The organism is Thioclava sp. F28-4 (assembly GCF_002020045.1).
GTDB lineage: Bacteria > Pseudomonadota > Alphaproteobacteria > Rhodobacterales > Rhodobacteraceae > Thioclava > Thioclava sediminum.
This window is the reverse complement of sequence record NZ_MPZQ01000008.1, coordinates 56,338-111,985: the sequence shown is the minus strand read 5'-3', so window position 1 is coordinate 111,985 and position 55,648 is coordinate 56,338. Positions and strand designations below refer to the sequence as shown.

Genomic DNA, 55,648 nt, shown 5'->3' with positions numbered 1-55,648 from the left:
TCCTCGATGAGCTCGGCATTGGCGCGAAACTCGTCCCCGGCCCCGTTGGTGCGCAGGTAATGGGCGTAATCGCCGCTCCCATCGGCGCGGACCCGGTCGGGCGTGCCCGCCAGCCCCTTCTGCGTCCAGTGATACCAGCCGCCGCGATAGGCCTCCTTGCCCAGCTTGCGCGCGAAGGCGAAGGTGGAATCGTCATTGACGCCCAGCGTGCCGTGGCAGCCGACGCAGAACACGGTCTCCTCGAAGCTCTGCGGGCGCAGATCGCCCGTCGCATCCTCGATGAAACCCTGCAGCCGCCAGCCGAACGTATTCGGCACGCCGGTCTCGGAACTGCCGAAGAACTGCTTGGTGCGGTCGGGAAAGGCGCTGTCTTCCTTCAGCTCGGCCAGCGCGGTCTCTTCCAGATCGGCATAGCTCTCCCAATCCGTCTTGACCATGTAGCGCAGCTCTTTCAGCCGCGCGGCCATTTCGATGCCCGCGGGCGTCGGGTCGATATAGCGCACCGAATGCACGAATTCCGTGCCCTTGGGATAGAGCCCGGCGGCAAGCTTCGCGCCTTCGACGCCCGCGCGCCCGGCCCAATGCATCGTGATCCCGTCGAGCGGCGCGAAGGCGAATTTCACCACCTCCGCCTGCCCCATCACCCCGTCGCGGTCCAGATCGACGCCCATCGCGACCTCGTCAGTGGGCTCGATCGCGACATCCGCGCGGGTGATCAGCGCCTGCACGATGGCAAGGTTGATCTTGTAGATGGTGACATCCTCGACCCCCTCGGCCGTCTGACGGAACGCCTCCGGCAGACGGATCATCACGTCATCGGTCGAGCCATTGGTCGGCCAGAACGTGCCGGGCAGCGGTTGATAGGCGAAGGCGCGCCAGCCGGTCAGGCGTCCATCGGGTCTGCGATCGAACCCCTCGTCGTCGAAGGCGAATTGCACGTCGGGGATATAGCCGTCCCATTCGCCATTGCCGTTCGCGTCCCAAGCCGCAGGCGGATCGGCCAGCCTCGTAGCCAAGGCGATCCCCCCCTCGGCGTCGTGATAATTGTCCTGCCGCACATAGGCGCGGATCTCGGCACTGTCGGTCGCGGCCACCGCGGCGCGGCGATCCACGAAGAGGTTGCGCCACGGGTTCTCGAGCGCCGGGCCCGGAAACGCATATTCAGTCTGCAGATCGGCATCGCGCACGTAATTCGGATGGCGCGGATAGGTGTGACAGGTCTGGCAGGGGTTATGCACCTCGCCCGCCGTGTCTTCCGTCTTGGTGTAGCATTGCGGAGGAATATAGGCCGTCGGATTGTCCAGCACCGTGGTCTTCAGATCGACCGCCCCCGCCATCGTGGTCGTGCTCAGCAGCGCCAGTATCGAAATCCGCAGCATCCGTCAGTCCTCAGTCTTGAAAGAAAAGGCGAGGCCCGGGTCTCCGCCGGGCCTCGCCAGAAATGTCTCGCGAGCGCCCGTTATTGGGTCTTCGCGGTGGCATCCATCTGCGGGAACGGGCCGACGTAACCCACATAGGCACGCGCCTGCGCCGGGTCGGTCAGCTTGTCTTCGTCGCTCTCGCCGTAGGGGTGCTGGATGACCGCCATCAGGTAGCCGTGGCCGTTGACGTTCGGATACCAGTAGGTCGAGGTGGTTTCCGAACCGTAGGGCGTCGACAGGATGCGGGTCAGTTCCTTGGTGTCGGTGTTCATCGCCCAGATCGCGTCGTTCTGGTGGCCCGAACCGGTGTCTTCACCGATGATCAGCGTGTTGTAGCCCGGGATGTAGGTGATGTTGTCCGGGTTCGCGATGCCGTTGATATCGCAGCTGTTCAGCTCGGCCGTGTCGCCGCACATGTCATGCGCCGGGTCGCAGCTTGCGTCCTGCGCCTTGACCTTGTGCTCTTCGGTGAGCGGCTTGCCCGAGATCAGACCCATCATCTTCGTCGCGGTGAACTTCTCGTCCAGCGAGAGCGAGTAGACCGTGCCGCACTTGTTCTTCGGCAGCTTGATCGCGTTCATCCCGCCCAGATCCTGCTTGGCACCGTCTTCCATGCCCTTCTCGACAGCCGACATCGACAGATACATCTGATGCTTGTCGGCGTCGTAGGTGATGCCTTCCATCTTGCGGAACTCGGTCGTGGCGCCCTTCATCGAGGCATAGCGACGGGTTTCCAGACGCGAGGCGATCGCATCCATGCCGTCCTTGACCTTCAGACACTCGGGATTGCCTTCGGCGTTCGAAGCCGAGAAGCCGTCGGCGCAGGAACCGTCCTCGCCCATCTCGGCGGTCTCGAAGAGATCCGAGAACTGGGTGCCGGCTTCGATCGCCTTCTGGATCGTCGCGTCGTCGGCATGGCCCAGATCGACCCATTCCAGATCGGCCGCGCCGCCATTTTCTGCCGAGGTCTGGTTCCACTTGGCCGCATAAAGCGTACCGGCGCTCAGGTCGCCTGCGGTGTCGGCTTCAAAGCGGAACAGGCCCACATTGGTGCCATCATCCGAGATATAGGCGGTTTTCTGGTCGGGCATGACATAGGCCAGCTCGACGGCCACGCGGCCCATCGCGAAATGCTTGTCAGCCTTGGCCGAACCGTCTTCCGAGACGGTGATCTCGGTCGGGTAGCCGTAGCGATAGGGTTTGTAAGCGTCGCGGAACTGCTCGAGGCTCATACCCTCGGGGTTCACGCCCGCATAACGCACCATCGGGAAATCGTAGTCGTCGATCTCGTCGAGCGAGGTCGCCGCTTCGATCACGCGCGCATCGGCCGGATATTCTTCCGAACCCAGATGGGTCTCCCACGGCGTCACCGAACCCGCGCAGGGCACCCAGAGACCGTGATATTCGGAGAAGTCGATCGGCTTGGTGGAGACCAGCTTCAGGTTGCCATCCGCATCCTGGCTGACTTCGCTGAGATACATCGCACCGGGGCGCGACTCGAAATGCGTCACCGAATAGAGCTTGTCGCCCTGACGGAGGAGCGAGGTGAAATCGGCGGAGTCCGAGATATGCTCGGAGCCGTCGGCCGACTTGACCGGGTTGCCGTCCTTGTCGGTCAGCAGGGCGAAGGTGTTGTCACCGATCTTGTCGCCCGAGCGCGCCATCACGTGATAGCCGATCTTGTAATCCTTGCCGTCGATGGTGACGGTGTCGGAAGCGATGGCCTGACGTTTGGCGGCGTCGTCCTTGGCGAAAGGAACGGGCGAGAAAGAGATGTCACCGGCATGCGCCGCAAGCGGCAGCACAGCGATAGCGGTGGCTTGGAGGAGGGTCGTACGAAGCGACATGGCTGATCCCTTGGCTAGTTGCGTTCACGACGCTCCTAACGGCGAAGTGATTCCCTTTTGTGACAATCTGGCGCTTTCGTGATCTTGGCCTCGACCACGGGCGGAGGGCCCGCGTGGCTCGGCCCGCACTGACCTGCGCCTCGGGCAAAAATAGACCCTATTCCAGCATGATTTTGTGTTTTCAGCCCGGTCGGGCACAGGCACGATCCTGTTCGCGCGACACCAAGCGCCTGAGACGCAACAGCTTTCATCAAAGCGCGCAGCCCGCGTTGCGATCACGCGGGGCATAAGCAATGGTGAATGAAACGAGGAGTGGCGATTGAGAGAAACGGCGAAATTCGCGGTCAGCCTGTTCGGACGGCTGTTCCAATCGAATATCACCCTCGTGTCGGCGGGGGTCGCCTTCTATTCCATGCTCGCGATCTTCCCCGGCATTTCCGCGACCATCGCGCTCTGGAGCGCGTTTGCCGATCCGACCGTGATCCGCACCTATCTCAACGTGGCCGATGATTTCATCCCGCCCGAAGCCTATGCGCTGATCAACGACCAGATTCAGAACTGGCTGATCGGGCCGCGCGCGACGATCGGGCTCGGCGTGATGTTCTCTGCCGCCGTGACCCTGTTCTCGGCCCGCGCGGGGGTCGCCGCGCTCGTGCTCAGCCTCAACGTGATCCACGGCACCCGGCCTCGGGCGACGATCTGGAGCTTCATCATGGGCTACCTGATGACGATCGCGCTGGTCGGCGTGATGCTGGCCGCGATGGCGACGGTGGTCGTCGTGCCCGTCGTCATCAACTTCCTGCCCTTCCACGAATATTCCAAGATCCTGCTCTCGGGTCTGCCTTGGGCGGCGATGCTTTTGCTGATGCTGACCGCGCTCGGCATCCTCTATCGCTATGGCCCGAACACCGAGGGCAAGCGCGATCCGATCCTGACGCTCGGCGCGGTTCTGGCGACGGCGCTCTGGGGGCTCAGCTCGATCGGGCTGACCTTCTACCTGTCGAATTTCGGCAATTACAACAAGATCTACGGCTCGATCGGGGCGGTGATCGCGCTTCTCGTCTGGCTCTATCTCAGCGCCTTTTCGGTGCTGATGGGGGCGGCGCTGAACGCCGAACTCGCCGCCTTCCGCAAGCGTCGCGCGCAAGAGAAACTCCGCGACGCGATCGAGGGCGACGACGAGGCTAAGGCCAAGGAAGCCTCCTCGTCATAAGTTTCACTTATTTCCGGGAGCGGAAATGAAGTGAAACTTATGGATCAGTAGTTCTTCTCGAAATAGAGGCCGATGCCGCTCTTGCCGTCGGAGCCCACGGTGCCGCGCGCGGTGAGGCTCTTGGTCACATCCAGATTGAGGTTGATCTGCGAGGTGCCGTCGCCGCCCACCGTGACATCGGTATAGATATTGTCCGAGAGGTATTTTCCGACCTTGAGCTGGGTGTTGCCCTGCGCATCGGTCGAGACGTCGAAATCATCCAGCCCGAAATTCTTCCGCAGCTTGCCGATGATCCCTTCGCCGCCCTTGCCCGCGAGCGTCGCGACGGCCGAGGCCAACTGCGCCGCCTGCAAGGGCGAGAGATTGTCGATGGAGCGCCCGAAGATCAGCCGCGCCAGCACCTCGTCCTGCGGCAAGTCCGGCGAGGACGCGAAGGTCACCAGTGGCGCATTCGCCTGCCCCTGAATGTTGATCGAGATCGTGTAATCGTCCTGCGTCGTGGTCGCGGTGAAGTCGATGTAAGGCACCAGTGCGCCTTGCAGCGCGATCCGGCCCTGATCGAGCGTGAAGCGCTGGCCCAGAATGTCGAGCCGCCCGCGCACGAGCTGGAACTGCCCGATCGGGATCACGTTCGCCGTGGTGCCGGTGATCCGCAGCGAGCCGCCAAGCTCTGCATCGAGCCCCCGGCCGCGCACGAAGATGCCGCGCTCGGAGGCGATGGTGACATCGAGCGGATAGGACGGGCCGGACGCCGTGGCGGCGCCATTCGCATCGCTCTGGCCATTGTTCAGCAAGTTGGCGCGCTTCAGCGTCTCGCGCACCGCCGCGCTTTCGCCGACATGCTCGATCCCGTCGGGCACCGACGCTCCGCCACCGACGCCCGAGGAGGGCACCCGCAATTCGGTATCGCTCAGCGTGATGCGCCCGGCGATTTTCGCACCGCCGGTCAGCGGCCCGTCCATCGTGATCGTGCCCGAGGCGCGGGTGTCATAAAGCTCGGGATCCTTCAGCCGCGCGCGGTCGAAGCGGATCGTCAGGTTGCCGTTGTACGGCGCGGAGAGGTTGATCGGGCCGTTGACAGTGATCTGCCCGCCCGTCCCCAGCCGCCCGGTCACGCCAAGCTGTGCACTGCCATTTGACAGCTGCACGCGCGTGTCGACGTTTTCCAGAACCATGCCGAGATTGGGCGCGACAACCTTCGCGCCATTCGACGTCACCGTGCCCGACAGTGCCGCGAGCCCCGGTTTGCCGTTCATCCGCAGATCGAAGCTGAGCGGGCCCTGGACCGAGCGCGGCTCGATGAAGCTGTTGGCGAGCGCGGTCTGCGCCTGCCCGGTGATCGAGAGATCGGCATCGGCGAAATTCGTCGCCATGCGGCCAGACACTTTCGCGTCCATGCCGCCCGGTCCGGTGCCCGAGAGGTTCAGATTATAGCCAGAGCCATCCTCGGTGACCGTGCCCGACACCGTCACCGGTCCCGGGAAGCCCGGCGCGAGCAGCGCGGCATTGGCGAGGCGCGCGTTCAGGTCGACCTTGCGCGAGGTCTCGCCCGCGGTCCCCTTGGCGGAGACGTCGAGCTGCGGGTTCTTCAGGTCGAGGTTCTGCACTTCGACCGCGCCGTTCGCATATTTGGCCTGCAGCGAGAGGTTCGTCGTGCCCGCCAGCAACTTGTCCGCCTCGGGCTGACCGATTGCGAGGGATTTGCCGGTGCCGTCGAGCGTCAGCCCATAGGTCGCGCCATCCATCGTCGCCGTCGCATCAGCCACGAGCGTACCGCCATATTTCGCGCCCAGCACCGACAGATCCTTGGTGTCGAGATGCGCGGTCACCTTGCCCTTGTCGCCGTCGAGATTGCCCTGCGCCTGCAGCTCTCCCGCTGCGGTTTTCACGTCGAGCGAGTCGAGCGTCATGCTGGCATCGCTGCGCGAGCCCGAGACCGAAATCTCCGACCGTCCGGCCAGTGCGCGGTCCACCTCGGGGATACCGATCGCGAGGGAATTGCCGGTGCCTTTGAGCGTCACGCCATAGGTGCCGCCATTCAGCGTCACAGTCGCATCGGCGGCCAACTTGCCGCCATATTGATCGCCCAGCAGCGAAAGGTCATTGGTATCGAGCGTGGCGGTCAGTTTGCCGTTCTCGCTCGCCAGATCGCCCTGCGCCTGAAGCGTGCCGGCGCTTGTCTGCACGTTGAGCGAATCCAGCGTCAGCCCGGTCTCATCCCGCTTGGCCGAGATCGCGATTTCCGACCGGCCCGCCAGCGCACGATCCGCCTGCGGCTGGTCGATCGAGATGTCCTGACCGACGAGGTTGAGATTGGCGTCGAAGGCACCGCTGAGAACGGTGTATTTCCCCGCGACCGTCATCCGTGCCGCGCCGCCGAGATCACGCCCCGCCAGACCCGAGAGCATCGAGAGGTTCGAATGGTCGATCTGCGCCGCGCCCTCGATGGTGACGCCCTCGCTGATATTGTCGATCGTGAGGTTCGAATTCAGGCTGTAGCCGGTGCCCTTCAGCGCCAATTGCGACAAGCGCAGCGGCTTGTCCTGCTGCCACGAGAACACGGTGCGCAGGGTGACGGCGCTGCCCGCGGCGGCGCTCAGCTTCGGATCGGACAGCTCCAGCCCGTTGATACCCAAGAGCACGGTGCCACCCGCAGAGGGCGGCGAAGCCTGCCGGATGCGGCCCGAACCCGAGAGGTTCGCGGTCAGCATCTTGGTGCCATCCTCGCGGCGCAGCTGGTTCAGACGGCCCGTCAGTTTCCAGCCATCGCCTTCGGCCTTGTCATAAGAGAGATCGAGCGTGCCCGATTGCACATAGGTTTTCGGCCCCGAGATCGGCAGCAGCACCTCTTGGCCATCGCCGAGGCCGAGCTTGGCGGTGAGGTCGAATTTCACCGGCATGTTGTTGGCGCCAGTCTGCGCCGAGCCGTTCAGCTGCAGCGCGCGCGATTTCAGATCGAGCGTATTGAGCGTCGTCTGTCCCGAGGCCGTGCGCGTGCCATCCGCGACCAGCGCGACCTCGTTGCCGAAGAATTCATGGTAATCGGGCGGCAGGAGCGGGCGGATATCGCCGCCCAGCGCGACGGAGAAGGTCGTAACCTTGTCGCTCCCTTCGGGTGCGCCGTCGGGCAGTTTGCTGCCCACCGAGACCTGCCCCGCCAGACGCTGCTGACCTTCGGTGCTCAGCACGATATCGGCGGTAAAATCGTCAAGCGGGCCCTTGCCCGAAACGGCGAGCGTCATCGCCGGATTGCCCGGAAGGCCGACTTTCTGGACGATGATCCCGTTCTTGCCCTCGTCCACCAGCAGGTCGAGGCCCAGTTCACGCGTGGCGTTTTCGTAGGATGCGGTAAGGGAGAACTGGCCCTTCTTGTTGTCGATCCGGGTGATGTCGAGCTTGGCATTGCCCTCGCCCCCTGCGAGCGACATCGAGCCAGAGACTTTGACCGTCGCCTCTTGTCCGAGGATTGGCTCGCCGAGGATCACCTTCTTCGCGTCGATCTTGCCGATCTGCACCGAGACGGGCAGGTCGGGAAGCTGGAACGGCTTGGCCTCGGGGCTGGGAGCGGTCGAGCTGCTCTCGGAGGTCGGCAGGCGCGGCAGGTCGATCTCGGCGGCGGAGAGCTCGTCGATCTCGATCTTGCCGGTCAGCAGCGCCGTGCGGTTCCACTGGAGTGCGCCATCCTTGATCGTGATCCACGCGCCGTCCTTGTCGGAGATCGTGAGCTGATCGAAGGTCGCCCGCGAACTGAGCGCCCCCGAGAACCCGTCGAGCCGCACGGTACGCCCGGCGCCCGAGAGGTTATCCTCGATCAACCCGGTCAGATAGGAGCGGTCGCGCTGCGTCTGTTCGTCGGTCGCGGCCCCTGCCCCGTCCGCGGTCTGCGGCGTGCTGTCCTGCGCGGTGGCGACCAGCGGCGTGAGGCAGAAAGCGAGAAGGATAGCGAAACGTTTCATCAGAAGGCCTGCCCGATACCGATATAGAGTTGCGCCCCCGATCCGGTGCCGCCCGAGACTGGGAAGCCGACGTCGAGGCGGATCGGGCCGATGCCCGTCTTGTAGCGCAGGCCGAGACCCGCGCCTGCCTGCGAGCCCGAGTCGCCGCCGCCCGCGATATAGCCGTAGTCGTAGAAGGCGACCGCGCCGATCTTGTCGGAGATGCCGATGCGCGCTTCGCCCTGGAAACCCACGAATTCGGTGCCGCCGGTTTTCAGCGTGCCGCCATCGAGCACTTCGACGCCAAGCGACTGGTAAGGCTGGCCGCGCACGGTGCCGCCACCGCCCGAATAGAACAGGTAGTCGCGCGGGGTTTCCTCGAGATCGGAGCCATAGACCCCGCCAAGCTGCACGCGTCCCGCCAGCACGAAGCGATCTTTCTGCCCGAAGCCCCGATAGGCGCGCAGATCGCCGGTGACCTGCGCCCCGGTGCCGGTATCGCCGCCGATCCCCACGAAGGGCGTCACGCCGGCCTGAATGTAATAGCCCTTGGTCGGATCGAGCTTGTTGTCGCGATCGTCCCAGGTGAGTTTCGTCGGCAGGTAAACTTGCCGGAAATAGGTTTCGCCGGAATCGTCGGTCACCTTGGACCAGCCGTAATTGATCGAGACGTCGCCGGTCAGCTTGTCGTTGAAGATCCGCGTCAGACCGAAGCCGATATCGAAGGCGTTCTCGGTGTAATCCTCTTCGTTCTTCTGGCTGATCTCGGTCGTGATATAGGCGCTGGTTTCCGGGTTGAAGGTCGCCGGGCGGTCGATCCGCGCGCCGATCGAGTAATCCGTGCCACCCGTCGCGCCGCCGATCCCGGAGATGCCCGCATCGACGCGGAAACGCTCGCCGCCGCCGAAGAGGTTGCGGTGCAGCCAGTAGCCGTTGAGGCCGAGCCCATCGCTGGAGCTGAGTTCAGCGCCGAGGCCGAGCTTGCGTTTCTTCTGCTCGACCACGGCGAGGTTCACATCGAGGCTGTCATCGGGGTTGAGCGTCTTCGCCTCGGTGATCGCGACCGAGGAGAAAATCCCGGTGCGCTGCAGCCGCGCCTGAACCTGATCGAGTTTCTTCGGGTCGTAGACCTCGCCTGTGGGGAAGCCCGCGATCTCGCGCAGGCGTTTCGTGCGCAGGCGCTTGTTGCCGGAGGTTTCCAGCCGCCCGAAGGTCACCAGCGGCCCCGGTGCCAGACGCACGTCGGAGGCCAACTGATTGGCGCGGTGATCCGCGACGATGTTCTGATAGGAGACTTCGGCCTTGGCATGGCCCGCATCGCGCCAGCCGGTTGTAGCCGCGCTCGCCGCATCGACGATCACCCCCGATTTCGCGACCGCCCCGACCTTGTAGCCCTCGGGCAGATCGGTCTTCGGCGCGACCGGCGCGATATCGGCGCGCGAGAAGGAAAATTCCGGGCCCGGTGTCACGGTCACGGTGACGTTGTTCACCGTCGAGGGCGCATCGAGCGGCGGAATCGAAGCGGCCTCGCGCCCGTCGAGCTTGATCGACACGGTGCCGGAATACCGCCCTTCGGCAAACAGCGCCGAGACGATGCGGTTATAGTCGGCGCGCGCCTCGGAGAGCACGTCCTGCGCGTCCTTGCTGTCGTCATCTGCGGATTGCACCAGAAGCGACGCGCCCTTGATCGTATTGCGCAGATCGTCCGACGCGCCGGGGGTATTGAACTTCAACGAATATGCGAGTGCCGGGGTCGCGAGGATCGCAAGCGCCGCCACGCTCAAATGAAAAACTCGGATAGTCTTCGGTCCCATTACTCATGCCCCCGCCCAATCGAGAGCAGAGTTACAGGTAAGCGGTACGAAAGCTAGGGCAAGCGCGGAATTCCGCGTAGCAATTTAAGGCAATCGGCAGAAATCCCCGCCGCTCAGCAGATCAGGGCGGGCAGGATGCGGGAGATATGCTCCTGCATGTAAAACCGCAGCCAGCGCGAGAACCGATCGGGATAGCGCCGCACCTCGGCCCCGAGGTCGTAAAGGCCGATCCAGCGGGTCTCCGAGACCAGCTCGGTATCGGGATTCACGGTGAGGCCGCGCTGCGCATAGGCGATGTAGATGTCGGTTACTTCGTGCTCGACGAGCCCGTCGCCGATATCCATCCGGTATTCGATGCGGTCGGCATGGGCAGGATAGAGCCCCTCGATGCCCAGCTCCTCGCGCAGTCGCCGCAGCGCGCAGGTCTCGGGGCGCTCCCCCCAATCGGGATGACTGCAGCAGGTATTCGACCAGAGACCGGGAGATTGCAGGCAGTTTTCCGAACGCTTCTGCAGAAGGAGCTTTTCGCCATCCATGACGAAAATGGAAACCGCCCGGTGGCGGATCCCTTCGCGATGCGCATCCATCACGTCGACAGGGGCGAGCGTGCCCTCGATCCATGCCTGTATCTGGCCCATGATACCTCTTCTGAATCCGATGATCCTGCCCGGGTCGCGGACGGGATCACCGTTACAAAATGGGTCCGTGACAGGCCAGAGTCACGGTGTCAGCTTGTCCCTGAGGCACGATGCCGCGCCTCAGGCCAGCTTGACGAATCAGACCGTCGTGGGCGCCTCGGTCTGCTGACGACGCGCCAGCTCGTTGCGATACAGCGCGACAAAATCGACGATCTCGAGGTTGAAGGGCGGGAAGCCACCGTCGCGGGTCACATCCGAAACGATGCGACGCACGAAGGGGAACAGCTGACGCGGGCATTCGATCAGCAGGAACGGATGAAGCTGATCTTCCGGCACGCCTTCGACGTGGAAGATTCCGCCGTAATCGAGCTCGAGCAGATAAAGCGTCGCGCCGTCCGACTTGTTGTTCGCGGTGATCTTGAACTTGGTGATCACCTCGTACTGGTGCTCGGCGTTGCGCTTCTTGGCATCGAGTGACACCTGGACCTGCATCTCGGGCTGGATGTCGCTGGTCTGCACGCCTTTCGTGGCGACATTGTTCTCGAAGGACATGTCGCGCGTGAATTGCGCGAGGATGTTCATGCGCAGCCCTTGTTGCTCTTGCTGCGGATCCGCGGCGCCGTTGGTCTCGCCATTTGCTTCGTCAGTCATCGACCTCTCCCAAAATTAATTGTGCGAGGTTTAGCACCGGCAGAAAGAAGCCTCAATTCTCAATGACGCGTCCAGCCGGACGGCCCGCCGGGAGGCTTGCCGTTGGGATCGTCGCGATGGGTCATCTCCTCGACCTCTTCGGCGTCGAGGATCTCCGGATCGCGCGGACGGTGCGGAGGTTCGCGGCGCGGATCGTATTGGGTCGTCGTCCGATACGCGCCGCCCATCTCGAATCGCTGCACCTTCACCCGGCTCGCTGCGGCTTTCATCACCCAGTCGCGAATCCCGGGGATCAGCAGCAGGATCCCGACCGTGTCGGTAAAGAAGCCCGGCGTCAGCAGCAGCACGCCGGCCACGAGGATCATCGCGCCATGCGCCAGCGGCCGCGACGGGTCGCTCAATTCATTGAGAGAGCTGCGCAGATCGTTGAGCGCACGCGCCCCTTCCCGGCGGACCAGCGACGTGCCGACGATCGCGGTCAGCAACACGATCCCCAGCGTCGGCCACAGGCCGATGAGCCCGCCCACTTGAATGAACAGACCGATCTCGATCAGCGGCACGGCCAGAAAGGCCAGAAAGATCCACATGGCATCCTCTTTTATCGCGTCTCCGGGCAAGCTGCGCCGGTGGACTTGAACTAGTTGACGCCTTACATAAGTAGCCATTGACCTAGAAACAAACATGAAGCCAAACACAGGGGTCTCGATGTCCGGTGCCGTCATTCAGCTTATCGTCCTCGCGGCGATTGCGATCTTCCTGATTTTCAAGCTGAAAAGCGTGCTCGGGACCCGTGAGGGCTATGAAAAGCCGATCGCGCCCGAAACGCCGGACACGCCGACGCCGAAGCGCGATTTCGACGTGATCGAAGGCGGTCCCGATCACGATATCATCGACAATGTGCCCGAAGGCTCGACCGCCGCCGTGGCGCTGGCCGCGATGAAACGCGTCGAGCCGAGCTTCTCGGTCTCGGAATTCCTGCAAGGCGCGCGCGGCGCCTATGAGATGATTCTGATGGCTTTCGAGACCGGCGATCTGGAAAAGGTCCGCCCCTTCCTGTCCGCCGAGGTCTACGAAGCCTTCGAGGGCGCCGTGGAAGCGCGCAAGGAGAAGGGTCTCGACGTTCAGGCGGAATTCCTCGGCCTGCGAGAACTGGTGCTGAGCAATGCCGATTTCGACCACTCCACGAAAGAGGCCGAAGTGACCGTGCGCTTCGGGGCCGAGATCATTTCGGTCGCGCGCGACGCCGCCGGAGAGGTGGTCGAGGGCGATCCCAAATCGCCGCGCAAGCAGCGTGACATCTGGACCTTCGCCCGCACGATGGGTGCGAATGACCCGAACTGGCAGCTCGTCGCCACGGGCGGCTGAAGCCGGTGGCGCTGTCCTTCGCCGATATTCCCGGCTGGGCCCGGGACGATCACGCCGCCGCTTGGGCGGCGTTTTGCGTTACGGCCGATCTCTATGGGATGGACACGGCCGGGCTGGACGATGCCAGAGCCGCCTTCGAGACCTATTTCGCCCCCTATGAAATCGCCCCCGAGGGCGCTGCGCATTTCACCGGATATTACGAACCCGAACTGCCCGGCGCGCGGGAGAAATCCGACCGCTTCGCCTCGCCGCTTTATGCGAAACCGGCTGAAATAGGGTCTAATTCGCCGTGGTATACCCGCGCCGAGATCGCGGCGGGCGATCTACTGGCGGGGCACGAACTGATTTGGCTGGAGAGCCCGATCGAGGCCTATCTAGCGCAGGTGCAAGGCTCGCTGCGGGTGCGGTTTGAAGATGGCGGCAGCCTGCGGCTGGGGTTCGACGGCAAGAACGGGCATCCCTACCGCTCGATCGGCAAGGAGCTGATCGCGCGCGGCGCAGCCCCGCCCGAGGAGATGACGCCCGAGTTCATCCGACGCTGGGCCGCCGAGAACCCCGATCAGCTGCAAGGACTGCTCGATCACAACCCCTCTTTCGTATTCTTCCGGGTGCTGGATATCCCGGGCGACACCGGCCCCCTGGGCGCGATGGGGCGTCCGGTGAGCGCAGGACGCAGTCTCGCCGTAGACCCCGAGGTCGTGCCGCTGGGCAGCCCGGTCTGGATCGACTGCCCCGGCTTTGGGCAGCGGTTGATGGTGGCGCAGGACGTGGGCTCTGCGATCAAGGGCGCGGGGCGCGGTGATCTCTTCATCGGCACCGGCATGGACGCCGGACGCATTGCAGGCGCGATCAACGCCAAGGGCCGGATGATCGGCTTGCGGAGGCGCGCATGAGCCGCAAACGCAAACTCAGCCCCGAGGAACGCGCGCTGTGGGATCGCGTGGCGTCGACCACGGAGAATTACCGCCCGAAAAAGGCCGATCCCGCCGAATTAGAGTCTTTTCTGGCACCCAAACCGAAGCCGAAACCGAAAGCCGAAGGGCTGCGCAGTTTCGAGATGGGTCAGCACGCCAAGCCCTCGTCCAGCCGTCACGATCTGGCCCCGGAGCCGGGCGAGCATCTCGCGCGTCAGCCCGTCACAATGGACCGCAAGGCGCATAAGGCGATGACGCGCGGCAAGCTGAAGCCCGAAGGCGTGCTCGATCTGCACGGGCTGACGTTGGCCGAGGCGCATCCCGAACTGATCCGCTTCATCCTGAATTCGCAAAGCCACGGCAAGCGGCTGGTGCTTGTGATCACAGGGAAGGGCAAGCGCGGCGACGATGACGGCCCGATCCCGCGGCGGGTCGGCGTGCTGCGCCATCAGGTGCCGCAATGGCTGCGGATGATGCCGCTCGCGCCCGCCGTCATGCAGATCAACGAAGCGCATCTGAAACATGGCGGCGCGGGCGCCTATTACGTCTATCTGCGCCGAATCCGCTAACCGCCCGAGATCGGCGCGAGGATGATCTGCGTCGTATTCTCGACCGTCAGCACCACCGCATCGCCCAGCCCCGTGCGCCCGAACTGTTCGACCTCGAGCACCTCGGCCACTTTCTGCGCGCTGTCGAGCAGCCGGATCAGCGCAGGCGATGTGACGACGTTGAAATGCCCGTCGCCGGTGTTGAAGGCCGAGACGTTGATGAGCGTCACCTTGTAATGCGCGATGCTGGAGACGTCTTCCAGATTGCCCAGCCGGTCGCGCTTGCCCGACAGCCGCGCCGAGAGTTGCAGCGCGCGATCCTTCGCGGAGGTGAAGATGATGAACGGCTGCGGCAGCGCGCCGATCGCGTCGGCCTGCGTCTTGAACACATCCACCGCGATGTCCGGCGAGATCAGGACCACCCCGGAAATCGTCGAAAATCGACCCTGTTTCCGCGCAATCGCCTCCTGACGCAGAACCTCCATCACGAGTTCCGCGCCCAGCGAATGCCCCACGATCAGGATGCGTTTCGCCCCCGCCGCGTTCAGATCGTCGATCAATTTCTCCAGCCCGTCGCGCGCGAACAGCACCGAATCCCGGTCGTAGGCATAGCCCAGAACGTTCGCCCGCGATGGCCAAGAATAATGCACCAGCACGCCGGGCAGATCGAAATCCGCGCCCATCTGCGCCATCCGGTACAGCCCCTCGGCGAAAGAGTTGTTGAAGCCGTGGACGAACAGCACCGCCTGCCCGTCATGTTTGCGCAGCGCCGTGCGCAGCTCCGATTGGAACGCAGGGCGCTTCATGTCGATCTCGGATTGCGAGACGAGGAACTGCTTGTCCGGATCGACCGGCGCGGTGTCGGTCATCGGATAGGCGATCTCGGCCACCTCGCGATCCGGCGGCGTGGCGACGTCGAAGCGCGCGAGCCGCAGCTGCTGACTGCGTGCGGTGCCGAAGGGCTGGCCGGTCTGCGGGTCGGGCGCCCGGGTCGAGCCCACGAAAATCGAGCGCGCATCGGCGACCGGGTGATCGAGATAGGCAAGCCGCCCACGCGGTGCGCAGGCGGCCAAGCTCAGCATCAAGATTACGATCAGAAACCGCACCATCGCCCGCGCCTCGCATCCCTCCCGCAGGAGGATAACAGAGCGCGCGCGAGGTGCCAGTGCCCTAGAGGACGTAGCGGCTCAAATCGGTGTCGCGGGTCAGATCGCCCAGCTCGTTCTCGACGAATTCCGCATCCACCGTCACCTGCTGACCCGAGCGGTCGGGCGCGGTGAAGGACAGCTCCTCGAACACCCGTTCCATGACGGTATAGAGCCGTCGTGCGCCGATATTCTCGACCGATTGATTGACCTCCGCCGCGATCCGGGCGAGCGCCGCGATGCCGTCTTCGGTGAAGGCGACCTCGACCTCTTCGGTCTTCATCAGCGCCTGATACTGACGGGTCAGCGCGTTGTCGGTCTCCGACAGGATGCGGGTGAAGTCCTGCTCGGTCAGCGCCTGCAACTCCACGCGGATCGGCAGACGGCCCTGCAGTTCGGGCAGCAGGTCCGAGGGTTTCGCGATGTGGAACGCGCCCGAGGCGATGAAGAGGATATGATCGGTCTTCACCGGGCCGAGCTTGGTCGAGACGGTCGTGCCCTCGATCAGTGGCAGCAGGTCGCGCTGCACGCCTTCGCGCGAGACATCGGCCCCGCGCGCATCCGAGCGCGCCGTGACCTTGTCGATCTCGTCGATGAAGACCATGCCGGAATGCTGCACGGCTTCGAGGGCTGCGGTCTTCACCGTCTCGTCGTCGAGAAGCTTGTCAGCCTCTTCCGAGATCAGCGTCTCGTAGCTCTCCGAGACGGTCATCTTGCGCCGCGTGGTGCGGTTGCCGCCGAAGGCTTTGAACAGGTCCTGAAGACCCTGCATCTGCTGCTCCATGCCCGGCTGACCGCCCATCATCCCGATCGGCATGCCGCCGGACTGATCGGCCACGTCCAGCTCGATGATCTTGTCGTCGAGCTCGCCGTCGCGCAGCTTCTTGCGGAACATCTCGCGGGTGCTTTCGCGCGCATCGGTGCCGGCGAGCGCGGCGATCACGCGATCCTCAGCCGCCTGATGCGCCTTCGCCTTCACCTCTTCGCGCATATAGTCGCGGGTCTGCACCATCGCGACATCGGCCAGATCGCGGATGATCTGCTCCACGTCACGGCCGACATAGCCCACTTCGGTGAACTTCGTGGCCTCGACCTTCAGGAAGGGCGCGCGGGCCAGTTTCGCCAGACGGCGCGAGATCTCGGTCTTGCCGACACCGGTCGGGCCGATCATCAGGATGTTCTTCGGATAGACCTCTTCGCGCAGATCGTCAGGCAGTTGCTGACGGCGCCAGCGATTGCGCAGCGCAACGGCGACGGCGCGCTTGGCGTCCTTCTGGCCGATGATGAAACGGTCGAGTTCCGAGACGATTTCGCGGGGGGTCAGATCGGTCATGGATTACTCCGTGGCATAGGGCGGCAGGCGGTGCTTGCCGGGGAAATTGGGAAGCGCGCGCATCAGGCGCGTGCGCAGCTCGGTCCAGAAGGAGCCGAGCGCGGTGAGAAACAGGCCGATCAGGATCAGCGTGATCCACCAGCTGCGCGGATCGGCGGCGTCGCCGAAAGCGTAGAAGCTTAGAAAGATCATGTAACCGATCCCGGCCGTGAAGAAGGAGCGCCGGTCGATGATCAGCGCCAGTGCGGCAAAGACGGCCAACGTGGCGAGCAGCAGCACATAGCCCGTCCCTGGCCCCATCTTGTAGAAGGTCAGCGCTAGCGTGTTCACCAGCGCAGGCGCCGCCAGAACATGCAGCCAGAAGCCCGAGGCCGATTGTCGGCCCAGACGATGCGGGTCGCGCATGTCGAACCAGATGCCGCCTGCGAGTGCCAAGAGCCCGAAGACCAGCATCGCGAGCGACAGCGCCGAGCCGTTCGACAGATCGAACAGATCGACCGTCTGCGAAATCGGCGCTTCGGGGTCGAAGCCCTTCGCGAAGGACAAAAGCAGGCCCAGCCCGCACAGCCCCACGAGGAACATCGAGAACGGCACCCGGTAGCGCAGGAACCACGCGATCAGCGCAACGGCGGTCGCGACCAGCGCGAGATCGAAGTTCGGGTCTTCGGTGACAAAGCGCATCCCGAGGATCGGAATGCCAAGGAAGCTCGCCAGCACCGCCCCGCCCAGCGTGAGCGTCAGCAGGATCGAAGGCAGCACCATCCGGCGCTTGCGGGTGAAATATTCCCCCAGCAGCGCAATCAGCGGGATCAGCATCGCGTAACCCAGCTTGCCGCCCGCAAAGAGGAGGAAGCCGAACGACCCGGTGATCAGGATGCCGAGGCCGACGGTCACGAAGATCTCGGCGAAGCCTTTGAACAGCTCGAAGGGTTCGTCCTCGGCGGGCAAAGCCGCGCGACCGGCGAGACGGTTGCTCGCCAGCGCCATCACGGACGCGGCCTGCGCCTCGTTGATATGGCCAGCCGCGACCGCCGCGCGCAGATCGTCGCGCGTCAGCTCAGCCACCGATGCTCTCCACCGTCAGGTTGCCGTTGGTGTAGACGCAGATGTCCGACGCGATCGCCATCGCCTTGCGCGCGACCGCCTCGGCGTCGAGATCGGTTTCCATCAGCCCGCGCGCCGCGGCGAGGGCGAAATTGCCGCCCGAGCCGATCGCGGCGATGCCGTGTTCCGGCTCCAGCACGTCACCCGCGCCGGTCAGGACATAGAGATCCTTGCCATCTGTCACGATCAGCATCGCTTCGAGATTGCGCAGGTATTTGTCCATGCGCCAATCCTTCGCCAGCTCCACGCAGCCGCGCATCAGCTGACCGGGCGAGGCTTCGAGCTTCTTCTCGAGCCGCTCCAGCAGGGTGAACGCATCCGCGGTCGAGCCTGCAAAGCCCGCCACGATGTCGTGACCGCCGGGACTCAGTCGGCGCACCTTGCGCGCCGAACCCTTGATGACGGTCTGGCCAAGGCTGACCTGCCCGTCGCCCGCGACCACCACTTTACCACCCTTGCGGATGCCGATGATCGTCGTGCCGTGCCAGCCCGGGAATTTCTCTTCGGCCATGTTAGTCCTCCGTTTGCGCCAAAGATATGTAACCCGCAGGCCGAGGCTGCAACCCCGCTTGCCGGTGCGTGAGCCTGCGGCTAGCGTCACCGCATGAGCGCGCAGCACCTTTCGATCTATCTCGACGACTGGATTCTGGAGCAGGTCCGGGCCGGTGAACACAATTTCTTCAAGCGGCTGATCGGGGCGGTGAAAGCGGCGGATTGGACCGTCAGCCTGCATCGGACAGGTGCGGAGGCGCGCGCGGCGGCCCCTGCGCGCGAGGGCTATGCGCTTTACCGGATGGAACCGCCGACCCATGCGCGGGCGCTGACCTGCCGACGGACCTATGTCGGCGCGTTCTGGCATGTGGAGGCGGAGGCGGAGCGGTGGGATTGGCCAGTCGCTCAGGCGGCCTTCAATGCCGATGAGGTGGACGGGGACGCCGCCGCGCAGTTCTTCTTTTCCACGCGAAACAGGCTCTATCCCGGCGTAAAACCGTCCGATCAGGAGGATCTGGCCTTCATTCCGCTGCAAGGGCGGCTGCTGGATCACCGCTCGTTTCAGGCGGTGAGCCCGGTGCAGATGATCGAGGAGGTTCTGGCGCGTCATTCCGGCCCGGTCGTGGCCACGCTGCATCCGCGCGAGGACTACACAGCGCGCGAAATCGAGGCGCTGGAGGCGATCGCGGCCCGTCACCCGCGCTTTCGTTTCCAGTCCGGGGGCTCGCCCGAGCTGCTCCGCCGCTGCCGCTTCATTGCCACGCAAAACAGCGCGCTCGCCCTCGAAGGGTTCTTCCTGCGCAAACCGGCGATCCTGTTCGGCCTGTCGGATTTCCACCACATCGCGGGATCGGTGCCGCGCGACGGGGTCGAGGACGCCTTCGCCAAACTGCGCGAGACCCCGCCAGTCGCCCGCTACCTCTATTGGTTCCTGCAGCTGCAATCGCTGAACGCGGGCCGCCCGGAGTTCGAAGACCGGTTGCGCGCAAGGCTGCGCCATTTCGGCTGGCCGATATGAAAAAAGGCGCCCGAGGGCGCCCTTTTCCGTCAAACCTGATCCGCAGATCAGATCGATTCGTTGATCCAGCTTTGCAGCGCCGCTTTAGGGGCCGCGCCGATCTTGTTCGAGACGACCTCGCCATCCTTGAACAGGAACAGGGCGGGGATGCCGCGCACGCCCAGCGTCGCCGGGCTGTCGGGGTTCTCGTCGACGTTCACTTTCACGACCTTGATCTTGCCCGACATTTCCTGGGCAATCTCTTCGAGCGACGGGCCGATCATGCGGCAGGGGCCGCACCATTCAGCCCAGAAATCCACCACGACGGGAACGTCGGACTTGCGCACTTCTTCGTCGAAAGTGGCGTCGGTAACAGCAACGGTAGCCATGTCAGCCTCCTGAATATTGGGTCGGCAAGGAAGGTAAGTTCCGCCCCCGTCGGCGTCAAGATACAGTGGGCGTGCGCAAGCTCCCGTCTAGCTGTGCATCTGCGAGCGGCATGATCGTTCCGTCCTGTGTCCACAGGATCGCGCAGGTGATGCTGCGTCCGGGGTGAATTTGCCGCAGTGCCGCGCGATAGGCGGCCATCTGTCGCACGATCCCTTCGGGCACCTGATCGGGCGACGCGGGGACAATGCGGTTGGATTTGTAGTCGAGCACGTGAACACCCTCGGCATCGATCCGCAGACGGTCGATGAAGCCGTGAATCCGCTGGCCGCCGAATTCCTCCAGCGCGGCAGTGAGTTCGACCTCCGCCAGACAATCCGGGCCCAGCCACGCCGCCATGCCCGGCGCTTCGAGAACGCGGATCGCTTCGGCCAAAACAGGCTCTATTTCACCCGGAAGCAGGGCATCTTCGCCCTCGGACAACAAGAGTTCGGCAAGGTCTTCCCACTGGTCGCGCGGCCGTTCCGGCAGATGTTCGAGAAGCCGGTGCAGGTTGCGCCCGTGACGCAGCGCCTCGTCTTCGTCCATCGTCTCGCCATCGCCGAACAGAGCCTTCGCCCCGCCCAGATCCGAGGGCGAAAGCGGGCGCGGCGGCGGCTCGACGGCAGCGGCGGGCGTGAGGCTCCACGCGGGCAGATCCAGTCGCGTGACTTCCAGCGCAGCCGCTGGCGCAACTGCGTTCACCGGCCATGCGCCGGTCGCGTGGCGGGGGAACGCACCCAGCTCCTGCAACGGCTTGGAAAGCCCTGTGACGTCCTCGGTTCCCGCGGCTTCGAGGCCCGATTTCATCCGGCTATACCAGGTCTCGTCGCCTTCGCCGACCTCGCCCGCTGCCGCCACGATCAGCCATTTCTCCGCCCGCGTCATCGCGACGTAGAGAAGCCGTTGCGCCTCTTCCGTGCGGGCAGTCGTCTCTTTTCCTGCGGCGGAAATCTGGGCCTCGGGCGCGTCCGGCGCGGGTTGCCGCAGCCCAGCGACACCATCGTCCAAACGCAGGATTTTAGGCGGATTAGGCTCTTTTTTCTTCGCCGTATCGGGCAATATCACGATCGGCGCTTCCAGCCCTTTCGAGCCGTGGACCGTCATCACCCGGATCGCGCGCCCTGCCCCGTCCAGCTGCCGTTTCACCTGCACGTCATCCGCATCGAGCCAGCCGAGGAACCCGGTCAGGCTCGGCACTTCATTGCGCTCGAACGCCAGCGCCTGCGAGATCAGCTCGTCGATCCCGTCCTCCGCCTCGGGCCCAAGCCGCGCCAGAAGCCGCTCGCGCCCGCCATGCCGGGTCAGCAGGCGTTCGATCAGCTCGAAGGGCCGCAGGAAATCGGAATTGTCGCGCAGATCTTTCAGCATCTCCTGCGTGTCGGGGCGCATCTCGCCACGGCGGAGCGCCTCCCAGAGATAGCCCTTCCGGGGTTGCGCGAGTTGGTAAAGCTCCTGCTCGGACCAGTTCAGAAGCGGCGAGCGCAATGCCTCCGCCAGCGACAGATCGTCCTCGGGCGTCGCGAGGAAGCTCAGCAGCGAGCGGATATCGCGCACGGCAAGCTCCGCCCCGAGCTTCAGGCGATCCGCCCCCGCCACCGCAAGGCCGATAGACTTGCAGGCGCGGATGATCTCGGAAAACAGCTCCGAGCGACGCCGCACCAGGATCAGGAAATCGCCCTCATGCACCGGGCGCGCGCCGCCGGGCGCCTCGTGATCGGGGATTTGCACCCCCTGCGCGATCATCGCGGAAATCTCGGCGGCGATCATACGCGACAGCTGGGAAATCGCCGATTCCGCGCTCGTCAGATCGACCGGGCTCTCCCAATCGTCCTCGTCCTCCGTCTTCACCGACTCGATCGCGGGCCACAGATCGACGCGGCCCGGAAGCGCCTCGTGGAAGGCGATATGCGAGGGTGCGCCGCCCAAGCCCTGCTCGGCCCCGCGTGCAAAAGCGAGGTCCACGGAACGCAGCACGGCGGCGGACGATCGGAAGGAATGCTCCAGCTCCAGCGGAGAAAGCGCGCGACCGATATCCGCAAATTTTCGGGCGAAATGGGCCCGCATTTCCTCGAATTGCTGAAGATCGGCCCCCTGGAAGGAATAGATCGACTGCTTGCGATCGCCGACCACAAACAGCGTGCGTTCGCCCTTATGCGCGCCTTCGCCGGAGGTGAATTCCTCGGCGATCCGCTCGATCACCCGCCATTGCCGGGGGCTGGTATCCTGCGCCTCGTCGACAAGGATATGGTCGATCCCGCCATCGAGGCGGAACAGCACCCATTGCGCCACAGACGGCTCATCCAGGAGCGCCGCAGCGCGGTCGATCAAGTCGTCGAAATCGAGCCAGCCGCGCGCGGCCTTATAGGCGTCGAGCCGCGGCAGGAAGACCTGCGCGAACCGGTGCAACGCATGGGCGCGCTTGGCCGCGACGAAAGCGAGGCGGCGGGGACGGTTCTCGGAGACGCGCTCGGACAGATCGGACAGCGCCGCCATCGTGCCGTCGCCCAACGCCTTGGCGAGCGCCTTGGTGGCAACCTTGTCGAGCTTGGGCTGATAGGGCGGGCCGTCCTTCGGTTTCTTGACGCAAAGCACGTCTTCCAGAGCCTGCACAGCGTCCAGATCGCGGGTGCGCGCCGCCGTCAACCCTGCGCCGACGCGCTGATCGTTCTTGGAGCTTGCAAGGAACGCAGGCGCGACCTCGCGGATCATCTTCAGATCGTCATCGTCGAAGACCTCAGACAGCAGCGCCTCTTCGGTCATGTCCCGCGGCAGATCATAGGCTTCCAGCAGATCGGGCAAGCCCAGATCGCCTGCAAAACCGACCCTATTCCGGCTTATATCGGCTGCGAGTGATGTCAGATCTTCACCGGAATAGACGCCGAGCAACGCATCGAGCCGGTCGCAATCCGGGCCAGTCGCGATCTCCTCGAGGATATCCTCGCGCATCAATTCGCCGGCGCGGTCGTCCATCTCGGAAAAGCCCGGCGAGACTTTCGCCTCAAGCGGGAAGCGGCGCAGCAGCCCCGCGCAGAAGGCGTGAATGGTCTGGATCTTCAGCCCGCCCGGCGTCTCGATCGCCTTGGCGAACAGCCGCCGCGCTTTCGCCAGATCCTCGGCAGAGAGCGCCTCATCGGCACCCAGCGCCCTTAGCTTCTCGCGCAGCTTTGCCTCGTCCATCATCGCCCAGCCGCCCAAAAGCCCGAGCAGTCGGTTCTGCATCTCCGCCGCGGCGGCCTTCGTGTAGGTCAGGCACAGAATGCGTTGAGGCTCTGTTCCGGCCAAAAGCATGCGCGCGACGCGGTCGGTGAGCACCTTGGTCTTGCCCGAGCCCGCATTCGCGGCGAGCCAGACCGAGCTGTCCGGTTGCGAGGCCTGATGCTGTCTGAGGCTGGCTGGATGGGTCATGACACGTCCTCCCCCTCGGCTTCATCGGTGACATCCCATTCCCCGAAGCGCGAGACCTGATCGTAATCCGTCCGCGCGCGGGCCTTCTGCGGGGCGCGCCGCGCGGTGAAGCCCTGCGTCGGCTCGAAATAGCGCGCGATCAGTTTGCGGAATTTCTCCCAGCTCTCTTCGGGCGTCTCGCTGCGATCCCCGGATTTGCCCTTGATCTGCGTGGTGGCGCCGTCGCCGCCGAGCCGCACATAGGACATGCCCGCGACCTCGCGCGGCCCGATCGCCTCGAAGGCCCCGCGCCCGACCATCGCAGCCTCCAGAAGCATCTGCTTGTTGAAGGCCATCACCTCCCGCTCGGAAGGCGGCGTGCCGGTCTTGTAGTCGTAGATCCATGCGCGCCCGTCTTCGAGAATGTCGATCCGGTCGGGCTTTGCGGTGAGCGTGAAAATCGGGTTTTCCAGTGAAACAGAGCCTTTTTTCTCCACCACCATGGGTGCGCCCTGCGCGCGACGCTCGGCCTCGGCCCGGCAGAATGTCTCGGCGATCCCTCGGACCCGCGCGAGCCAGATGCGCTGCGCACTTGGCCACGGAATTTCACGGAGCATCACCTCCTCGGCGATCTCCATCAGACGTGCCTGCGCCGCCTCGATTGTGGCGGTCTCGTCATAGGTCTTCACGAAGGTTTCGACGATCTGGTGCAGCACCTGCCCACGCAGCAAAGCGTCGGGTTCGGGGCGCAGCGGATCGAGGGCGCGCAGCTTCAGAATGCGCTTCGCGTAGATATCATAGGGGTCGCGGATCAGGGTCTCGATCGCGGTGACCGGCAATTCGCGCGGGCGCACATCGACCGGCGGGCGGGGCGACGGGCGTTTGGCGGGCTCGAGCGTGATCCGCGGCGTCTCGAGCGCATCCGCCAGATCGAGCCAGCGCTTGCCGCGCCCGCGCATTTCTTCCAGCGCCTCGGTGCCGCCTTGATCGGGCAGGCCGTCCACTAGATTCAAGAGACGATTGAGCCAGCGCGACGGGATCGTCTGCGCCTCCGCATCGCGCGCACAGCGCGACAGTATCACCTGCGGCCCGGCAACCGCCTGCTGGAAGTCATGCGCCGAGAGGCCGACCTGCCGTTCGGGCAGTAATAGACCCGATTCCAGCCGCATTTGACGGCTGAACCACGGATCGGGCGCGGGCGCTTCGGGCCAGCTTCCCTCGTTCAGCCCGCCACAGATCACCAGCTCGGCTCCCTGCGCGCGCGCTTCCAGCGTCCCCCAGATCGCGATCAGCGGATGCGCAGCGAGCGTCTGCCGCACGAGCCCGCTCTGAAGGTGTCGATTAACCAGATCGGCGTAATCGAGCGCGCCGAGATGCCCGCCGAAGCCGGACTGACTGCGCAGGTCTTCCATCAGGCGACGCGCTTCACGGCCCGCCGCCTCGCGCCACAGCTCGCTGGTGTCCTGCGCGGCACTGGGTCCGGCGGCGACCCGTTCGGCGAGCCGGAAGTGCTGTTCCACGTGATCTGTCAGCGCGGCCGCGGGAGGTGCCGCGAAATCCTCTAGAATATCGCAGAGCCACTGCGCCCAGGATTCCCGCGAGTCAGGGTCTTTCTCTGCCCATTTCGTAAGACTCTCGCGATCCGGGAACGCGGGCCCATAGCGGCGCAGGCGCAGCTCCAGCTCCCGCGTATTGCGCAGATGCGGCCCCCGCTCTTCCTCGCCGGTCGCGGTCAGCGGATGCTTCAGCAGCGCGATCAGATCGGCGATCCCGACCGGACGCGCCCGCATCGCCGCGATCTGCCGCAGGAACCGGCCCGGCGCAGTCTGCTGCAGCGGCTGCCCCGCACTGTCGTCCGGCACGATCCCCCACCGGTCGAGCGCCGCCGACACGCGGCGCGCCAGAAGGCGATCGGGCGTGATCAGAGCCGAACTGACGCCCCGCTCGACCGCGTCGCGCAGCGCAAGCGCAATCGACAGCGCCTCATGGCGCGGATCGCGCGCTTCGATCAGCGACAGCCCCTGACAGGCCGGAACGAGCGGCCCCAGCCCAGCGCCTTCGCGCCGCCATTGATCGGTGACCGGCGCCGGCCGCAGCGCGAGCGAAAGGAGGCGGTTGCGGCCCGGGTCCGGCGCGGTGATTTGGTCCCAATCTACGAGGTCCTCCGCCGAAAGCCCGAGCTTGTCGAGCAAGCTGCGATAGCGGAACTGCGGGTGGTCTTCGAGCGGAAACGGGCCGGAATAGAGACTATCCCACGCCGCTTGGGTCATGTCGCGGTCGAACCCGGGGAGCACGATCGACCCGTTTTCCAACCGCGCGACCGCCTGCATGAAGAGCGAGGTCGCCCCATGCGAACCGGTCGAGCCTGCGACGATCACCGGATCCGCGGGCGGGCTTTCGCGCCAACGCTCGATCACCGCCTCCACGACCATCCGCTGGCGGCTCTCGCGGTCCAGCTCGGCATCGTTGTCGAAATAGCGCGAGATGATCCGGATGAAACGCAGGCTCTCCTGCCAGTGGCGGGCGTGGGTCTCGGTCAGTTCCAACTGGTCGAGATCGTCGATATGGACACCCTCGCTCTGCATCTCGGCGAGGAGGGAATACAGGCTCTCGGCGAGCGCGAATTGGCTCGCGCCCGCCTCGAATTCGGGCATGGCGCGGGTGAGTTGTTCGACGAACTGGGCCAGTTCGAGCTTGCGGCGCAGCGGGGGCACCGGCAGCGGCAGACCCGCAAGCGGATCGGCCCCGAGATCGCTCACCAGCAGGAGCCGCGGCAGATAGAGCGCGCCGCTTTCGAGAAAGACCTCCCGCACGCGGCGACGCATACGCCCGGAGTTGAGATAGAGCGTGACCCGGGCCAGCGCCTCGGGCGGCTGGTCGGCAAAGCGCGCGCGCAGGCCAGAAACCAGGGCGCGGGGGAAATCGACGCCGGGCGGGAGGGCATAGACGGAGGCGGTGTCCTCACTCATCGAGCATCGCCTCGGCCAGCGGAATGGACTCGGGTCGCCCGACATCGCACCACCCCCCGTCATGCACGAGACCGAAGACGCGCCCCGCCGCAATCACCTCATCCCACAGGATGTTCAGCGAGAAGCTCCGCTCGGAAATAGACCCTATTCCAGCGGGATTCAGCATCTGCGCACCGGTATAGATATAGCCCGGCCCGCGCGTCAGGCGGCCGGTCTCGTCCATCGTGAAATCGCCCGCGCCCGCATGTCCGCGTGCATTTTCGGGCCTCACCAGCATCAGAAGCGCCGACATCTCGTCGGGCCGCCACGCCTCGCGCAGCCGGGCCACGGGGTTCTCGCCACTCCAGACCGCATCGGTGTTGAGCGTCATCACCGGGCCGTCGCCAAGCAGCGGCAGCGCCTTACGCAGCCCGCCGCCGGTTTCCAGAATCTCGTCGCGCTCGTCCGAGATCGCGACGTCCTGCCCGGCCAGATGCGCGACCACCTGATCGGCGAGGTAATGCACATTGGCCACGAGCCGCCGCGCCCCGCCCGCCCGGGCAAGATCGAGCGCGTGATCGATCAGCGGACGCCCGGCGACCTCGATCATCGGCTTGGGCCGGGTTTGCGTCAGCGCGCCCATGCGCGTGCCGAAACCGGCGGCGAAGAGCATCAAGGCGTCGGGCTGGTCGGGCATTTTCGTCTCAAATCAGCAATCAAATTCGGGTCGGGCGCAGGATAGGCGGCGTGGAACAGCTCCGCCAGATCGGCAAGCGCGGGATCGGCGAGGTTACGCGAGATATAACCGTAAACGCGGGGCATATACTCAAGATATTGGGGCTTCCCGTCTCGAATGGTCAGCCGTGCGAAGATCCCGAGGATCCGCAGCGCGCGTTGCAGGCCAAGCAGACCGTAGGCGAGGCGGAACGTGGTCGGATCGGTCTTGGTCAGCGCACAGTAATGGGCGATCTCGGCTGTCTCGACCTGCGGGCTCACATCGCGGCGGGCATCCTGCAGCGCGGAGACCAGATCATATACGGGATGGGCGCGCAGCGCGTCCTGGTAGTCGAGAAGCCCGAGGCGGCGCAGCCCCGGGCGATCCAGCAAAATAATGTTCTCCGCATGAAAATCGCGCAGGCAAAGGACCGGCTTCCACGCCGGAAAAGTGTCGAATTTTTTGGCGATCGCCTTCTGGAGCGCATCCGCGGCAGCCCGGTCAGTGCAGGGGTAGAACTCGGGCACCAAATCCAGCAGGTCGGCGAGCGCGGGACCATCCAGCAGCGGCAGATCCTCCGGCGGCGCATGGCGGGGCAGATCGGCGAGAAACTCGGTGATCAGTGCATAGAGCGCAGGCTCGTCATCGGGCGTCGCGTCGAGGTGGCGAGCCGCGAGGGCATCGCCGAAATCTTCGAGCAGCAGCAGGCCAGATTTATCGTCGCGCGCGAGCACGTTCGGCGTGGAAAAACCGGCCTCGGCGAGCCAATCGCCAATGCGGGTGAAGCGGGCGATCTCGGCCCCGTCGGGCGCTTTCATCAAGACGGCGCGATCTGCGCCGCGGGTCAGGTGTTCGTAACTGCGGGCCGAGGCATCTCCGGCGAGCGGGCGGCGGCTGGCGTCGTGCCACCCGGCGGCGGTGAGGAAGCTTTGGATCTCGGCTTCGTTAACCATCCCACGCCTCCAGAACCTGCCGCGAAAGAGGCGTATTCGTCTCGAAACAGACCCTTCGCGCCGCGCCCTCTTCGGTTTGCTCGAAACGCAGCCGAAGTGCCCCTTTCGGCGCGGCCGAGCCGAGCCGGTCGGGCCATTCGATCAGGCAGATCGCAGAGTCGAAGGCCGCATCCAGCCCGAGCTCGAGAACCTCGTCGGGATCGGTGAGCCGATAGAGATCGGCATGCCAGATTTCGCAATCGGCCTCGTAGGTCTGGACCAGCGTGAAGGTCGGCGAGGGCACATGCTCGGCCACGCCGAGCCGCGTCTGGATCAGGGCGCGCGCGAAATGGGTCTTTCCGGCGCCGATCTGACCGTCGAGCAGCAGCACATCGCCCGGCCCGGCGAATTCGGCGAAGAGCGCGCCAAGCCGCTCGGTCGCCTCGGGATCGGGGAGATCGAGGCAGGGCATTTCGCTGGAAACGGGGGCGTGCGTCGGCGCGGGCATGGCTCGGTTCTAGCGCGCCGATCGCCCCTTTGCCAAGCGGCTAGCCTTGCTGCGCGACGGCGCTGCCCGTCTGACGTGGCGGCGGCTTGCCGGCGGTGTCCCGAGCGCTGAATCGCAGGAGGAACGCCCCGCCCGAAAGCGTCTCGAGTTTGCAGGTCACGTGCCGCCCGTCGAGCAGGGTGATCTCTTCGGTCAGGTTCTCGCGCGCGCCGATTTCCCGGGCGAGATTTTGCAGCCACGACCAGAAAGCGCTGGGTTCGGCACGCGCCTGCCATTGCTTCACCGCGTCGAGCAGGGTCACCCGGCCCAGCGTCGCCTCCGGCTCGACCCCCCAGAGCGCGCCATAGGCGGCATTCGCCATCGCCAATTCGCCCGAGGGGCGGAACACCGCGATCGCGTCGCCGACCCGGTCGAACACCTCCTGAGCCATCTCGATTTCGCCGCGAAACTGCCGGGTTAGAGACGTTTCCGACGAAATATCCTCGAACAGGAACGCCACCGCGCCATCGGGATGCGGGCGTCCGGTGACGCGATAGGTCTGCCCGCCGGGCAGGTTCCAGGTTTCGGCGTGAAACCCGGAGGCGGCGGCCTGCTCCAGCTCGGTCATTTCCTGCCGCCAGCTTCGGTAATCCTTCGGCTCGGGCATCATCTTGGTTTCGCGCAGCCTGTCGAGAAAGGCGTAGAGCGTCGGACGCGTGGCGAGGAATTCCGGCCCGAGCTGCAGAAGGTCGCTCAGCGCGGGATTGAACAGCCGCAGCTGTCGATCCCGGTCGAAAATCGCGAGCCCGATCGGCAGGTCGGCGAAGGTCTTGGTCAGGGTCTGCACGAAATCGCGCAGCGCCTTCTCGGCCCGCACGGCGGCGTCGGCGGGGAGGGCGAAATGCAGCGTACCGCGTTCGAGAACGACGGAGTGACAGCCGAACCATGCCGCGGTGTCCGAGGCGTTTTGTGAGGCTCGGCCGATTTCCAGACGATGCGGCCCGCCCCCGTCGAATGCGTCGGGCGGCAGCGTGAACAGGCTCGGCAGCGGCCATCCAAACCCTTCTTCGCCTGCATCGAAGGCCCCTGCGCGCACAAGATAGGCTCTGTTTGCCCAGCTCAACTCACCCCCCTTCTCGGTCCGCCAGATCAGAACCGGCGAGCGGTCGAGTGTCGTGCGCATCATCTCCAATTCGTCTTCCATCGCCCGGAAAGAGAGACTGTCGATGCGCTGGCCCTGCCCCTCCCCTTCGGGATCGACGAGGGTGATCCGCGCCAGACCGTTGAAATTCTCGACGGTGAGGCGGAGCCGGGGCTTGTCGGTGGCACTCGCAACCTCGGTCATCTCAAGCCGCCCGAGATCGGCGAGCTGGCCGATGCGGGACTGAAATTCGGGAAAGCGCGGCGCGGCGAACGCGGTGAAGCGCGTCCAATCGCTCGCCCCGATGGGCATCGATTCCAGCAGGCGCCGCGCGGGGGGCGTTGCATCCACAAGCGCCTCGTCATCGAACAGGAAGGCCACCTCTTCGATGTCCTCTCGCGCAGCGGGGGGCAGCCTGCGCCCGGGCGCGCGGCCCACGGCGAGCCATGTCAGCAGCAACGCGACCAAGGCCGCGCCCACCGAGGTAAGCGCGATCATCGTCGCCTCGAGCCATGCAGTCGTCATGTCTTTCGGCCTTTCAAACCTGTCCCCAGGCCGAGGGTGCGAAAGATTCGTTAACTCAGCGTTAACTTCGCTGGAGATGCGATAAGAGAGGTGAAGGCGATCAGACCGCGATCGGCTGATTCAGCCCAAGACCTGCATCGTCCCGCGCCAGAAGGCGCGACGCAGGCCAGACGACTTCCACAACCGCACCGGAGCGCGCGGGCGTCGCGGCGCCGGGCGCGAAGGGCGCGTCACCATTCGAGAAGGTGAGCCGCCCGCCGGTCCGCTCGATCAGGGTCTTCGCGATGAAAACGCCAAGCCCCATCCCCTCATAGCCCTTGCGCTCCGCCGCATTCGCACGCGGTTGCAGGAAGGGATCGCCGATCCGGTTGAGCACGCTCGTCGGATAGCCTTTGCCGTCGTCGCTGATCCGCACAGTGATCTCTTCATCGTCCCATTCCGCTTCGACCCAAACCGTGGAGTGCGCGAAATCGACGGCGTTCTGGATGAAATTGCGAAGCGCGTGGATCAGTTCGGGATAGCGGTAGATCGTCGGCTGCCGCTCCAGCCCCTCGACGATGGGATGGGCATCGAAGTGAATTTCGATCCCGCGCTCCAGATGCGGGTCCGCCGCTTCGCGCAGAACGGCGACGATGGGCGCGGTCCGCATATGCAGGTCGTCTTTCCCGACCCGGCCCATCGAATGGAGAATGTCGCGGCACCGATTGGCCTGCTCGCGGATCAAGAGCGCATCGTCGCGCAGGTCGGGGCTGTCTTCGAGCTCGTCGGCCAGCTCCGAACTCACCAGTTTGATCGTCGCCAACGGCGTGCCCAGCTCATGCGCCGCCGCGGCGACGACCCCGCCCAGATCGGTCAGCTTTTGCTCGCGCGTCAGGGCGAGCTGCGTCGCGCGCAACGCGTCGCCCATGGAGCGCACCTCGCTCGCCACCTTATGTGCATAAGCGCCAAGGAAGGCCACGCCGATGATGATCGACAGCCAGTAGCCGAATTCGAAGACGTCGGGCACGGCGATCACCTCGCCGGTCTTGCTGACCAGCGGCAGATAGACCACGGCGACGATCGAGATCATCACCATCGTCGCAAGCCCCAGCAGGATCGTCGCAGAGCGCTCCAGCGCGGTGGCCGCTATCGTGACCGGCACAAGAATGAGCAGCGCGAAGGGATTGTTCATCCCACCCGTGATCGACAGCAGTAGCGCAAGCTGCGCCATGTCGAACATCAGCGTCGCCGCCGCCTCGGGCTGGGTCAGGCGCTTGGTGTCGGGAAACAGGAAAATCGCCACAAGGTTGGCTGCAATCGCCGCCGCGACCGTGGCAAGGCACAGCGCCAGATCCAGCGCGATATCATAGACGAAATAGGCGACGAAGATTGCGCCGAGCTGACCCACAATTGCCGTCCAGCGCAGGAAGATCAGCGTCCGGAGGCGCACCCAGTCGTGGTGAATCTCGGCCGGGCCGGGTTGGGCCTCGAGGCGTTGAGCCATGTCGTCTCCCGCGTCCAAAGCGCACATCGCCGGAATTGGCGGCATGAAAGCATTGATAATCGGCGCCCGCCGCGCGATCAATGCAGCCGTGAGAGGAGTGACAATATGAACCGTATTGCGAAAATTTCCGCTGCCGCCGCGACCGCGATCGTGGTCATCGGCCTGGGCGTTACCTGGTTCGCCGCGACCCGCAGCAATGACGACGATATTTTCGCGCAGTGCCGGCAAAGCGTCGTCGCAGGCGGCGCAGGCGAAATCGGCGGTCCTTTCACCCTCACCGACGAGAACGGCAAGGAAGTGACGAATACGGATGTCATCACCGAGCCGAGCATTCTCTATTTCGGCTATACCTATTGCCCGGACGTCTGCCCGCTCGACAGTGCGCGCAATGCCGAAGCCGTAAGCCTTCTCGAAAAGCGCGGCTATTCGGTGACGCCGGTCTTCATTTCGGTCGATTCCGCACGCGACACCCCCGAGCTGCTGAAGGAATTCACCGATCTCATGCATCCGAAAATGATCGGGCTGACCGGCACGCCGGAGCAGATCAAGAAGGTCTCGCAGGAATACCGCACCTATTTCAAAGTGCAGGACCCGGGCGACCCCTACACGCTGATCGATCACTCGACCCAAAGCTATCTGGTCTTCCCGGACACAGGCTTCGCGGAATACTACAACCGCGACACCACGCCCGAGCAGATGGCCGACAGCGTCTCCTGTTTCGTCGATGCGTGGAAAAAGGCCAATCCCGACGGCGCAGCCGGAAATTGACCGAACAAGCGCAACAGCTTAAAACAAATCCAAGCGTCAAACTCGGCGAGAGGGAGTTACGATAATGGCTGAAGACATCAGCGCCGATATCGGGTCGGACAAATCGCTTCTGATCGTCGATGATGATCTGCCGTTTCTCACGCGGCTGGCCCGCGCGATGGAGAAACGCGGCTTCGAGACCCAGACCGCCGAAACCGTCGCCGCAGGCCGCGCGATCGTGCAATCGAACCCGCCCGCTTATGCGGTGATCGATCTGCGGCTCGAGGATGGCAACGGGCTCGACGTGGTCGAGGCGCTGCGCGAAAAGCGTGCGGACGCGCGGATCGTCGTGCTGACCGGATATGGGGCCATCGCGACCGCCGTGGCCGCCGTAAAAATGGGCGCGACCGATTATATCGCGAAACCCGCCGATGCCACCGACGTCACAAATGCGCTATTGGCGAAAGGCGAGGTTGCCCCGCCGCCGCCGGAAAACCCGATGAGCGCTGATCGCGTGCGCTGGGAACATATTCAACGGGTGTACGAACTTTGCGACCGGAATGTTTCGGAAACCGCGCGCCGCCTAAATATGCATCGCCGGACCCTTCAGCGGATTTTGGCTAAACGAAGCCCCCGCTGACGTTTTGGTCAGGTTGTTATTTATTTAAGGTTTCTATTTAATGCTCCGGATATCCAATTCGGAGCTTTAAAATGAATCTCGATGATATGTCCCTCGACGAGCTGAAAGCTCTTCGTAAGCAAGTCGACAAGGCGATCTCCGGCTACGAGGATCGCAAGAAGAAAGAAGCGATCGATCAGCTTGAGCGCGCTGCCCGCGATATGGGCTATTCGCTGGCGGAGTTGACCGGATCGGGTTCGGCCAAACCGCGCCGCACCGTGCCGCCGAAATATGCCAATCCCGACAATGCCAGCGAAACCTGGACCGGTCGTGGCCGCAAGCCGCGTTGGGTTCAAGCGGCGCTTGATAATGGCAAATCTCTCGACGATCTAAAGATCTGAGAAACAAATAAGTATATTTGAATACGAGTGCCTGCCGAAATGGCAGGCGCTCGTATTACAGCTCTGACAAAAGCGCCTCGTGGCGTGCGGTATAATCCGCGCGCACTTCCGAGGGCGGGCGCAGATGGATTTTAAAGGTTTCGGCATATTCGGGCGCGAGCTTACCGAAAACCTTGTCGGCCTCCGCCTTGGAAAACCCGGCGATCTGTTCGGCTTCCAACCGTGCCGAGATGATATCTGCCTTTTTGATCGCACGTTTGATTCGCACCGGAAGCGCTGCGGGTAGACCAAAGCGTATATGAACCGCCGCGATCAGCCGATCATCGAGCGTGCCATAGCCTTCACCAATCGCCGCCTTTACCGGGCTGATCATGTCGCCCAGCACATATTCCGGCGCATCGTGCAAAAGCGCCGCCAATTTCCATTTCGCAGCGATCTTCGGATTCTGATGGCAGAAAATCTGCTCTACCAGCAGCGAATGCTCGGCCACGGAATAGGGCCAATCGCCGAAAGTCTGCCCGTTCCAACGCGCCACGAAAGCCAGACCATGCGCGATATCCTCGATTTCGATATCGACGGGCGTCGGGTCCAGCAAGTCGAGCCTGCGCCCCGAAAGCATCCTTTGCCAAGCGCGTTTCATGTGATCACCGTATAGTCGTCGGGAAAGCGCGCGAGATAGCGCGCCATTTTGTTTCGATTGATGAGATGTCGAACCAGCATTTTCGTCATCAGTTTGCTGCCCGGTCCGGGGCCGTCGGGAATATCGAAGCGACGATCCGGGAAATGCGCGGCGCAGAAATGGCGCAAACCCCGCCCAAAGCGCGGCGGCAGAGTTTCCGGTCGCGCTTTCCATGGTTTCGACGGGCCGATGAAATGCACGATATGCGCGCTGACCATCGCCTCATGCAGCCGCGAGGCAGGGGTATATTGCCAGTTCCACATCGGGCTGAGCTCCGCCCAGTTGCGATAGAGAACGCAATTGAGAAGCGTCTGATCATTCCGGCGCAGGCGGGCGCTGTTCTTTTCCCCGAAACTCAGCGCCGCGTCGAGAATGCCTTGGGCATTCCAGTTCGCCACGTCGATCAGCAGCACGCCGGAATTGAAATAGGCGGCATTCTCTAGATCGAAATCCTTGAAATCTTCCGGCATCCGCGACGGCGTCCGCCATTGCGGATTGTCTCGCACTGCTCCGACCGGTTTCCCTCCGAGTTCAACCGTCAGCAGCCGCGAAAGATCGCCGCCATCCACGTGAATATCGGCATCGAGATAGAGAATGCGATCATAATCATCCGCGAAAATCTTCGGCAGCATGAGGCGCATATACATGGCCGAACTGCGTCCCCGATCGGTCGAGAAACCCGAAAATATCAGCTCGGGATCGAAACTGCACAGCCGCAGATTCAATCCTTCGAGCGACGCCGGAAGCGTCACCGGCTCAGCGCTGACGATGCAGATATCGAAATCCCGATCCGGGTGAAGCTGCGCGATCTGTCCCGCCGCATGCGCGGCATAAGGCAGGTAAGCGTCATCGCAGCAAAACGCGATCGCAGAGCGGTGCTGCGCAGGTTTCGAACAGGCCAGATTGATCTCCATTCGCCCCTCTCATGCAGCGCGTATCTGTGACTAGCCAAAGCCAATGCAGCTGTAAACGCCACATATTGAGGAACATTTTTGCGCGCAGTGTGTTCTTGGCTTGACACGGAGAGAAAAAGGGGACGCCAAAATGCAGACCTCGAAAACTACGTTCTTTGCCGCCGGGATCGCGATTATCTCGATCCCCGCCACCATCGCCCTCGCCGCCGTACGCAGCGACGAGGCTGTGCAACCGGCCCCGCAAGCTGAATCGGCGCGGCAGGTCATGCTGGATGGCTATGAGGGCGACGGTCGCCCGATGGAGAATATTCCGTCCGAGATTCCCTATGGCGATCTGTCGGCCTTCGACGACGTCACCGCGATCGGCGAGGCGCAAAGCCCCGATCAACCCTATTGCGACAAGCGCGCGAAGCTCGTGGATTCGCTCAATCACGACTTTGCCGAAAAGCCCGCGATGACGAAACAGCTTGGCGATCACCGGAAAGTCGAGCTTTACGCCTCGAGCATCATGGGCACCTGGACCGCGGTCTATACCCGTGCCGACAACGTCTCCTGCATCGTGTCCTCGGGCACTGACTGGAAACGCGGAAACAACCCGGTGGCGCTCCTGCATCGTGAAGGGATTCTTCCCGCAACCTGATCGTGATCGGCGTTCATTGCCGCTTTACGGTCCCGGTGCTACATAGCTTCCAAATTCAGATTGGGAGCCGCACATGGCCGATTACGTCATCAAGGATATCGCTCTGGCCGACTATGGCCGCAAAGAGCTCGACATCGCCGAAACCGAAATGCCGGGCCTGATGGCCTGCCGCACGGAATTCGGCGAAAGCAAGCCGCTGAAAGGCGCGCGCATCGCGGGGTCGCTACACATGACCGTGCAGACCGCCGTGTTGATCGAGACGCTCAAGGCGCTTGGCGCCGATGTGCGCTGGGCCTCGTGCAACATCTTCTCGACGCAGGATCACGCGGCCGCGGCGATCGCCGCTGGCGGCACGCCCGTCTTCGCGATCAAGGGCGAGACGCTTGCGGAATACTGGTCCTATACCGACCAGATCTTCCAGTTCGAGGAAGGCACCTGCAACATGATCCTCGACGATGGCGGGGATGCGACGCTCTACATCCTGCTCGGCGCGCGCGCCGAAAATGGCGAGCCCGACCTGATCGAAGTGCCCACCTCGGAAGAGGAAGAGGCGCTGTTCGCCCAGATCAAGAAGCGGCTCGCCGCGAGCCCCGGCTGGTTCACCAAGCAGCGCGACGCGATCAAGGGCGTCTCGGAAGAGACCACCACCGGCGTGCATCGCCTTTACGATCTTCACAAGAAGGGCCTGCTGCCCTTCCCGGCGATCAACGTGAACGACTCCGTCACCAAGTCGAAATTCGACAACAAATACGGCTGTAAAGAGAGCCTCGTGGACGGCATCCGCCGCGCCACCGACACGATGATGGCCGGCAAGGTCGCCGTCGTCTGCGGCTATGGCGATGTGGGCAAAGGCTCCGCCGCGTCGCTGCGCGGTGCAGGCGCTCGCGTGAAGGTCACCGAGGTCGATCCGATCTGCGCGCTGCAAGCCGCGATGGACGGGTTCGAGGTCGTCGTGCTGGAAGACGTCGTCGACAGCGCCGACATCTTCATCACCACCACCGGCAACAAGGACGTCATCCGGATCGAGCATATGCGCGAGATGAAGGACATGGCGATCGTCGGCAATATCGGCCATTTCGACAATGAAATTCAGGTCGCGAACCTGAAGAACCACAAATGGACCAACATCAAGGATCAGGTGGACATGATCGAGATGCCCTCGGGCTCGCGCATCATCCTGCTGTCGGAAGGCCGCCTGCTGAACCTCGGCAACGCGACCGGCCACCCGAGCTTCGTGATGTCGGCGTCGTTCACCAATCAGGTGCTGGCGCAGATCGAGCTGTGGACCAAGGGCGAAGACTATGCGCCGGGCGTCTACATCCTGCCCAAGCATCTCGACGAAAAGGTCGCCCGTCTGCATCTGGAGCGGATCGGCGTGAAGCTGACCCAGCTCAAGCCCGATCAGGCCGACTATATCGGCGTCACGGTCGAAGGGCCCTTCAAGCCCGAGCATTACCGCTACTGACCCGATCGCATCGCGATTTCAAAGGCCGCACCGCAGGGTGCGGCCTTTTTACGTGCAACGCAGGCCATCATCGGTTTTCCTCGGGACAGGAGGAGAGCGATGACACCCGAAGACCTTGCCGCGCGGTTCAAACCGCAATTGGAGGCGGAGCTGACCGAGCTGCGCAGCGCGTCGCAGGATACCGCGCAGACCCGCAAACCCGTGGAGCTGGACCAGCAAAGCGTCGGGCGGCTGTCGCGCATGGATGCGCTGCAGAACCAGGCGATGGCCAATGCGGTGGATGGCCGCCGTCAGCACCGGATCACCGCGATCGAGGCCGCACTCCAGCGCATCGCGGAAGACGAATTCGGCTATTGCGACAGCTGCGGCGAGCCGATCCCCGAGAAGCGCCTCGAACTCGACCCGACCTTCACGCAATGCGTCTCCTGTCGCGGCGGAGGCTGAGCCACTCGCGTCCCGGGATTTACGCTTTGTAATTTCACTATCTCGGCTTACCCTGCGGCTGCCTTCATTTCTGGGCAGAGCAACCTGATAGGTGGGACACATGGGTAAAAGAGACGAGCTGATTGAGAAATACGCCGAGGATCTGAAATCCAAATGCGGCATGACCCCGGACATGGATCTTCTGACCAAGGTAACGATCGGCTGCGGGCCCTCGATCTACAATGCGGATTCTTCGACTGTGGCGGCGACGGACAAGGCAGAGCTTGAGACCGTGAAGGATAACTTCCTCGTCAAGAAGCTTGGCCTCTCGGACAGCCCGGCGCTGATGGATGCGATCGACAGCGTGATCGAGACCTATGGCCGGTCCGAGCGCAACAAGTATCGCGCCGTGATTTATTACATGCTCACCAAGCATTTCGGCAAAGAAAGCGTCTACGCCTGATCGCGAGCACCTCGCGCAGCTTATGACGACGACGACCCACGGCCCGGCCTGTCCGGGCCGTTCGCTTTAGCGGATCAGCGCCTTGATCCCGGCGACATGCGCCGCCTGCGCGCCCAGCGCGTCGGCCGCCAGCGTCTCGACCGTCTCGTCCAGCGCTTCGCGCGGCACGATCCGGTCGATCAGCCCCCAGCTCAGCGCCTCTTCGGCCTCGATCTTCTGCCCCGCCATCAGGATCATCTTCGCCCGCGCAGGTCCCACCAGCGCGACCATCCGCGCCGGGTCCGAGGGCTGTGGCAGGAAACCGAGCTTCATGACTGGATAGAAGAACTTCGCGCCTGGCACGGCGATCCGCAGATCGCAGGCCAGCGCCATGCCCATCGCGCCCCCGGCCAGCGTGCCGTTGAGCGCCGCGATGGTCAGGCAGGGCAGCGACGCGATCGCGCCCGAAAGCCGCTCCCAGACCGGGTCGGTCGCCAGTGTACCGGATTTCGCCTCGTCCAGATCGGCCCCGGCGGAGAAGACCTTACCATTCCCGCTCAGCACGAAAGCCCGCGCCTCTTCCCGTCCCGCGCGCTCGGCCAGATCGGCGATCTCTCCCAGCATCGCGCCGGTCAGCGAATTGGCTTTTTCAGGCCGGTCTATGGTCACGCGCCACAGCCCGTTCTCGATCTCGTGGCGGATCATTCCCAGCCTCCTCACAACTCCCGTGAAACCCGTCTAGCAGCCCCGGGAAGGCTTGACCATCGGCCTGACCCAAAGGAGGATGGCGCGACTTGGTTCTCAGTGGAAAGGTACCCCTCTCATGGCATGGCTCAAAACCGTCGGTTCCGGCGCCGTTGTGGTTTCGCTGCTGTCCACCACGGCCTCTTTTGCGGATGTCACCGCAGAGCAGGTCTGGCAGGCGTGGCAATCCGAATACCAGACCTACGGCTATGAGGTGATGGTCGGGAGCCAGAACCGAGAGGGCGACACGCTCACCGTCTCCGACGTGAAGATGGTCCGCAATGTCGACAATATGAGCCTCACGCTCGACGTTCCGGAACTGAAACTGCGCGATCTTGGCGACGGCACGGTGGAGACCGTCTTCCCCGAGACTATGACCGGCGACATGACCGGCAAGCCGGGCACCGACACCTCGGACATCGCCATGAAGATGACGATGACCCAGACGGACAGCAAAGTTATTGTCTCCGGATCGCCGGGCGATCTGACCTACGATATCGACGCGCCGAAGATGACGATGGATCTTGACCAGACCGTCACCGCCGAGGGGCAGGACGTGCCGGTCAAAATGTACTTCTCGCTGGAGAACACCAAGGGCAATTACCACGTTGTCGATGGCGACATGCATTCGGTCGACTCCAAGATGTCCATCGGAACGCTCGACCTGACCGCGTCGGGCGCCGATCCCGAGGGCAGCGGCACGTTCAACATGAACGGCCAGATGAACGATCTCGCCTATGAAGGAAGTTTCGCGATGCCCAAAGGCATCGACTCCGAGAAGCTCGACGAGGCGCTCAATGCCGGGGCGAACCTCGATCTTGCGATGACCTATGCCGGCTCGAACTGGACGGTGAGTGCCGACGGTCCCGACGGCAAGGTCGATCAGAAGTCTACCGATCAGGGCGGCAAGCTCGATATCGCGATGTCGAAGGACGGCCTGTCCTTCGGTGGCCAGAGCAATTCCAGCCATATCGAGATGACGACACCCGAACTGCCCTTCCCGATCACCGCGGATATCCAGTCGGCGGACATGAATTTCGCGATGCCGGTCGCGAAATCGGATGAGGCGCAGGATTACAAGGCGATGATCGGTCTCAACGGCGTCACGGTCTCCGACAATATCTGGGCCATGTTCGACCCGAACGGCGATCTGCCGCATGACCCGGCAACGCTGCAGGTCGATCTCTCGGGCAAGATGAAGCTTTCCGAAGACCTGTTCAGCCCGGCCGCCGCCGCGATGGACGCGCCGCCGATGCAGGTCGACACCGTCGACATCAACAACATCAAGCTGTCGATGGTCGGCGCCGATCTGAACGGCAAAGGCGCGCTCGAGCTGAAGAATGGCGGGCCGATGCCGATGCCCACGGGCAAGATCGACCTGACGCTGACCGGGGCAAATGCGCTGATGGACAAGCTGGTCGCGATGGGGCTCGTGCCGCAGGATCAGATCATGTTCGGGCGGATGATGCTCGGCCTCTACGCCAAGCCCACGGGCGACGATGCCTACGAGTCGCAGGTCGAGTTCAAGGATGGCGGGGAAATCCTCGTCAACGGCCAACGCGTCCAGTAAAGACTGAAACCCACGGCGAGAAGCCGTCCGGGTCTCCGGGCGGCTTTCGTTTTTCTCACGAGGTGGAAATGACCAAGCCCTCTCTCTCCGATCTGACCCAGTCGCTGCTCGAGGCTGCGAAGCGCGCAGGTGCCCCTGCCGCCGATGCCATTGCGGTCGATGGGCGCTCGGTTGCGATCGATGTCCGCGAAGGCCGTCTCGAACAGGCCGAGCGGTCGGAGGGCGTCGAGATCGGGCTGCGTGTCCTTCTCGGCGGCAAACAGGCCTGCGTGTCCGCCTCCGATATTTCCACCCGCACCTTCGAGGAAATGGCGCAGCGCGCGATTGCGATGGCCCGCGAAGCGCCGGAAGATCCGTTCATCGGCCTCGCCGATCCGTCGCAGCTGACCGACCGCCGCGATGCGGACGGCATGGAATTGGCCGATCCGAGCGCCGAGCCCTCCGCCGAGGCGCTGCAAAGTGACGCGCTCGAGGCCGAGGCCGCAGCGCTTGGCGTCGAAGGCGTCACCCAAGTGCAATCCGCCTCCGCCGCCTATTCCTATCGGCGCGTCCATGTCGCGGCCTCCAACGGGTTCGCGGGCGGTTACGATCGCAGTTCGCGCGTCGTCTCCGCCGTCGCAATTTCCGGCGAGGGGCTGGGGATGGAGCGGGACTGGGCCGCCGAGAGCCGTATCTTCCAAGCCGATCTGCCGAGCGCGCAAGAAATCGGGCGTCTGGCGGGCGAACGCGCCGCCGCCCGCGCCAATCCGCGCCGCCCGAAAACCGGTGCCTATCCGGTGCTGATCGACGAGCGCGTCTCGGGCAGCCTGATCGGGCATCTACTTTCCGCGGTGAACGGGCAGGCGATCTGCCGCGGCGCCTCGTGGCTGCGCGACGCGTTGGACGAACAGGTTCTGCCCGAAGGCCTGTCGCTGATCGAGGAGCCGCATCGCAAGCGCGTCTCCGGCTCGCGCCCCTTCGACGCCGAGGGGCTGGCCACCGCGCGCCGCGCCATCGTCGAGAATGGTGTGCTGAAAAGCTGGACGCTCGACCTCGCCTGCGCGCGCAAGCTGGGGCTGCAATCGACGGCGAATGCCAGCCGCGGCACCTCGTCCCCGCCCTCGCCTGGCATCGGCAACGTGACCCTGACCCAAGGCGACAAGACGCGCGAGGAACTGATGGCCGAGATGGGCACCGGGCTTCTCGTGACCTCTTTCATCGGGGCCACGATCAACCCCAACACGGGCGATTATTCGCGCGGGGCCTCGGGTTATTGGGTCGAAAACGGCGAGCCGGTCTATCCGGTCAATGAATGCACCATCGCGGGCAACCTGCGCGAAATGCTCCGCAGCATCCGGCCCGCGAATGACGCGCGGATGCATCTGAGCCATATCGTGCCCTCACTTCTCCTCGAAGGAATGACGCTTGCCGGAGACTGATCTTCCCCTTCTGATCGAGACCGCGAAAGAGGCCGGTGCGCTTGCCCTGAAATATTGGAAAAAGGCGCCCGAAGCCTGGGACAAAGGCGACGGGGCCGGTCCGGTCTCGGAGGCCGATCTGGCGGTGAACGCGCTGCTGGAAGAGCGTCTGCGCGGCGCCCGGCCCGATTACGGCTGGCTGTCGGAGGAAAGCACCGACGATCCGGCGCGTCTCGAGGCGCGCTCGACCTTCATCGTCGATCCGATCGACGGCACGCGCGCCTTCCTCGCCCATGATGGCGGCTTCGCCCATGCGCTGGCAGTGGTGCGCGATGGCGCGGTCGTTGCGGGCGTGGTGCATCTGCCGGTCCACGATCTCACCTATTCCGCGACGATCGACGGTCCGGCCTGCCTGAACGGGGAGCTGCTCCGGCCCGGCACCCAAGAAGCGCTGACGGGCGCGACGGTCCTGACGTCGAAACTCTCCGACAATCCGAGCTTCTGGCGGCACGCCCAGCCGGATTACAAACGCCATTTCCGCTCGTCGCTGGCTTGGCGGCTGTGTCTGGTGGCGGAAGGCCGGTTCGATGCGACGATTTCGCTGCGTCCGGCATGGGAGTGGGATATCGCCGCGGCGAGCCTGATCGCGCAACGCGCGGGGCTTCTGGCAACGGATCGCAACGGCCGCGCACTGCGGTTCAACCGGTCGCCGCCGCAATCGAGCGGACTGGTCGTCGCCAACCCGACCCTGCATGAGAAATTCATCGAAAATCTGGCGTTCTGGCCCGATTAGGGTCTACCAGCGCAGCACGCGCTTCCCGAGCAAAGCGCCCGCAAGCATCACGACGACGATCCCCGCGCCGTACCACGTGACGTAGAACAGCGGGCTGTCCTCGGTGCAGTGCAGGGCGTAGATCGCGGTGCCCATACCCCCGGCAGCGAGCCCCGCCAGCGCCCCGGCCTGAGCCGGGCGCGTCACCGCCCCTTTGCGCAAGCTGATAAGGAGCGCGCCCAGCGCCGGGAGGGACAGCATCGGCACGGAAATCAGGCAGGGCAGGATCGTTTCGCCCTCGAAATCCGACATGCGCTGGCCCTCGGGCGTGGTCAGGAAGGCATAGGCCAAAAGCGCCGCCCCGATCGCCGGGAAGATCCAGAGCCACCCGGTCGAAACCTTCGCCGTGGGCCGCCCCAGGCGCACCGCCATCGGGGTCACGAGCACGGCCAAGACCAGCGGCAGGTAGAATTTCGGGGCGATTTCCGGCGTCATAAGGGTCTGTTGCAGCGGAAAACGCAGCCCATAGACCGAAATCACGAACAGCGCCGACAGCAGAAGCGCCGGCACAAGCCAGCGGCCAAGCACCTGCTTCGGGCGCGGATCGGGCAACGTGTCTTGTTGCAATACGGATATCAGGTCTTCGGTTTTCATATCTCGATCAGCCTCTCGCGAAGCGCGGCCAGTTTTTTCAACGAACGATGCAGCATCACGCGCACCGCTCCCTCACTCATATCCAACGCATCGCCGGTTTCCGCGATGCTCTTCCCTTCGAGCCCGATAGCGCGCACCAGCTGCGCGGCGCGGGGCTCGAGATGGGTCAAAAACGTCTCTATATCGGCCTTTTCCGTGGGATCGGCCTCTGGAGCGGCGGGCAGCATCTCGGCGAAATCCTCCACCGGAAGATGGATACGTCGCCCGCGCTTGCGAAAGGCGTCGACCACCTTGTGCCGGGCGATCGCGTAGCACCACGGCGCCGCCGGCTCATCCTCGCGCCACGTGTGACGCTTCAGATGGATGGCGAGCAACACCTCCTGCACGACATCCTCGCAATCGGCCTCGGACAGCCCGGCACCGCGTGCCCGCACAACCGACCGCAACACAGGGGTCACGGCCTGCAGGAACAGACCGTAGGCGCGCTTGTCGCCTGCATTCGCAGCCCGCAGGAGCTGCGACCAATCTGCCCGCCGATCATGCATCATCGCCATCCCTTCGTTCGCGATCATGCCTTCGTTACAGCCCGATAGAAAAACTTTTTTCGTTCACGCTGGCGTGATGTGCGTAACGCCAGCGTGACCTCTCGCGAAAGGTGATCAGGACCGCAACGGTCCCAACCAATCAGGGAGACTACCATGAAGACCGAAACCACCCTTGGCTTTGCAACTGCTCTGACCTGCGCGATGGGGCTGGCCAGCGCCGCCCATGCCGAAGATCAGGCGATGGAGAAATGCTACGGCGTCGCGATGGCCGGGCAGAACGATTGCGCCGCCGGGCCCGGCACCACCTGCGCCGGCACCGCGACGATGGATTATCAGGGCAACGCCTGGAAACTCGTCCCGGCGGGCACCTGCACCGAGATCGAGACGCCGCACGGCATGGGCTCGCTCGAACCCAAGGAGATGTGATCCCAAGCGGGGCGTGCGAGAGGCGCGCGCCCCGTTTTCTCACCGATGGAGGCTGCCATGACACTGCCACGCAAAGCGGGCCTCGGCTTCAAGCCAGAGCATTTTCCCGCCATAACAGAGACGAAACCGTATCTCGGTTTCTTCGAAATCCACGCGGAAAACTATATGGGCGCGGGCGGGATGCCGCATGCGATGCTGGAACGGCTGCGCGCGGATTTTGCGCTTTCGGTGCATGGCGTGGGCCTCTCGATCGGCGGGCCCGATCCGCTGGATCGCGACCACCTCGCGCGGCTCAAGCTGCTGTGCGACCGATACGACCCCGAGAGCTTCTCGGAGCACCTTGCCTGGGCGAGCCATGGCGGCGTCTGGATGCACGATCTGCTGCCCCTGCCCTACACGTCGGAAACGCTGTCGCTGATCTGCAATCACGTCGATGAGGTGCAGGAGCATCTCGGCCGCCGGATGCTGCTGGAAAATCCGGCGACCTATGTGCTCTTCGACAATTCCGACATTCCCGAGACCGAGTTTTTGACCGAGATCAGCACGCGGACCGGCTGTGGATTGCTGCTCGATGTGAACAATGTCTTCGTGTCCTGCGTGAACCACCGACAGGACCCGCGCGCTTACCTGGAGGCGTTCCCGCTGAACCGTGTCGGCGAGATCCATCTGGCTGGTCATGAAGAGGAAGAGCTGCCCTCCGGCCCCCTGCTGATCGATAGTCACGGGCGCGAAGTCGCGGAGCCGGTTTGGGCGCTTTATGCGGAAACAGTCTCTAAAACCGGGCCGCTGCCGAGCCTTATCGAATGGGACAATGACGTGCCGGACTTCGCCAGTTTGATTGCCGAGGCCGAGCGCGCGTCGATGATCTTGTCGGGTGACCACCATGCCCTCGCATCGTGACTTCGCCCGCGGTTTCCGCGAGGGTCTCGCCGGAGGGCCCGCGCCGCAAAACGCAACCGCCCAAGATCCGGCCGAGATCGAGCGCCGCTTCGATGTTTATCGCAACAACGTGGCGCATGGGCTGGCGCAAGCCCTCGCGCGGCATTTCCCGGCGATCGAGCGGCTTCTTGGCGCGGATTGCTTCAGGGGTCTAGCCCGGGCCTATATCGCCGAGCACCCGCCGCGCACGCCCGTCCTGACCGAATGGGGCGGCGCGTTTCCGGCCTATCTGGCGGATGAACCTTCGCTGCAATCGCTGAGCTATCTGCCCGACGTCGCCCGCATCGAATGGGCGCGCAGCCGGGCATATCACGCCGCGGATTCAGAGCCTATTGCGCCGGAACGCCTGCAAGAAACCGCGACTCGCGCGGGTACCCACCTGTGTCTCGATCTGCATCCGTCGGTGCAGGTTTTGCAGCTGCTGACGCCCGCCGGTTCGATCTGGGCCTCGCAACAACCGGGCGGCCCCGCTCCACCGCGGGCGAAGGAGTGGAGACCGGAGACGCTGCTGATTGCGCGGCGCGGGGTTTCTCATGTGATCACGTCCGTCGTTCGCAGCTCGACCGGCCGCTTCGTCTCCGCCCTCTGTGCGGGCGAAACCGTCGCCCGCGCACAAGACCGGGCGGGAGCGGATTTTGACCTCAACGCAGCGCTTCTGCTGCTGGTGGAAAATGCGCTGATCGTCGGCGCAGGCATCGAAACAGGAGACGAGTCATGACCGATACGATCGAGATGAAAACGCCAAAACAGGGTCTATTCCGGCTGTATCATCGGTTTTCCGATGTAGCCCAGCGCTTCCCGGAGGAGATTGTTCTGATCGGAGCGCGGCTCTTTCCGGCGATGGTGTTCTGGATGTCCGGGCGGACCAAGGTGGAGGGGTTCATGATCAAGGATTCCACCTTCACCCTCTTTCAATACGAATACGACCTGCCCGCCATTCCGCATGAATGGGCGGCGGTACTCGCAACCTTCGCGGAGCATTTCTTCCCATTGCTGCTGATCTTCGGCCTTGGCAGCCGCCTCGCGGCGCTCGCGCTTCTGGCGATAACGCTGGTGATCCAGATCTTCGTCTATCCCGGCGCGTGGGTCACGCATGGGCTTTGGGCCATCGCGCTTCTGACGGTTCTGATGAAGGGCCCCGGGCGGCTTTCTCTCGATAAGCTGATCGGATTGGAACGCTGAGCCTTGCTCTCCCCGCCTGCACGATTATGTGTGAGCGCAAAGGAGAGCCGATGCGCGAAAGCGATGATATCGAAGCCGCAATGGGCCGCGCCGAGAGCGAGGGCCACGGCCACCAGCCTGACCCGGCGAATACGCGGCTTTTGCGCGATGCGCTCGCGCAATTCGCGACCGGCGTGACCGTGGTGACCGCCTGTGCGCATGAAGACGCGGCAGAGCCTGTCGGGATGACGGTGAACAGCTTCGCCTCGGTCTCGCTCGATCCGGCGCTGATCCTGTGGTCGGCGGCGCGTTCTTCGTTCCGACATGCGCATTTCACGGCGACACCCACTTTTGCCGTGCATGTGCTGCGCTACGATCAGGAGGCGCTGGCCAAGCGGTTCACCAAGCGCGGCGAAGGATTCGACGGTCTGTCCTACCGGCTGAACGCGTCGGGCGTCCCGCTGATCGACGACACGCTCGCCCGGTTCGAATGCGTGACCGAGGCGCGCCACGATGGCGGCGATCACACGATCATCATCGGTCGCGTCACCCGCTTCGTGAAAGGCGCCGGGACCGACCCCCTGCTCTTCGCGGGTGGCCAGTTCGGGCGCTTCCTTCCCGATCAGCGCAGCTGATTAAAGCTTCAACCGATCAGCGTAGCTGAGCGATCTGCCGCGCCAGCACCGTCACCGCCGCGCTGTTCGCTTTTGCGATGGCCTGCGGCTCCTGAGAGCCGATCGGCACCGTGAAGTCGAACCGCCGCACCGTGTCTCCGCTGCGCTCGTAGCCATTCGCCGAGACGAAATAGACGCCCGCAACATGCAGCAGCCCGTCGGCCCCCGGGAGCATCTGTTCGATCCGGACCTCGATCTTGCGCGAGGGCGGATCGGCGAGCGGCCACGGCTCGGAGATCACCGTCGCGCCGGAAAGGGACGAGATTTGCCGCGCCAGCGCCAGCGTCACTGACCGCGCCGGATCATCCGCCCAGAGATTGTCGGGGTTCGACCGCAGCGCCCCGTCCGCAGTTTGGAACGCGATCTCCTGTCCGCCCGCATAGTCAGGCAGCGACACCTCGCGCAGCTCGGCCCGGCCCAGCCGGTTCGGCAGCGCCTTCTCGGCGGTGGGCGGGTCAATTGGATAGCGCGCGATCTTCTCGGGATCGGAACACGCCGCGAGGCCCAGGAGGCATAGCGGGATCAGGTTTAGAGCTTTCATCGTCATCTCCTGTCAGCGGCCCAGAATGAAGGACTGCGGATTGCGTTCGATCATACGCGCGAGCGAGCCGATATTCGAGATCGCCCGACGCAACTCGCGCAAGGTGCTAAGGGTTTCGTTCGAGAAGTTGGAGCCACGCCCATAGGTCGCGACCAGAGCCCCCGCCTGATCGACGAGCGATTGCAGTTTTTGCGTCAGTTCCGGCAGCTGATCCGAGGCTTTCGACACCGAATCCGCCGCGTTCTGCGCCGCATCGAGCGTCTGGTTCAGCTTGTCGGCAGCATTCGCCTCCTTCAGCTGGGTCAGGATCGCGGCGGTCTGCTCGAGCGTGTCGTTGAGCGATTGCGGCAGATCCTGCGTGCCGGGCTTGTTCAGAAGCTGGTCGATACTGGCGAGGATCGTGTCGAGTTTATCGCCCACATCCTTGAGCGGCATATCTGCGATGGCCGTCGCGGCGCGATCTGCGGAAGAAAGCGTCTCGTCGAGCCCCGAGATTTCCTCGAGAACGGAGGACGCAGCCTCCGTCACACGGTCGAGCGCAGCCACCGTCTTATCCGCGGCATCCTTGTTGTTCAGCTCGGTCGTGAAGGTCTTGAGCTGCTCCAGCAGGCCGGACAACTCGCCCGGCACTTTTCGAGTGTCCTCGCTCTCGGCCACGGCCGAAATCGAATCCAATGTGCGGATCGCGGAGCTCATCACCTCCTCGATCGGCAGCCCTTCGATCCGCTTGAAGACGCCCTGCGCCGATTTCGAGAGATCGTTCTCGGCCGCAGGTGCGGTCGGGAGCGTAGGATAGGGTTTGGCGTCGAGATTCATCTCGGCGTCTGGCAGATCGGGCACATCGGTCAGTTCAATCACCGTCGTTCCGCCCAGAAGCCCGATATTCGCGATCCGCGCTCGCAGCCCACTTTGAATCTCGCCCTGCAGGAACTGGGTCACGGCCTCTTCCCCGGCATCGCGGGACAGGCCGAGCCGGTCCGGCGACAGCGCGATCGTGAGCTGTTGCTGCGCATAGCTCTGGCCGGTGCTGTCCTTGCGGATCTTGATCGCAAGCCCGGTAACTTCGCCCGCCTCGACGCCCCGGAACTGCACTTTCGAGCCAACTTCGAGCCCTTGCACGGGGTCGTCGAAGAGCAGCGTGTATTTCGGCGGATCGACCACGTCGGATTGGAAGACCGAGTTTTCCGCCGTGTCCTTGCCGTCGTAGAGACGGAAGGCGTGTTCATTCTCGACGATCCCGCCGCCGCTGGTGAACGTGTCGAATTCCACCCCGCCCTGCACCAGCGTCGCAAGCGAGCGCACGTCGAGGCTAAGACCGGAGGTGTCGAATTTCACGGAGAAGCCCGACGTGTCCCAGAACCGGGTCTGGGTCGTCAGCTGTTTATTATACGGGGCTTCGATGAACGCATCCACGATCACGCCGGACCCGTCATCGTCGAGCCGCAGGTTCTGCAGATGGCCTACCGTCAGCCCGTGATAGAGCACCGGCGCCCCATCGACGATCCCGCCCGCATCCTTCGCGCGCAGCTCGATGATGGTGCCCTTGGTCGGATCGGGGGAAATCGGCGGCTTGTCGAGACCCTGGAACATGCTCTGCTGGCCGTTGGGCTTATTGTTCCAGAAGCCCTCGATATAGGTGCCCGACAGCACCGTCCCAAGGTTCTGAATGCCCCGCGCCGACACTTCGGGGCGGACCAGCCAGAATTTCGCATCCTGATCGACGAACGGCGCAACCTCGTTGTCGATGCGCACGCCGAGCTGCACCTGCTCCAGATCGGGGGTGAACGAGACGCTCTCCACCTTGCCGACATCGACATCGCGGAACTTGAGCGGCGTGCCGATCTCGACCCCGGTCGCATCCTTGAAGTTGATATGGATGAGCATTCCGCGATCCGAGACCGTCTTCCATGCGACGCCGAGCGTGATCAGCAAGGCGATCAACGGCACGATCCAGACGACGGATAGCCGCGTCCAGATCGGACGCGGAGCGTTGGAGGTTTCCAGCTCGGCCGGGCCGGTCTCGGGGGTGTCGTTCATGAACTCACTCTGTCAGGGCCGCGCCAGATCAGGCGCGGGTCGAAGCTTTGGGCGGATAGCATGGTGAATGCAACCGAGAGGGCGAAAGACGCGGCGGCAGGGCCGGGATGGATCGAGGCCACGAAGCCAAGCTGCACCAGTGCGGAGAGGATCGCCACGACGAAGACGTCGATCATCGACCAGCGCCCGATGAATTCCACCACCTCGTAGAGATGCAGATGCGGAGGGCCGCCTTTGCGGCGCTCGTTTCCGACCGCGAGCGCGAGATAGGCAATCGCGATGAATTTCCCGATCGGGATCATCACCGAGGCGCCGAAGATGATCAGCGCCACGCCGTAATTGTGATGCCGCCACAGCTCCATCGCGCCGCCGACGATGGTGTTTTTCTGCTCATTGCCAAGCGTCGCCGTGACCAGCATCGGGTAGAGATTGGCGGGAATGTAGAAGATCAGCCCCGCGATCCACCACGCCCAGACGCGCTGCAGCCCGCTCTTGTCGACCTTGTGCAACGTCGCGCCGCAACGCTCGCAATGCGCATGATCCGGTGTCCAGACCCGACCGCAGCGGGTGCAGCCGATCAATCCGGCATCGGTGGCGGTCAGCACGTTCATTTTCGTTCGATCGCGTCCCATATCGTCCATTTGCTGACAAAGGAGTTCTTGAGCGCGATCACGATGATGAGAACGCAGAAAGCCCAGAAGGCGGGGCCGAGCGAAACCTTGGCGAGACCGCCGAGTTTCACCAGCGCCACCGCCGTGCCGATGATGAAGATCTCCGCCATCGCCCAGGGCTGGCTTTCCTCGGCAAGGCGAAACATCGTCGCGGCGTGTTTCCAGGCGGGTTTGCCATTGGCGAGCGGCCAGAGCGTGTAGATCAGCGCAGCAAAGCGGAAGATCGGCAGCGCCACGATCATCGACAGCACGAAGAAAGCCAGAGGCGCAATCCAGCCGTCGGAAAACGCCATCGCGACACCGAAGATAGAGCTCTCATGGCTCAGCCCGCGGGTCGAAATCTCGAGGAAGGGAAAGAAGATCGCACCGATCATCAGGATCATTCCGGTGAAGGAGAAGGCGATGACATGCAGAAACGATCTCTCGCGCGGCGAGATCAGCACCGTTCCACAGCGAACACAGGTCGCCCGCTTGCCATCGGGCAGATGCGTCGCGCGATAAAGCGCGTCGCATTGCGGACAGGCAATCAGGTCGGCCGGGTCAACTGTCATTGTGTTCGGGTGCCCATTCATCTGCCAAATCTAGCGATTGCCCGCGCCACGACAAGGGAAGAGGCCGATGGCTCGCATTTTATCCGTCAATCGCCTGTTAACACGCACCTACTATACCGAATGCGGGTGAAAAGAGGTGGTGGAATGAGCAACCGCGACAACGCGGCGCCAATCATCATCAAGCGTAAGAAGGTCGTCGCGGGCGACGGGCACCACGGTGGGGCGTGGAAAGTGGCCTATGCCGATTTCGTCACTGCGATGATGGCTTTCTTCATGCTGATGTGGTTGCTGAACGCGACAACCGAGAAACAACGCAAGGGCATCGCGGATTACTTCAATCCGACGATCCCGATCAACCGCATCTCCGGTGGTGGCGAAGGCGCCTTCGGCGGCGATTCCGTCTTCTCCGAAGATCAGATCGCACAGACCGGGACCGGTGCCGTCTCGCAACGTCCGACCGAAGAGCGTCAGGCCCGCGGCGAAAACTCCGCCGACGACACGCAGGACAGCGACACGGCCAGTTTGAAAGAGATGGCGCGCGCGATCGAGCAAGCTCTGATGGGCGTGGGTGGCGAGTCGATGATCAGCGAGCAGCTCGCACGCCACATCGTGACCCGCGTGACCGACGAGGGTCTGATCATCGAGATCTCCGACCTGCCCGACGCGCCGCTTTTCGTCGGCGACACGGCCAAGCCGCAGCCGGTTCTCCCCGATCTGGCGAACATCCTGACGCGGGTCTTCTCGCTCGTCTCGAACAATGTCGCGATCAACGGCTACACGAGATCCTACCCGAAAATGCTGGCCCATGACCCGGTCTGGGAGCTTTCCGCCGCGCGCGCTCAGGCGATGCGGACATTGCTGGACGGCGCCGGTTTTCCAGCCGATCGGATGCAGCGCGTAAGCGGCTTCGCCGATCGCAAACCGAAGGTCGAGCGTGCGATGGACCTGCGCAATAACCGTCTGGAAGTGATCGTGCTGCGCAATGGCCGGTGAGGCGCGTTTTAGCGAAGCGGTAACCACGGCTCGAAAAAGGCAGACCTGTTAGGCCGATCTTAAACACCCGGGCGCAAAGGTAGGAAGAACTTCGGACGCAGCAGCAGAAAGGCGCATCCATGTCCATTTCTTCCTCGCTCAATGCGGGCGTGGCCGGCTTGGCCGCGAATGCCACACGTCTTGCCACGATCTCGGACAATATCGCGAATTCGAGTACATACGGCTACAAGCGCGCCGTCACCGAATTCGAAAGCATGGTGATCAATCAGGCGGCGAAGACTGGCTCCTATTCGGCTGGCGGTGTCCGTGCCTCCACGAGTCGCCTCATCGAAGAGAGAGGCTCGCTGGTCTCTACCTCGAACGCACTCGACATCGCGGTTTCCGGACGCGGTATGCTGCCCGTCATGACGGCCGTGGCGCTCGATAATTCGACTGGCGACGAACCTTTGAAGATGACCACGACCGGCGCGTTTCGCACTGATGTCGACGGGACATTAATGACCGAATCCGGGCTTGTTCTGCTCGGTTGGCCCGCCAGTGCCGATGGCACCATTCCGACCTTCGCGCGCGACACCATGTCCGGAATGGAACCGGTGGTGATCAACGCCAACCAGACGGCCGGCGACCCCACGACCACGCTTAATCTCGGGGTCAATCTGCCCGCAACAGATACCGAAGCCGGATCTGCGGGTGATACGCTACCACTTTCCGTCGAATATTTCGGAAATCTCGGAACATCCGAAACCCTGGACATCACGTTCCATCCCACGGTCCCGGCCACCGGCGCATCGAACGAATGGGCCATGGTCATTCGCGACAGCGCCACGGCGGATGACCCGGGCACCCCCGCGACCGATGAAAGCGTCATCGGTCGCTATGTCCTGACCTTCGACGACAGCCGCAGCAGCGGCGGCACGCTCGCCTCGGTCAATGTTATCGCAGGTGGTACCTACGATGCCTCGACCGGCACGCTCGATCTCTCCGTCGCAGGCGGTCCGCTGAGCGTCACCATCGGCAAGATCGGCGACACCAACGGATTGACGCAGCTTTCCGACAGTTTCTCGCCGACATCGATCACGAAGGACGGCTCGCCCGTCGGCAACCTCACGGCCGTCGAAATCGATGAGGATGGCTACATCAAAGCGACCTACGACACCGGCTTCATCCGCACGGTCTATCAAATCCCCCTCGTGGATGTTCCCAATCAGAACGGCCTGATCGCGCTCGACAATCAGATCTTCGAAGTTTCCTCAAACTCCGGCTCTTTCTTCCTCTGGAATGCCGGTGACGGTCCGACCGGGTCGATCGAAGGCTACGCTCGCGAAGGCTCGACGGTCGATGTTGCAGAGGAACTGACCAATCTCATCCAGACGCAGCGCGCCTACTCGTCCAACGCCAAGGTAATCCAGACGGTCGACGAGATGCTGCAGGAAACCACCAATATCAAACGCTGATCGTGATCGTATCGGCCACGGGAGGTCGCAATGGGAATCTCGCAAACGCTATCCAATGCCTTGTCGGGCCTCACTGCGGCCTCTCGCATGTCCGAGGTCGTTGCCTCCAATACCGCCAACGCGCTCACCGACGGCTACGCCCGGCGCGAGATTTCACTCGGCGCGCAGGTCGTCGGCCAGCAAGGTGCCGGCGTTCGCGTGCTCAGCGTCGACCGCATCGTCAACGAAACCCTCCGCAGCGATCTCCGCCTCTCCGATGCTGCGGCCCAAAACGCTTCGCTGCGCGGCGACTTTTTTTCAACCTTCGAAGCGCGCATCGGCACGCCGGAGGATGCGAACTCCCTATCCTCCAAATTCGCAGAGTTCGAAGCCTCGCTCGTCGAAGCTGGCAGCCGCCCCGAAAGCGAAGCCCGCCTGTCCACAGTGCTGAGCGCCGCCCGCGAGGTTGCCGGGCACCTGAATACGCTCTCCGCACAATTGCAGGACAGCCGGATGGACGCAGACCGGAAAATCGCGACGCAGGTCGACGCATTGAACAGCGCGCTCGCGCAGGTCGATGAACTCAACGCAACGATCCTGGCCGGAAAGGCTGCAGGCCATGATACGAATGCGCTCAAGGACCAACGTCAAACGCTGGTCGACCGGATTTCCAGCATCGTCCCCACCCGCCAAGTCCCGCGCGAAAACGATCAAATTTCACTCTTCACCACAGGCGGTGCCGTCCTTCTCGAAGGCAACCCAGTGGAGATCGGGTTCACGGCGCGCGGAATCATTACACCAGACATGACCCACGACGGAGGAGTTCTCTCAGGCCTGAAGCTCAACGGAAACGCCGTCTCAAGTGACGATGACGGGTTCTTCGGCGGCGGCACGCTAGGCGCCCTTTTCGCCATCCGTGATACGCTCGCTCCAAACTTGCAGGTTCAGATCGACGCACTCTCCCGCAACCTGATCGAGAGGGTCAGCGACCCGGCGGTCGACCCAACACTCAGCGGCGGCGCAGCCGGTCTCTTTACAGATGGCGGGGGCCCGCTCGACCCGCTCAACGAAACAGGCCTCGCCGGTCGGATCGTCATCAACCCGCTCGCGGACCCTGCACAAGGAGGCTCGCTCTCGCTGCTGCGTGACGGGTTCGGCGCATCTACCCCTGGCCCCGTGAGCAACGCAGAAAATCTTTTCTCACTCGCCTCAGCGTTAACAACCGCGTCCGCACCCGCGTCCGGAAATTTTGGCCCGTCGCTTCATTCAAGCGCAGCGCTTTTCGCAAACTTCTTGTCCCAAGTTACGAGCGATCGCCAAAGCAACGAGGCGACTCAAATCTATGCAACGACCCGCTACGACACATTGAAAGAGCAGGCCCTCGCTGAGGGCGTCGATACTGATCATGAAATGCAGAAACTTCTGCAAATTGAAGAACTCTACAGCGCCAATGCACGCGTCATTCAAACCGTCGATGCACTGATCAAACATCTTCTGGAGATCTAAGATGAACTATCTCTCTGTTGGAGACATGGCGCTGAATTTCCAGATGCGACGCCACAATGCAGTGCTGGATACAAAATTGGCGACCCTTACCCAAGAAGTGACGTCTGGTATCAAATCCGATCTCGGCGCCGCCCTATCCGGCGACTTCGGCGCGCTCTCCGCAATCGATCGGAGCCTGAGATTGTTCGACGCATTCGACCTCGCCACTACCGAGGCGAGCCAATATGCAGACGCGATGCAACGCAGCCTCGCGTGGATCGGCAACCTCGACGACGGCATCAGTACGGCCCTCATGTCTGCCGCAACCACCTCCAGCAAGATCATGATCGACGCGACCGTCGCGTCGACAGCCGAAAAGTTCGACGCGCTGATCGCAACGCTCAACACGAACTCTGTCGGACGCTATATTTTTGCGGGCGATCAAGGAGATACGACCCCGCTGCCCGATGCCGAAACGATTATCACGTCCCTGTCTGCGGAGATTTCAGGGGCGACGAATGCGACGGATGTACTCGCGACCCTCGATACGTGGTTCGCCGACCCAAGCGGTTTCAGCGCAACCTCCTATCAAGGTGGCGAAGCAAGGGGCAAATTCTACGTCGCAGAGGGCGAAACCGCCGCGATCAATGTCACCGCAAATGACCCACGCGTCAAAGATGCGATCAAGGGCTACGCCATAGGCACGCTTTTGGACCGAGGTTTGTTTGACGGTGACCTGGTCGAGCGAAGCGCGCTTGCGAAGGAAGCGGGTGAGAGGATTCACTCGGGATCTCTCGCAACTGTCGAACTCGCCGCGGAAGTCGGTTCGTTCGAAGGCAAAGTCGCCTCGGCAGCCACGCGAAACGATACTGAACGCGCCAGCCTTGAAATTGCACGGACGAAACTCATCGGCGCCGACCCGTACGCCTCGGCAACCGCGCTCGAAGCGGTACGCTCCCAGATCGAGACGCTCTATCTTCTGACAAGTCGGCTCTCCAACCTCTCGATGACGGATTACATGTGATGTGGCGCTGGTTGCTAGTTGCCCTCGTTTTCCTTCCGCCGATCGCTCTTTGCGCCCCGATCCGCATTAAGGATCTGGTCGAATTCGACGGAGTGCGCGGGAACGATCTCGTCGGCTATGGTCTGGTGGTTGGATTGAACGGCACGGGCGACGGGTTACGTAACGCTCCCTTTACCGAAGAGATCATGTCGAACATGCTCGAACGGCTCGGCGTTAACGTTACCGGGGAACAATTTCGAC

The 55,648-nt window shown here is 63.6% G+C and carries 53 protein-coding genes (2 of these 53 running past the window's edge); 25 read left to right on the top strand and 28 right to left on the bottom strand.

The window, feature by feature from the left end; all coding sequences use genetic code 11:
* Both BMI87_RS16645 and BMI87_RS16640 read right to left on the bottom strand, forming a co-directional pair.
* A protein-coding gene (locus BMI87_RS16645; protein ID WP_078522740.1) for a hypothetical protein crosses the window boundary here: on the bottom strand, window positions 1–1,379 show its 5' portion. The gene continues 256 nt to the left of window position 1, outside the view; only the first 1,379 of its 1,635 coding nucleotides appear in the window; it begins with the start codon at window positions 1,377–1,379; its stop codon lies beyond the left edge, outside the window.
* A gap of 80 nt (window positions 1,380–1,459) precedes the next feature.
* Window positions 1,460–3,268, bottom strand: coding sequence for a PhoX family phosphatase (locus BMI87_RS16640; protein WP_078522739.1), 1,809 nt, complete (start codon window positions 3,266–3,268; stop codon window positions 1,460–1,462).
* 319 nt (window positions 3,269–3,587) lie between these two features.
* Between BMI87_RS16640 and BMI87_RS16635 the strand changes: the two genes are divergently transcribed.
* Entirely contained in the window at window positions 3,588–4,481 is an 894-nt protein-coding gene (locus tag BMI87_RS16635) for a YihY/virulence factor BrkB family protein (RefSeq protein WP_078522738.1), read from the top strand.
* Window positions 4,482–4,525: 44 nt separating this feature from the next.
* Here BMI87_RS16635 and BMI87_RS16630 read toward each other — a convergent pair whose 3' ends face one another.
* From BMI87_RS16630 to BMI87_RS16610, 5 genes are all read right to left on the bottom strand, one after another.
* Window positions 4,526–8,437, bottom strand: a complete 3,912-nt coding sequence (locus BMI87_RS16630; protein WP_078522737.1) for a translocation/assembly module TamB domain-containing protein — start codon at window positions 8,435–8,437, stop codon at window positions 4,526–4,528.
* The gene (locus BMI87_RS16625; RefSeq protein ID WP_078522736.1) at window positions 8,437–10,230 is read right to left on the bottom strand and encodes an autotransporter assembly complex family protein; all 1,794 of its coding nucleotides are present in this window, start codon (window positions 10,228–10,230) and stop codon (window positions 8,437–8,439) included. Before BMI87_RS16625 ends, BMI87_RS16630 begins: the two co-directional genes overlap by 1 nt.
* A 113-nt stretch (window positions 10,231–10,343) precedes the next feature.
* Window positions 10,344–10,871 carry an isopentenyl-diphosphate delta-isomerase gene (locus tag BMI87_RS16620; protein ID WP_146681646.1) on the bottom strand — a complete coding sequence of 176 codons (528 nt, stop codon included), beginning with the start codon at window positions 10,869–10,871 and terminating at the stop codon, window positions 10,344–10,346.
* 135 nt (window positions 10,872–11,006) lie between these two features.
* Entirely contained in the window at window positions 11,007–11,519 is a 513-nt protein-coding gene (gene secB, locus BMI87_RS16615) for a protein-export chaperone SecB (protein ID WP_078522734.1), read from the bottom strand.
* 59 nt (window positions 11,520–11,578) lie between these two features.
* On the bottom strand, window positions 11,579–12,106 hold the full coding sequence (locus BMI87_RS16610; RefSeq protein ID WP_078522733.1) for an FxsA family protein: 528 nt from the start codon (window positions 12,104–12,106) through the stop codon (window positions 11,579–11,581).
* A gap of 118 nt (window positions 12,107–12,224) precedes the next feature.
* On the opposite strand from BMI87_RS16610, the gene BMI87_RS16605 reads away from it, so the two are divergent.
* From BMI87_RS16605 to BMI87_RS16595, 3 genes are read left to right on the top strand one after another with little or no spacing between them, the layout of a single operon-like run.
* Complete coding sequence (locus BMI87_RS16605) at window positions 12,225–12,884, top strand: Tim44/TimA family putative adaptor protein (protein ID WP_078522789.1); 660 nt, start codon at window positions 12,225–12,227, stop codon at window positions 12,882–12,884.
* A gap of 5 nt (window positions 12,885–12,889) precedes the next feature.
* Entirely contained in the window at window positions 12,890–13,777 is an 888-nt protein-coding gene (locus BMI87_RS16600; protein WP_246832727.1) for a murein transglycosylase A, read from the top strand.
* The gene (locus BMI87_RS16595) at window positions 13,774–14,367 is read left to right on the top strand and encodes a Smr/MutS family protein (RefSeq protein WP_078522732.1); all 594 of its coding nucleotides are present in this window, start codon (window positions 13,774–13,776) and stop codon (window positions 14,365–14,367) included. The genes BMI87_RS16600 and BMI87_RS16595 overlap by 4 nt, the downstream gene beginning before the upstream one ends.
* Here BMI87_RS16595 and BMI87_RS16590 read toward each other — a convergent pair.
* From BMI87_RS16590 to hslV, 4 genes are all read right to left on the bottom strand, one after another.
* Window positions 14,364–15,455 (bottom strand): alpha/beta hydrolase, encoded by a 1,092-nt coding sequence (locus BMI87_RS16590; protein ID WP_078522731.1) that lies wholly within the window; start codon window positions 15,453–15,455, stop codon window positions 14,364–14,366. The genes BMI87_RS16595 and BMI87_RS16590 overlap by 4 nt on opposite strands.
* A 61-nt stretch (window positions 15,456–15,516) precedes the next feature.
* The gene (gene hslU, locus BMI87_RS16585) at window positions 15,517–16,824 is read right to left on the bottom strand and encodes an ATP-dependent protease ATPase subunit HslU (protein WP_078522730.1); all 1,308 of its coding nucleotides are present in this window, start codon (window positions 16,822–16,824) and stop codon (window positions 15,517–15,519) included.
* A gap of 3 nt (window positions 16,825–16,827) precedes the next feature.
* Window positions 16,828–17,889 carry a hypothetical protein gene (locus BMI87_RS16580; RefSeq protein WP_078522729.1) on the bottom strand — a complete coding sequence of 354 codons (1,062 nt, stop codon included), beginning with the start codon at window positions 17,887–17,889 and terminating at the stop codon, window positions 16,828–16,830.
* The gene (gene hslV, locus BMI87_RS16575) at window positions 17,882–18,439 is read right to left on the bottom strand and encodes an ATP-dependent protease subunit HslV (protein WP_078522728.1); all 558 of its coding nucleotides are present in this window, start codon (window positions 18,437–18,439) and stop codon (window positions 17,882–17,884) included. Before hslV ends, BMI87_RS16580 begins: the two co-directional genes overlap by 8 nt.
* Window positions 18,440–18,532: 93 nt before the next feature.
* Between hslV and BMI87_RS16570 the strand changes: the two genes are divergently transcribed.
* On the top strand, window positions 18,533–19,438 hold the full coding sequence (locus BMI87_RS16570) for a hypothetical protein (RefSeq protein WP_078522727.1): 906 nt from the start codon (window positions 18,533–18,535) through the stop codon (window positions 19,436–19,438).
* Between the two features lie 47 nt (window positions 19,439–19,485).
* Here the strand turns inward: BMI87_RS16570 and trxA are convergent, their stop codons facing one another.
* The 8 genes from trxA to regB form a co-directional block, all read right to left on the bottom strand.
* Complete coding sequence (gene trxA, locus BMI87_RS16565) at window positions 19,486–19,806, bottom strand: thioredoxin (protein WP_078522726.1); 321 nt, start codon at window positions 19,804–19,806, stop codon at window positions 19,486–19,488.
* Window positions 19,807–19,861: 55 nt separating this feature from the next.
* On the bottom strand, window positions 19,862–23,251 hold the full coding sequence (gene addA, locus BMI87_RS16560) for a double-strand break repair helicase AddA (protein WP_078522725.1): 3,390 nt from the start codon (window positions 23,249–23,251) through the stop codon (window positions 19,862–19,864).
* On the bottom strand, window positions 23,248–26,199 hold the full coding sequence (gene addB, locus BMI87_RS16555; protein WP_078522724.1) for a double-strand break repair protein AddB: 2,952 nt from the start codon (window positions 26,197–26,199) through the stop codon (window positions 23,248–23,250). The genes addA and addB overlap by 4 nt, the downstream gene beginning before the upstream one ends.
* Window positions 26,192–26,875, bottom strand: a complete 684-nt coding sequence (locus tag BMI87_RS16550) for a nucleotidyltransferase family protein (RefSeq protein ID WP_078522723.1) — start codon at window positions 26,873–26,875, stop codon at window positions 26,192–26,194. Before BMI87_RS16550 ends, addB begins: the two co-directional genes overlap by 8 nt.
* The gene (locus BMI87_RS16545) at window positions 26,851–27,846 is read right to left on the bottom strand and encodes an aminoglycoside phosphotransferase family protein (protein ID WP_078522722.1); all 996 of its coding nucleotides are present in this window, start codon (window positions 27,844–27,846) and stop codon (window positions 26,851–26,853) included. The genes BMI87_RS16550 and BMI87_RS16545 overlap by 25 nt, the downstream gene beginning before the upstream one ends.
* Window positions 27,839–28,333 (bottom strand): tRNA (adenosine(37)-N6)-threonylcarbamoyltransferase complex ATPase subunit type 1 TsaE, encoded by a 495-nt coding sequence (gene tsaE / locus BMI87_RS16540; protein WP_078522721.1) that lies wholly within the window; start codon window positions 28,331–28,333, stop codon window positions 27,839–27,841. Before tsaE ends, BMI87_RS16545 begins: the two co-directional genes overlap by 8 nt.
* A 40-nt stretch (window positions 28,334–28,373) precedes the next feature.
* Window positions 28,374–29,978, bottom strand: a complete 1,605-nt coding sequence (locus BMI87_RS16535; RefSeq protein ID WP_078522720.1) for a PAS-domain containing protein — start codon at window positions 29,976–29,978, stop codon at window positions 28,374–28,376.
* A gap of 100 nt (window positions 29,979–30,078) precedes the next feature.
* On the bottom strand, window positions 30,079–31,461 hold the full coding sequence (gene regB, locus BMI87_RS16530; protein WP_078522719.1) for a sensor histidine kinase RegB: 1,383 nt from the start codon (window positions 31,459–31,461) through the stop codon (window positions 30,079–30,081).
* Between the two features lie 105 nt (window positions 31,462–31,566).
* On the opposite strand from regB, the gene BMI87_RS16525 reads away from it, so the two are divergent.
* The 3 genes from BMI87_RS16525 (at window position 31,567) to BMI87_RS16515 (ending at window position 33,228) form a co-directional block, all read left to right on the top strand.
* On the top strand, window positions 31,567–32,229 hold the full coding sequence (locus BMI87_RS16525; protein ID WP_078522718.1) for an SCO family protein: 663 nt from the start codon (window positions 31,567–31,569) through the stop codon (window positions 32,227–32,229).
* Between the two features lie 64 nt (window positions 32,230–32,293).
* The gene (locus BMI87_RS16520; RefSeq protein WP_078522717.1) at window positions 32,294–32,848 is read left to right on the top strand and encodes an ActR/PrrA/RegA family redox response regulator transcription factor; all 555 of its coding nucleotides are present in this window, start codon (window positions 32,294–32,296) and stop codon (window positions 32,846–32,848) included.
* Window positions 32,849–32,919: 71 nt separating this feature from the next.
* Window positions 32,920–33,228 carry an H-NS family nucleoid-associated regulatory protein gene (locus BMI87_RS16515; RefSeq protein WP_078522716.1) on the top strand — a complete coding sequence of 103 codons (309 nt, stop codon included), beginning with the start codon at window positions 32,920–32,922 and terminating at the stop codon, window positions 33,226–33,228.
* Between the two features lie 55 nt (window positions 33,229–33,283).
* Here BMI87_RS16515 and BMI87_RS16510 read toward each other — a convergent pair whose 3' ends face one another.
* Window positions 33,284–33,868: a hypothetical protein gene (locus tag BMI87_RS16510; protein ID WP_078522715.1), complete on the bottom strand. Its 585-nt coding sequence runs from the start codon at window positions 33,866–33,868 to the stop codon at window positions 33,284–33,286.
* Window positions 33,865–34,821, bottom strand: a complete 957-nt coding sequence (locus tag BMI87_RS16505; RefSeq protein ID WP_246832726.1) for a glycosyltransferase family 8 protein — start codon at window positions 34,819–34,821, stop codon at window positions 33,865–33,867. The genes BMI87_RS16510 and BMI87_RS16505 overlap by 4 nt, the downstream gene beginning before the upstream one ends.
* Before the next feature lie 130 nt (window positions 34,822–34,951).
* Between BMI87_RS16505 and BMI87_RS16500 the strand changes: the two genes are divergently transcribed.
* The 4 genes from BMI87_RS16500 (at window position 34,952) to BMI87_RS16485 (ending at window position 37,812) form a co-directional block, all read left to right on the top strand.
* Window positions 34,952–35,461: a hypothetical protein gene (locus BMI87_RS16500; RefSeq protein ID WP_078522714.1), complete on the top strand. Its 510-nt coding sequence runs from the start codon at window positions 34,952–34,954 to the stop codon at window positions 35,459–35,461.
* A 73-nt stretch (window positions 35,462–35,534) separates the two neighbouring features.
* Entirely contained in the window at window positions 35,535–36,926 is a 1,392-nt protein-coding gene (gene ahcY, locus BMI87_RS16495; RefSeq protein WP_078522713.1) for an adenosylhomocysteinase, read from the top strand.
* 99 nt (window positions 36,927–37,025) lie between these two features.
* Window positions 37,026–37,370 (top strand): TraR/DksA family transcriptional regulator, encoded by a 345-nt coding sequence (locus BMI87_RS16490; protein WP_078522712.1) that lies wholly within the window; start codon window positions 37,026–37,028, stop codon window positions 37,368–37,370.
* 100 nt (window positions 37,371–37,470) lie between these two features.
* Window positions 37,471–37,812, top strand: a complete 342-nt coding sequence (locus BMI87_RS16485) for a DUF2853 family protein (RefSeq protein WP_078522711.1) — start codon at window positions 37,471–37,473, stop codon at window positions 37,810–37,812.
* A gap of 66 nt (window positions 37,813–37,878) precedes the next feature.
* Here the strand turns inward: BMI87_RS16485 and BMI87_RS16480 are convergent, their stop codons facing one another.
* Window positions 37,879–38,496 carry an enoyl-CoA hydratase/isomerase family protein gene (locus BMI87_RS16480; RefSeq protein WP_078522710.1) on the bottom strand — a complete coding sequence of 206 codons (618 nt, stop codon included), beginning with the start codon at window positions 38,494–38,496 and terminating at the stop codon, window positions 37,879–37,881.
* 118 nt (window positions 38,497–38,614) lie between these two features.
* On the opposite strand from BMI87_RS16480, the gene BMI87_RS16475 reads away from it, so the two are divergent.
* The 3 genes from BMI87_RS16475 to BMI87_RS16465 all read left to right on the top strand — a co-directional run bounded on the left by BMI87_RS16475 (window position 38,615) and on the right by BMI87_RS16465 (window position 42,295).
* Window positions 38,615–40,105: a DUF2125 domain-containing protein gene (locus BMI87_RS16475; RefSeq protein ID WP_168175229.1), complete on the top strand. Its 1,491-nt coding sequence runs from the start codon at window positions 38,615–38,617 to the stop codon at window positions 40,103–40,105.
* 68 nt (window positions 40,106–40,173) lie between these two features.
* A complete protein-coding gene (locus BMI87_RS16470) occupies window positions 40,174–41,523 on the top strand; it encodes a TldD/PmbA family protein (protein WP_078522708.1) in 1,350 nt (449 codons plus the stop codon).
* Window positions 41,510–42,295, top strand: coding sequence for a 3'(2'),5'-bisphosphate nucleotidase CysQ (locus BMI87_RS16465; protein WP_078522707.1), 786 nt, complete (start codon window positions 41,510–41,512; stop codon window positions 42,293–42,295). The genes BMI87_RS16470 and BMI87_RS16465 overlap by 14 nt, the downstream gene beginning before the upstream one ends.
* 3 nt (window positions 42,296–42,298) lie before the next feature.
* Here BMI87_RS16465 and BMI87_RS16460 read toward each other — a convergent pair whose 3' ends face one another.
* Both BMI87_RS16460 and BMI87_RS16455 read right to left on the bottom strand, forming a co-directional pair.
* Window positions 42,299–42,928, bottom strand: a complete 630-nt coding sequence (locus BMI87_RS16460; protein WP_078522706.1) for an NrsF family protein — start codon at window positions 42,926–42,928, stop codon at window positions 42,299–42,301.
* The gene (locus BMI87_RS16455; protein ID WP_232621676.1) at window positions 42,925–43,500 is read right to left on the bottom strand and encodes a sigma-70 family RNA polymerase sigma factor; all 576 of its coding nucleotides are present in this window, start codon (window positions 43,498–43,500) and stop codon (window positions 42,925–42,927) included. The genes BMI87_RS16460 and BMI87_RS16455 overlap by 4 nt, the downstream gene beginning before the upstream one ends.
* Window positions 43,501–43,626: 126 nt before the next feature.
* Between BMI87_RS16455 and BMI87_RS16450 the strand changes: the two genes are divergently transcribed.
* The 5 genes from BMI87_RS16450 (at window position 43,627) to BMI87_RS16430 (ending at window position 46,634) form a co-directional block, all read left to right on the top strand.
* On the top strand, window positions 43,627–43,899 hold the full coding sequence (locus BMI87_RS16450; RefSeq protein WP_078522705.1) for a DUF2282 domain-containing protein: 273 nt from the start codon (window positions 43,627–43,629) through the stop codon (window positions 43,897–43,899).
* A gap of 57 nt (window positions 43,900–43,956) precedes the next feature.
* On the top strand, window positions 43,957–44,799 hold the full coding sequence (locus tag BMI87_RS16445) for a DUF692 family multinuclear iron-containing protein (protein WP_146681645.1): 843 nt from the start codon (window positions 43,957–43,959) through the stop codon (window positions 44,797–44,799).
* On the top strand, window positions 44,783–45,556 hold the full coding sequence (locus tag BMI87_RS16440; RefSeq protein ID WP_078522703.1) for a DNA-binding domain-containing protein: 774 nt from the start codon (window positions 44,783–44,785) through the stop codon (window positions 45,554–45,556). The genes BMI87_RS16445 and BMI87_RS16440 overlap by 17 nt, the downstream gene beginning before the upstream one ends.
* Window positions 45,553–46,020: a DoxX family protein gene (locus BMI87_RS16435; RefSeq protein ID WP_078522702.1), complete on the top strand. Its 468-nt coding sequence runs from the start codon at window positions 45,553–45,555 to the stop codon at window positions 46,018–46,020. Before BMI87_RS16440 ends, BMI87_RS16435 begins: the two co-directional genes overlap by 4 nt.
* An 80-nt stretch (window positions 46,021–46,100) precedes the next feature.
* Window positions 46,101–46,634 carry a flavin reductase family protein gene (locus BMI87_RS16430; protein WP_232621802.1) on the top strand — a complete coding sequence of 178 codons (534 nt, stop codon included), beginning with the start codon at window positions 46,101–46,103 and terminating at the stop codon, window positions 46,632–46,634.
* Between the two features lie 16 nt (window positions 46,635–46,650).
* Here the strand turns inward: BMI87_RS16430 and BMI87_RS16425 are convergent, their stop codons facing one another.
* The 4 genes from BMI87_RS16425 to BMI87_RS16410 are packed head-to-tail and all read right to left on the bottom strand — an operon-like array spanning window position 46,651 to window position 50,473.
* Window positions 46,651–47,214: a membrane integrity-associated transporter subunit PqiC gene (locus BMI87_RS16425; RefSeq protein ID WP_168175228.1), complete on the bottom strand. Its 564-nt coding sequence runs from the start codon at window positions 47,212–47,214 to the stop codon at window positions 46,651–46,653.
* A gap of 12 nt (window positions 47,215–47,226) precedes the next feature.
* Complete coding sequence (locus BMI87_RS16420) at window positions 47,227–49,251, bottom strand: MlaD family protein (protein ID WP_078522699.1); 2,025 nt, start codon at window positions 49,249–49,251, stop codon at window positions 47,227–47,229.
* The gene (locus BMI87_RS16415; protein WP_246832725.1) at window positions 49,248–49,862 is read right to left on the bottom strand and encodes a paraquat-inducible protein A; all 615 of its coding nucleotides are present in this window, start codon (window positions 49,860–49,862) and stop codon (window positions 49,248–49,250) included. Before BMI87_RS16415 ends, BMI87_RS16420 begins: the two co-directional genes overlap by 4 nt.
* Complete coding sequence (locus tag BMI87_RS16410; RefSeq protein ID WP_244176662.1) at window positions 49,859–50,473, bottom strand: paraquat-inducible protein A; 615 nt, start codon at window positions 50,471–50,473, stop codon at window positions 49,859–49,861. Before BMI87_RS16410 ends, BMI87_RS16415 begins: the two co-directional genes overlap by 4 nt.
* A 144-nt stretch (window positions 50,474–50,617) precedes the next feature.
* On the opposite strand from BMI87_RS16410, the gene BMI87_RS16405 reads away from it, so the two are divergent.
* From BMI87_RS16405 to BMI87_RS16385, 5 genes are all read left to right on the top strand, one after another.
* Window positions 50,618–51,466, top strand: coding sequence for a flagellar motor protein MotB (locus tag BMI87_RS16405; RefSeq protein WP_078522696.1), 849 nt, complete (start codon window positions 50,618–50,620; stop codon window positions 51,464–51,466).
* A 119-nt stretch (window positions 51,467–51,585) separates the two neighbouring features.
* Window positions 51,586–52,920 carry a flagellar hook protein FlgE gene (locus BMI87_RS16400; RefSeq protein WP_078522695.1) on the top strand — a complete coding sequence of 445 codons (1,335 nt, stop codon included), beginning with the start codon at window positions 51,586–51,588 and terminating at the stop codon, window positions 52,918–52,920.
* Between the two features lie 30 nt (window positions 52,921–52,950).
* Window positions 52,951–54,405 (top strand): flagellar hook-associated protein FlgK, encoded by a 1,455-nt coding sequence (gene flgK / locus BMI87_RS16395; RefSeq protein WP_078522694.1) that lies wholly within the window; start codon window positions 52,951–52,953, stop codon window positions 54,403–54,405.
* A gap of 1 nt (window position 54,406) precedes the next feature.
* The gene (locus BMI87_RS16390; protein WP_078522693.1) at window positions 54,407–55,408 is read left to right on the top strand and encodes a flagellin; all 1,002 of its coding nucleotides are present in this window, start codon (window positions 54,407–54,409) and stop codon (window positions 55,406–55,408) included.
* A protein-coding gene (locus BMI87_RS16385; RefSeq protein WP_078522692.1) for a flagellar basal body P-ring protein FlgI crosses the window boundary here: on the top strand, window positions 55,408–55,648 show its start. The gene runs 857 nt beyond the window's last position; only the first 241 of its 1,098 coding nucleotides appear in the window; its start codon is at window positions 55,408–55,410; the stop codon falls past the right edge of the window. Before BMI87_RS16390 ends, BMI87_RS16385 begins: the two co-directional genes overlap by 1 nt.

What these genes read in the sequence shown, in the direction of transcription:
- regB (WP_078522719.1), bottom strand. Translation starts at nt 31,461, where the DNA reads ATGGCTCAACGCCTCGAGGCCCAACCCGGCCCGGCCGAGATTCACCAC.
- tsaE (WP_078522721.1), bottom strand. Translation starts at nt 28,333, where the DNA reads ATGCCCGCGCCGACGCACGCCCCCGTTTCCAGCGAAATGCCCTGCCTC.
- BMI87_RS16415 (WP_246832725.1), bottom strand. Translation starts at nt 49,862, where the DNA reads ATGAACGTGCTGACCGCCACCGATGCCGGATTGATCGGCTGCACCCGC.
- BMI87_RS16485 (WP_078522711.1), top strand. Translation starts at nt 37,471, where the DNA reads ATGGGTAAAAGAGACGAGCTGATTGAGAAATACGCCGAGGATCTGAAA.
- BMI87_RS16420 (WP_078522699.1), bottom strand. Translation starts at nt 49,251, where the DNA reads ATGAACGACACCCCCGAGACCGGCCCGGCCGAGCTGGAAACCTCCAAC.
- BMI87_RS16410 (WP_244176662.1), bottom strand. Translation starts at nt 50,473, where the DNA reads ATGACAGTTGACCCGGCCGACCTGATTGCCTGTCCGCAATGCGACGCG.
- addA (WP_078522725.1), bottom strand. Translation starts at nt 23,251, where the DNA reads ATGACCCATCCAGCCAGCCTCAGACAGCATCAGGCCTCGCAACCGGAC.
- BMI87_RS16590 (WP_078522731.1), bottom strand. Translation starts at nt 15,455, where the DNA reads ATGGTGCGGTTTCTGATCGTAATCTTGATGCTGAGCTTGGCCGCCTGC.
- hslU (WP_078522730.1), bottom strand. Translation starts at nt 16,824, where the DNA reads ATGACCGATCTGACCCCCCGCGAAATCGTCTCGGAACTCGACCGTTTC.
- BMI87_RS16520 (WP_078522717.1), top strand. Translation starts at nt 32,294, where the DNA reads ATGGCTGAAGACATCAGCGCCGATATCGGGTCGGACAAATCGCTTCTG.
- BMI87_RS16545 (WP_078522722.1), bottom strand. Translation starts at nt 27,846, where the DNA reads ATGGTTAACGAAGCCGAGATCCAAAGCTTCCTCACCGCCGCCGGGTGG.
- addB (WP_078522724.1), bottom strand. Translation starts at nt 26,199, where the DNA reads ATGAGTGAGGACACCGCCTCCGTCTATGCCCTCCCGCCCGGCGTCGAT.
- BMI87_RS16435 (WP_078522702.1), top strand. Translation starts at nt 45,553, where the DNA reads ATGACCGATACGATCGAGATGAAAACGCCAAAACAGGGTCTATTCCGG.
- BMI87_RS16425 (WP_168175228.1), bottom strand. Translation starts at nt 47,214, where the DNA reads ATGAAAGCTCTAAACCTGATCCCGCTATGCCTCCTGGGCCTCGCGGCG.
- BMI87_RS16640 (WP_078522739.1), bottom strand. Translation starts at nt 3,268, where the DNA reads ATGTCGCTTCGTACGACCCTCCTCCAAGCCACCGCTATCGCTGTGCTG.
- BMI87_RS16440 (WP_078522703.1), top strand. Translation starts at nt 44,783, where the DNA reads ATGCCCTCGCATCGTGACTTCGCCCGCGGTTTCCGCGAGGGTCTCGCC.
- BMI87_RS16570 (WP_078522727.1), top strand. Translation starts at nt 18,533, where the DNA reads ATGAGCGCGCAGCACCTTTCGATCTATCTCGACGACTGGATTCTGGAG.
- BMI87_RS16460 (WP_078522706.1), bottom strand. Translation starts at nt 42,928, where the DNA reads ATGAAAACCGAAGACCTGATATCCGTATTGCAACAAGACACGTTGCCC.
- secB (WP_078522734.1), bottom strand. Translation starts at nt 11,519, where the DNA reads ATGACTGACGAAGCAAATGGCGAGACCAACGGCGCCGCGGATCCGCAG.
- BMI87_RS16390 (WP_078522693.1), top strand. Translation starts at nt 54,407, where the DNA reads ATGAACTATCTCTCTGTTGGAGACATGGCGCTGAATTTCCAGATGCGA.
- ahcY (WP_078522713.1), top strand. Translation starts at nt 35,535, where the DNA reads ATGGCCGATTACGTCATCAAGGATATCGCTCTGGCCGACTATGGCCGC.
- BMI87_RS16610 (WP_078522733.1), bottom strand. Translation starts at nt 12,106, where the DNA reads ATGTGGATCTTTCTGGCCTTTCTGGCCGTGCCGCTGATCGAGATCGGT.
- BMI87_RS16475 (WP_168175229.1), top strand. Translation starts at nt 38,615, where the DNA reads ATGGCATGGCTCAAAACCGTCGGTTCCGGCGCCGTTGTGGTTTCGCTG.
- BMI87_RS16535 (WP_078522720.1), bottom strand. Translation starts at nt 29,978, where the DNA reads ATGACGACTGCATGGCTCGAGGCGACGATGATCGCGCTTACCTCGGTG.
- BMI87_RS16480 (WP_078522710.1), bottom strand. Translation starts at nt 38,496, where the DNA reads ATGATCCGCCACGAGATCGAGAACGGGCTGTGGCGCGTGACCATAGAC.
- BMI87_RS16525 (WP_078522718.1), top strand. Translation starts at nt 31,567, where the DNA reads ATGAACCGTATTGCGAAAATTTCCGCTGCCGCCGCGACCGCGATCGTG.
- BMI87_RS16510 (WP_078522715.1), bottom strand. Translation starts at nt 33,868, where the DNA reads ATGAAACGCGCTTGGCAAAGGATGCTTTCGGGGCGCAGGCTCGACTTG.
- BMI87_RS16605 (WP_078522789.1), top strand. Translation starts at nt 12,225, where the DNA reads ATGTCCGGTGCCGTCATTCAGCTTATCGTCCTCGCGGCGATTGCGATC.
- BMI87_RS16505 (WP_246832726.1), bottom strand. Translation starts at nt 34,821, where the DNA reads ATGGAGATCAATCTGGCCTGTTCGAAACCTGCGCAGCACCGCTCTGCG.
- BMI87_RS16515 (WP_078522716.1), top strand. Translation starts at nt 32,920, where the DNA reads ATGAATCTCGATGATATGTCCCTCGACGAGCTGAAAGCTCTTCGTAAG.
- hslV (WP_078522728.1), bottom strand. Translation starts at nt 18,439, where the DNA reads ATGGCCGAAGAGAAATTCCCGGGCTGGCACGGCACGACGATCATCGGC.
- BMI87_RS16405 (WP_078522696.1), top strand. Translation starts at nt 50,618, where the DNA reads ATGAGCAACCGCGACAACGCGGCGCCAATCATCATCAAGCGTAAGAAG.
- BMI87_RS16490 (WP_078522712.1), top strand. Translation starts at nt 37,026, where the DNA reads ATGACACCCGAAGACCTTGCCGCGCGGTTCAAACCGCAATTGGAGGCG.
- flgK (WP_078522694.1), top strand. Translation starts at nt 52,951, where the DNA reads ATGGGAATCTCGCAAACGCTATCCAATGCCTTGTCGGGCCTCACTGCG.
- trxA (WP_078522726.1), bottom strand. Translation starts at nt 19,806, where the DNA reads ATGGCTACCGTTGCTGTTACCGACGCCACTTTCGACGAAGAAGTGCGC.
- BMI87_RS16400 (WP_078522695.1), top strand. Translation starts at nt 51,586, where the DNA reads ATGTCCATTTCTTCCTCGCTCAATGCGGGCGTGGCCGGCTTGGCCGCG.
- BMI87_RS16455 (WP_232621676.1), bottom strand. Translation starts at nt 43,500, where the DNA reads ATGATCGCGAACGAAGGGATGGCGATGATGCATGATCGGCGGGCAGAT.
- BMI87_RS16450 (WP_078522705.1), top strand. Translation starts at nt 43,627, where the DNA reads ATGAAGACCGAAACCACCCTTGGCTTTGCAACTGCTCTGACCTGCGCG.
- BMI87_RS16625 (WP_078522736.1), bottom strand. Translation starts at nt 10,230, where the DNA reads ATGGGACCGAAGACTATCCGAGTTTTTCATTTGAGCGTGGCGGCGCTT.
- BMI87_RS16430 (WP_232621802.1), top strand. Translation starts at nt 46,101, where the DNA reads ATGGGCCGCGCCGAGAGCGAGGGCCACGGCCACCAGCCTGACCCGGCG.
- BMI87_RS16595 (WP_078522732.1), top strand. Translation starts at nt 13,774, where the DNA reads ATGAGCCGCAAACGCAAACTCAGCCCCGAGGAACGCGCGCTGTGGGAT.
- BMI87_RS16550 (WP_078522723.1), bottom strand. Translation starts at nt 26,875, where the DNA reads ATGCCCGACCAGCCCGACGCCTTGATGCTCTTCGCCGCCGGTTTCGGC.
- BMI87_RS16470 (WP_078522708.1), top strand. Translation starts at nt 40,174, where the DNA reads ATGACCAAGCCCTCTCTCTCCGATCTGACCCAGTCGCTGCTCGAGGCT.
- BMI87_RS16630 (WP_078522737.1), bottom strand. Translation starts at nt 8,437, where the DNA reads ATGAAACGTTTCGCTATCCTTCTCGCTTTCTGCCTCACGCCGCTGGTC.
- BMI87_RS16500 (WP_078522714.1), top strand. Translation starts at nt 34,952, where the DNA reads ATGCAGACCTCGAAAACTACGTTCTTTGCCGCCGGGATCGCGATTATC.
- BMI87_RS16445 (WP_146681645.1), top strand. Translation starts at nt 43,957, where the DNA reads ATGACACTGCCACGCAAAGCGGGCCTCGGCTTCAAGCCAGAGCATTTT.